Annotated in this window: 49 protein-coding genes, 1 tRNA gene, 1 pseudogene and 1 riboswitch; of the genes and pseudogenes, 30 read left to right on the forward strand and 21 right to left on the reverse strand. The window is 74.1% G+C overall.

Features of this window, described 5'->3' with window-relative positions; translation table 11 throughout:
- Positions 1-160: 160 nt before the first annotated feature.
- Both ACIQG9_RS08530 and ACIQG9_RS08535 read right to left on the reverse strand, forming a co-directional pair.
- On the reverse strand, positions 161-562 hold the full coding sequence (locus ACIQG9_RS08530) for a hypothetical protein (RefSeq protein WP_400399316.1): 402 nt from the start codon (positions 560-562) through the stop codon (positions 161-163).
- Between the two features lie 120 nt (positions 563-682).
- Positions 683-826: a hypothetical protein gene (locus ACIQG9_RS08535; protein WP_400399318.1), complete on the reverse strand. Its 144-nt coding sequence runs from the start codon at positions 824-826 to the stop codon at positions 683-685.
- Between the two features lie 333 nt (positions 827-1159).
- On the opposite strand from ACIQG9_RS08535, the gene ACIQG9_RS08540 reads away from it, so the two are divergent.
- Positions 1160-1522 (forward strand): STAS domain-containing protein, encoded by a 363-nt coding sequence (locus ACIQG9_RS08540; RefSeq protein ID WP_400399320.1) that lies wholly within the window; start codon positions 1160-1162, stop codon positions 1520-1522.
- 174 nt (positions 1523-1696) lie between these two features.
- The gene (locus ACIQG9_RS08545) at positions 1697-2164 is read left to right on the forward strand and encodes an SRPBCC family protein (protein ID WP_400399322.1); all 468 of its coding nucleotides are present in this window, start codon (positions 1697-1699) and stop codon (positions 2162-2164) included.
- Positions 2165-2295: 131 nt separating this feature from the next.
- Here the strand turns inward: ACIQG9_RS08545 and ACIQG9_RS08550 are convergent, their stop codons facing one another.
- The 4 genes from ACIQG9_RS08550 to ACIQG9_RS08565 form a co-directional block, all read right to left on the reverse strand.
- Positions 2296-2790, reverse strand: a complete 495-nt coding sequence (locus ACIQG9_RS08550) for a hypothetical protein (protein WP_400399324.1) — start codon at positions 2788-2790, stop codon at positions 2296-2298.
- A 114-nt stretch (positions 2791-2904) separates the two neighbouring features.
- Positions 2905-3969, reverse strand: a complete 1065-nt coding sequence (locus tag ACIQG9_RS08555; RefSeq protein ID WP_400399326.1) for a coiled-coil domain-containing protein — start codon at positions 3967-3969, stop codon at positions 2905-2907.
- Between the two features lie 4 nt (positions 3970-3973).
- Positions 3974-4105: riboswitch (cyclic di-AMP (ydaO/yuaA leader) on the reverse strand.
- Between the two features lie 152 nt (positions 4106-4257).
- Positions 4258-5172 carry a cation diffusion facilitator family transporter gene (locus ACIQG9_RS08560; protein ID WP_400399328.1) on the reverse strand — a complete coding sequence of 305 codons (915 nt, stop codon included), beginning with the start codon at positions 5170-5172 and terminating at the stop codon, positions 4258-4260.
- A 105-nt stretch (positions 5173-5277) separates the two neighbouring features.
- Positions 5278-7395 (reverse strand): HelD family protein, encoded by a 2118-nt coding sequence (locus ACIQG9_RS08565; protein WP_400399330.1) that lies wholly within the window; start codon positions 7393-7395, stop codon positions 5278-5280.
- A 267-nt stretch (positions 7396-7662) separates the two neighbouring features.
- Between ACIQG9_RS08565 and ACIQG9_RS08570 the strand changes: the two genes are divergently transcribed.
- Positions 7663-8277, forward strand: a complete 615-nt coding sequence (locus tag ACIQG9_RS08570) for a carbonic anhydrase (RefSeq protein ID WP_400399332.1) — start codon at positions 7663-7665, stop codon at positions 8275-8277.
- A gap of 158 nt (positions 8278-8435) precedes the next feature.
- Here the strand turns inward: ACIQG9_RS08570 and ACIQG9_RS08575 are convergent, their stop codons facing one another.
- Positions 8436-8765, reverse strand: coding sequence for a hypothetical protein (locus tag ACIQG9_RS08575; RefSeq protein WP_400399333.1), 330 nt, complete (start codon positions 8763-8765; stop codon positions 8436-8438).
- A gap of 318 nt (positions 8766-9083) precedes the next feature.
- On the opposite strand from ACIQG9_RS08575, the gene ACIQG9_RS08580 reads away from it, so the two are divergent.
- Entirely contained in the window at positions 9084-9575 is a 492-nt protein-coding gene (locus ACIQG9_RS08580; protein ID WP_400399335.1) for a DUF3145 domain-containing protein, read from the forward strand.
- Positions 9576-9671: 96 nt separating this feature from the next.
- Entirely contained in the window at positions 9672-11372 is a 1701-nt protein-coding gene (locus ACIQG9_RS08585; RefSeq protein WP_400399337.1) for a glycoside hydrolase family 3 protein, read from the forward strand.
- A gap of 79 nt (positions 11373-11451) precedes the next feature.
- On the opposite strand, the gene ACIQG9_RS08590 is transcribed toward ACIQG9_RS08585, so the two are convergent.
- Positions 11452-14142: a sugar-binding protein gene (locus tag ACIQG9_RS08590; RefSeq protein ID WP_400399339.1), complete on the reverse strand. Its 2691-nt coding sequence runs from the start codon at positions 14140-14142 to the stop codon at positions 11452-11454.
- A 415-nt stretch (positions 14143-14557) separates the two neighbouring features.
- On the opposite strand from ACIQG9_RS08590, the gene ACIQG9_RS08595 reads away from it, so the two are divergent.
- The 9 genes from ACIQG9_RS08595 (at position 14558) to ACIQG9_RS08635 (ending at position 24803) form a co-directional block, all read left to right on the forward strand.
- Positions 14558-15721, forward strand: a complete 1164-nt coding sequence (locus ACIQG9_RS08595) for an ROK family protein (RefSeq protein WP_400399341.1) — start codon at positions 14558-14560, stop codon at positions 15719-15721.
- 50 nt (positions 15722-15771) lie between these two features.
- Positions 15772-16815: an extracellular solute-binding protein gene (locus ACIQG9_RS08600; RefSeq protein ID WP_400399343.1), complete on the forward strand. Its 1044-nt coding sequence runs from the start codon at positions 15772-15774 to the stop codon at positions 16813-16815.
- Between the two features lie 167 nt (positions 16816-16982).
- Positions 16983-18056 carry an ABC transporter ATP-binding protein gene (locus ACIQG9_RS08605; RefSeq protein ID WP_400399345.1) on the forward strand — a complete coding sequence of 358 codons (1074 nt, stop codon included), beginning with the start codon at positions 16983-16985 and terminating at the stop codon, positions 18054-18056.
- Positions 18053-19837, forward strand: a complete 1785-nt coding sequence (locus ACIQG9_RS08610) for an ABC transporter permease (protein ID WP_400399346.1) — start codon at positions 18053-18055, stop codon at positions 19835-19837. Before ACIQG9_RS08605 ends, ACIQG9_RS08610 begins: the two co-directional genes overlap by 4 nt.
- Positions 19825-20757 carry a creatininase family protein gene (locus tag ACIQG9_RS08615; RefSeq protein ID WP_400399348.1) on the forward strand — a complete coding sequence of 311 codons (933 nt, stop codon included), beginning with the start codon at positions 19825-19827 and terminating at the stop codon, positions 20755-20757. Before ACIQG9_RS08610 ends, ACIQG9_RS08615 begins: the two co-directional genes overlap by 13 nt.
- Positions 20754-21707 (forward strand): amidohydrolase family protein, encoded by a 954-nt coding sequence (locus ACIQG9_RS08620; RefSeq protein ID WP_400399350.1) that lies wholly within the window; start codon positions 20754-20756, stop codon positions 21705-21707. Before ACIQG9_RS08615 ends, ACIQG9_RS08620 begins: the two co-directional genes overlap by 4 nt.
- Positions 21708-21773: 66 nt before the next feature.
- The gene (locus ACIQG9_RS08625; protein ID WP_400399352.1) at positions 21774-23225 is read left to right on the forward strand and encodes an argininosuccinate lyase; all 1452 of its coding nucleotides are present in this window, start codon (positions 21774-21776) and stop codon (positions 23223-23225) included.
- A complete protein-coding gene (locus tag ACIQG9_RS08630) occupies positions 23222-24145 on the forward strand; it encodes an ROK family protein (protein ID WP_400399354.1) in 924 nt (307 codons plus the stop codon). The genes ACIQG9_RS08625 and ACIQG9_RS08630 overlap by 4 nt, the downstream gene beginning before the upstream one ends.
- Before the next feature lie 439 nt (positions 24146-24584).
- The gene (locus tag ACIQG9_RS08635) at positions 24585-24803 is read left to right on the forward strand and encodes a hypothetical protein (protein ID WP_400399356.1); all 219 of its coding nucleotides are present in this window, start codon (positions 24585-24587) and stop codon (positions 24801-24803) included.
- Positions 24804-25111: 308 nt separating this feature from the next.
- Here the strand turns inward: ACIQG9_RS08635 and ACIQG9_RS08640 are convergent.
- The 6 genes and pseudogenes from ACIQG9_RS08640 to ACIQG9_RS08665 all read right to left on the reverse strand — a co-directional run bounded on the left by ACIQG9_RS08640 (position 25112) and on the right by ACIQG9_RS08665 (position 31606).
- Positions 25112-26537: pseudogene (locus ACIQG9_RS08640) on the reverse strand (acyl-CoA carboxylase subunit beta).
- Positions 26538-26559: 22 nt separating this feature from the next.
- Positions 26560-27786 carry a beta-ketoacyl-ACP synthase II gene (fabF, locus tag ACIQG9_RS08645; RefSeq protein ID WP_400399358.1) on the reverse strand — a complete coding sequence of 409 codons (1227 nt, stop codon included), beginning with the start codon at positions 27784-27786 and terminating at the stop codon, positions 26560-26562.
- Position 27787: 1 nt separating this feature from the next.
- A complete protein-coding gene (locus ACIQG9_RS08650) occupies positions 27788-28027 on the reverse strand; it encodes an acyl carrier protein (protein WP_396859739.1) in 240 nt (79 codons plus the stop codon).
- An 88-nt stretch (positions 28028-28115) separates the two neighbouring features.
- Complete coding sequence (locus ACIQG9_RS08655; RefSeq protein ID WP_400399361.1) at positions 28116-29060, reverse strand: beta-ketoacyl-ACP synthase III; 945 nt, start codon at positions 29058-29060, stop codon at positions 28116-28118.
- Positions 29057-30226 carry an acyltransferase domain-containing protein gene (locus ACIQG9_RS08660; protein ID WP_400399363.1) on the reverse strand — a complete coding sequence of 390 codons (1170 nt, stop codon included), beginning with the start codon at positions 30224-30226 and terminating at the stop codon, positions 29057-29059. Before ACIQG9_RS08660 ends, ACIQG9_RS08655 begins: the two co-directional genes overlap by 4 nt.
- Before the next feature lie 78 nt (positions 30227-30304).
- On the reverse strand, positions 30305-31606 hold the full coding sequence (locus tag ACIQG9_RS08665) for a PucR family transcriptional regulator (protein WP_400399365.1): 1302 nt from the start codon (positions 31604-31606) through the stop codon (positions 30305-30307).
- Positions 31607-31901: 295 nt separating this feature from the next.
- Between ACIQG9_RS08665 and ACIQG9_RS08670 the strand changes: the two genes are divergently transcribed.
- Together ACIQG9_RS08670 and ACIQG9_RS08675 are read left to right on the forward strand one after the other, a co-directional pair.
- On the forward strand, positions 31902-32255 hold the full coding sequence (locus ACIQG9_RS08670; RefSeq protein ID WP_400399367.1) for a hypothetical protein: 354 nt from the start codon (positions 31902-31904) through the stop codon (positions 32253-32255).
- Positions 32256-32291: 36 nt separating this feature from the next.
- The gene (locus ACIQG9_RS08675; RefSeq protein ID WP_400399368.1) at positions 32292-33218 is read left to right on the forward strand and encodes an NADP-dependent oxidoreductase; all 927 of its coding nucleotides are present in this window, start codon (positions 32292-32294) and stop codon (positions 33216-33218) included.
- Positions 33219-33221: 3 nt separating this feature from the next.
- Here ACIQG9_RS08675 and ACIQG9_RS08680 read toward each other — a convergent pair whose 3' ends face one another.
- On the reverse strand, positions 33222-33884 hold the full coding sequence (locus ACIQG9_RS08680) for a hypothetical protein (protein ID WP_400399370.1): 663 nt from the start codon (positions 33882-33884) through the stop codon (positions 33222-33224).
- 274 nt (positions 33885-34158) lie between these two features.
- Here ACIQG9_RS08680 and ACIQG9_RS08685 point away from each other — a divergent pair, with 274 nt between their 5' ends.
- A complete protein-coding gene (locus ACIQG9_RS08685; RefSeq protein ID WP_400399372.1) occupies positions 34159-34719 on the forward strand; it encodes a copper resistance protein CopC in 561 nt (186 codons plus the stop codon).
- Positions 34720-34771: 52 nt separating this feature from the next.
- On the opposite strand, the gene gltX is transcribed toward ACIQG9_RS08685, so the two are convergent.
- The 3 genes from gltX to ACIQG9_RS08700 form a co-directional block, all read right to left on the reverse strand.
- Positions 34772-36181, reverse strand: coding sequence for a glutamate--tRNA ligase (gene gltX / locus ACIQG9_RS08690; protein ID WP_400399374.1), 1410 nt, complete (start codon positions 36179-36181; stop codon positions 34772-34774).
- A gap of 115 nt (positions 36182-36296) precedes the next feature.
- Entirely contained in the window at positions 36297-37574 is a 1278-nt protein-coding gene (locus ACIQG9_RS08695; RefSeq protein WP_400399376.1) for an MFS transporter, read from the reverse strand.
- On the reverse strand, positions 37571-38896 hold the full coding sequence (locus ACIQG9_RS08700) for a GH1 family beta-glucosidase (RefSeq protein ID WP_400399378.1): 1326 nt from the start codon (positions 38894-38896) through the stop codon (positions 37571-37573). Before ACIQG9_RS08700 ends, ACIQG9_RS08695 begins: the two co-directional genes overlap by 4 nt.
- Before the next feature lie 183 nt (positions 38897-39079).
- Between ACIQG9_RS08700 and ACIQG9_RS08705 the strand changes: the two genes are divergently transcribed.
- Complete coding sequence (locus ACIQG9_RS08705) at positions 39080-39526, forward strand: SRPBCC family protein (protein ID WP_400399380.1); 447 nt, start codon at positions 39080-39082, stop codon at positions 39524-39526.
- A 363-nt stretch (positions 39527-39889) separates the two neighbouring features.
- On the opposite strand, the gene aceE is transcribed toward ACIQG9_RS08705, so the two are convergent.
- Positions 39890-42628 (reverse strand): pyruvate dehydrogenase (acetyl-transferring), homodimeric type, encoded by a 2739-nt coding sequence (gene aceE / locus ACIQG9_RS08710; protein WP_400399382.1) that lies wholly within the window; start codon positions 42626-42628, stop codon positions 39890-39892.
- 349 nt (positions 42629-42977) lie between these two features.
- Here aceE and ACIQG9_RS08715 point away from each other — a divergent pair, with 349 nt between their 5' ends.
- From ACIQG9_RS08715 to ACIQG9_RS08745, 7 genes are all read left to right on the forward strand, one after another.
- Positions 42978-43382 (forward strand): YjbQ family protein, encoded by a 405-nt coding sequence (locus ACIQG9_RS08715; protein WP_400399384.1) that lies wholly within the window; start codon positions 42978-42980, stop codon positions 43380-43382.
- A 266-nt stretch (positions 43383-43648) separates the two neighbouring features.
- On the forward strand, positions 43649-44119 hold the full coding sequence (locus tag ACIQG9_RS08720) for a MarR family winged helix-turn-helix transcriptional regulator (protein WP_400399386.1): 471 nt from the start codon (positions 43649-43651) through the stop codon (positions 44117-44119).
- Positions 44120-44170: 51 nt separating this feature from the next.
- Entirely contained in the window at positions 44171-46924 is a 2754-nt protein-coding gene (locus ACIQG9_RS08725) for a thiamine pyrophosphate-dependent enzyme (protein WP_400399388.1), read from the forward strand.
- Positions 46925-47036: 112 nt separating this feature from the next.
- Positions 47037-47474 (forward strand): DUF3052 domain-containing protein, encoded by a 438-nt coding sequence (locus tag ACIQG9_RS08730; RefSeq protein ID WP_400399390.1) that lies wholly within the window; start codon positions 47037-47039, stop codon positions 47472-47474.
- 80 nt (positions 47475-47554) lie between these two features.
- The gene (locus ACIQG9_RS08735) at positions 47555-48022 is read left to right on the forward strand and encodes a peroxiredoxin (protein ID WP_400399392.1); all 468 of its coding nucleotides are present in this window, start codon (positions 47555-47557) and stop codon (positions 48020-48022) included.
- 84 nt (positions 48023-48106) lie between these two features.
- Positions 48107-48178: transfer RNA gene (locus ACIQG9_RS08740), tRNA-Val, on the forward strand.
- A 128-nt stretch (positions 48179-48306) separates the two neighbouring features.
- Entirely contained in the window at positions 48307-49104 is a 798-nt protein-coding gene (locus ACIQG9_RS08745) for an alpha/beta fold hydrolase (RefSeq protein ID WP_400399394.1), read from the forward strand.
- A gap of 95 nt (positions 49105-49199) precedes the next feature.
- Here the strand turns inward: ACIQG9_RS08745 and ACIQG9_RS08750 are convergent, their stop codons facing one another.
- Entirely contained in the window at positions 49200-49778 is a 579-nt protein-coding gene (locus ACIQG9_RS08750) for a dihydrofolate reductase family protein (protein ID WP_400399396.1), read from the reverse strand.
- A 77-nt stretch (positions 49779-49855) separates the two neighbouring features.
- On the opposite strand from ACIQG9_RS08750, the gene ACIQG9_RS08755 reads away from it, so the two are divergent.
- Both ACIQG9_RS08755 and ACIQG9_RS08760 read left to right on the forward strand, forming a co-directional pair.
- Positions 49856-50428 carry a TetR/AcrR family transcriptional regulator gene (locus ACIQG9_RS08755; RefSeq protein WP_400399398.1) on the forward strand — a complete coding sequence of 191 codons (573 nt, stop codon included), beginning with the start codon at positions 49856-49858 and terminating at the stop codon, positions 50426-50428.
- An 80-nt stretch (positions 50429-50508) separates the two neighbouring features.
- Positions 50509-51657: a polysaccharide pyruvyl transferase family protein gene (locus ACIQG9_RS08760; protein ID WP_400399400.1), complete on the forward strand. Its 1149-nt coding sequence runs from the start codon at positions 50509-50511 to the stop codon at positions 51655-51657.
- A 100-nt stretch (positions 51658-51757) separates the two neighbouring features.
- Here ACIQG9_RS08760 and ACIQG9_RS08765 read toward each other — a convergent pair whose 3' ends face one another.
- Complete coding sequence (locus ACIQG9_RS08765) at positions 51758-51955, reverse strand: hypothetical protein (RefSeq protein WP_400399402.1); 198 nt, start codon at positions 51953-51955, stop codon at positions 51758-51760.
- An 82-nt stretch (positions 51956-52037) separates the two neighbouring features.
- Here ACIQG9_RS08765 and ACIQG9_RS08770 point away from each other — a divergent pair, with 82 nt between their 5' ends.
- The 3 genes from ACIQG9_RS08770 to ACIQG9_RS08780 all read left to right on the forward strand — a co-directional run bounded on the left by ACIQG9_RS08770 (position 52038) and on the right by ACIQG9_RS08780 (position 56775).
- Entirely contained in the window at positions 52038-52559 is a 522-nt protein-coding gene (locus ACIQG9_RS08770) for a DinB family protein (RefSeq protein ID WP_400399404.1), read from the forward strand.
- 83 nt (positions 52560-52642) lie between these two features.
- On the forward strand, positions 52643-55771 hold the full coding sequence (locus ACIQG9_RS08775; protein ID WP_400399406.1) for an SNF2-related protein: 3129 nt from the start codon (positions 52643-52645) through the stop codon (positions 55769-55771).
- A complete protein-coding gene (locus ACIQG9_RS08780; protein ID WP_400399408.1) occupies positions 55768-56775 on the forward strand; it encodes an SWIM zinc finger family protein in 1008 nt (335 codons plus the stop codon). Before ACIQG9_RS08775 ends, ACIQG9_RS08780 begins: the two co-directional genes overlap by 4 nt.
- Positions 56776-56790: the final 15 nt, after the last annotated feature.

Genomic DNA, 56790 nt, shown 5'->3' on the forward strand with positions numbered 1-56790 from the left:
CGCGGGGCGCGGGGCGCGGGGCGCGGGGCGCGGGGCGCGGGGCGCGGGGCGCGGGGCGCGGGGCGCGGGGCGCGGGGCGCGGGGCGCGGGGCGCGATGTGCGATGTGCGGGAGCCCCGGCCGGCGCGGAGCACGACCGGGGCTCCCGGATGGCGCTTTGGTTAGTCGTCCAGGCCGACCGGGGAGTTCGGCCGGTCCACGTCGACGAACTCGATGTCGTCGACCGCCTGGTCGCCCTCCCGGCTGCCGGCGGCCCGCGCGGCGGTGCCGGCGGCCCAGCCGATCGCCGCGCCGACCAGGGCGGCGCTGATCAGTAGGGTCCAGGGCAGGGCCGGGCGCCGGCCGGCGAGGGCGTCGAAGGCGAGCGTCGCCCGTCGACGCGCCTGGTCGGCGGTCGACCCGACCAGGTCGCCCGCGTCGGACAGTCCGGAGTCGCGGACCGACTTCGCGGCGTCGCGAACGCTGTCCCCGGCGGACTCGACCGCCGAGAGCAGGTGTTGCCAGGCATGGTCGGCGATCCGCTCGGGCTTGCTGCGGCGCTCCAGAAGGTTGCTGCCGAACATCGTGATTACCTCCTCCGGGTGCCGAAGTCTGCGGCCACTTCGGACTTCGACGTCTCTGCGGCGCGTGACGGTCCGCTCACCGTCCAGTGCCCCGCCGGGTCGGGTCACAAACCCCGCGTCCTAGCGGACCACGGTCACCCTCGTCGCGCGGGCGAAATCGTCGCCGTCGTCATCGTCGTCGTCATCCCCGCCGCCGAAGCCGCAGGCGAGGACGAGAGCGAGCAGTGCCCCGACACCGGCCAGACCCAGCAGTCTCTTGATCATCGATCTCTCTCCTTCGCCGTGGTGACCCATCTCTCGCCCCACGCTAGGCAGCCGGGGCAACCTGGGCGGGTGTGCGCGGTGGGGCTCGCCCGGGTCGCTCGGATCCGGGTACGGGTGGACCCGGACCGCTACCCTGGATCGGTTGGAACGGCCGGGGTGGGTCGTTCGTCGGAGAACAGGTCCAGCAACAATGCGGGGAAGGGCGGTCCGGTCCGTCCGGATCCGCGAATTGCTCATCCCGAGGGGTGGCGACCGAGGCCGTCGGAGGAATACTCTCGGTCGCGGCCCGCGTACTGATGAGGCGCCCTTGTGTGGGCGAGTGGAGGTGCTCGCGTGAGCCTGTCGATCGTGAAGTCGGTTCTGCCGGGTGGTGTCATCGAGATCGTCCCGCGGGGTGAGATCGACGTCGACACCGCGTACGAGGTACGGGAGGCGATCGCGGAGGTGTTGGCCAAGGGCCGGCCCGCCCGGATCGAACTCAACATGCGGCTCGTCACCTTCATCGACTCCGTCGGTATCAGCGCGATGGTCGCCGGCTTCCAGACCGCCGAGGTCAGCGGCGTCAAGTTGGTGGTCACCGAGCCCAGCCGCTTCGTACACCGGCAGCTCTGGGTCACCGGCCTGCTCGGTCTCTTCGGCGCTCCGGAGCCGTACTTCGCCGGCACGGCCACCCCCGAGGTCCTGCCCGGCGCCTGACCCGCCGCCCTTCCCGGCAAGCGCTGCCCTGACGGGCCGCGCTTGCCGGACCGGGCCGGACCATCCGGCCAGACCGGGCATGCCGCAGGGTCGGACCCCCGGGTGGCGGCCCGACGTTGCCAGCCCGCTCCGGGTACGGCACGATCGGGCGACCTACGACGGTCAGGAGGCCCGGTGGTCCGGCGGGAGAGCTTCAGCTACACGATGCGGGCGCGCTGTTCCCGGGCGGACGCGGTGGCGCTGCTGAGCGATCTGGCCCGGCAGGAGGAACTGCATCCGCTGATCGTCCGGGTACGCCGGCTGCCGGCCCGACCGGGCGCGCTGGCCAGCTACGCGATCACCGACCGGCTGGAGTTGGGGCCGTTGCGGTTCCCCATCACCTACCAGGCCGACGTCCTGGTGGCCGGCGACGACGAGATCGTCACGGTGGCCCGGCAGCAGCCCGGCACGACGGTGCGTAACCACACCCGGATCCGCGAGGAGGGTGACCTGCTGCGGATCGACGTGGAGATCACCCTTGCCGCGCCGGCTCCGCTGTTCGGGTACGCGTTCCGGCAGGCCCGCGCCGCCCACCTGGGCCTGGCCGCCCGGCTCGGCGCGGTGCTGGACGGCCGGGCCGACGACGGTCTAGCGGCCGACTGACCGGGACGGGCCTGGAGCGAGCGGCGGCCGGGCAACCCTGGGCCGGCAGCGCGGTCAGGCCGGCCAGGCGGACACCGGGACGGGCCTGGATCGGGCGGCGGCGGTCCCGTCTGACCATCCACCGGAACGGGTCAGGAGCGGGCGGCGACGGTCCGGCGCGCTCGGGCGTCCCGTCGGACGCGTCCCCACGGTTTCCAGGTGGAGATCACGGTCAGGGCGACCAGCAGGGTGGTCGAGACGGCGGGTGCGATCATCACGTCCGCCCGCAGGTGGGCGGTGGCGTCGGGGTCGGCGGCGGCGCGCAGGTTCGGGGTGAACAGGAACAGCACCAGGCCGGCCATCACCGTGGTGACCACCAGCTTGACCAGCACCCAGCGCCACCGCAGCAGCCCCCACGGGGTGAGCAGCGCGCTGGCCACCCCGACCAGCCAGACCAGCACGCTGAGCGGCGCGAAGAGCCAGGTGGCGACCAGTGCCGCCGCCGGGTAGACCACGGCCGGGTCGGCCCCGCGCTGGCCGGCGACGCCGAGGGTGAGCAGCACCAGGTCCGCGCCGAGCCAGCCCAGCGAGCTGACCAGATGGCCGGTGAGCAGCGCCTTACGGCCGGCGGGGGAGAGTCTTCGCATGGCCCCGATGCTCGTCGGCCCGGCGCGCGTCGTCGTGGGCCGGCAGGCGACAGCCGGCGTACGTCGGCGGGCGTACCGGTGGCCCGCCCGCGCGGCGGACCACCGGATGCCGGCTCAGTACATCGACAGGTGTACGTGGTTGGTGTGGTTGCTGGACGGGTCGCCGTTGCCCCCGCTGTACGCCCTCCACCCGCTGCTGGGCAGCCAGATCCGGTTGAACCAGATCACGTAGAGCACCCCGAGCCGGTCGGCGTTGCGGATGAAGTAGGCGGCCAGGTTGTTGCCGTACGTCCGGTCGCCGCCGCTGGCCACCCCGCCGAAGCCGTTCTTCTGGGCGGCGAAGTCGCAGGCCCGGCCCTTGGGGTGCTCGCCCGACCCGCTGGGCCGGAAGCAGGAGACGTACCGGGTGTAACCGGCCGCCTTGGCCTGCTGGAGGGCGTTGAGGGTGCGTGGCGTGATGCAGCCGTTGGCCGGGGTGGGGTCGTTGACGCTGCACGACTCGGACGGCCAGGAGCCGTCGGAGTTGCGCGGGGACGGCCGGGCGTCGCTGCTGGACGTGCCGTCCGAACTGCCCGAGTCGCGGGCGGTGCTGGCCGGCTTGTCGGCGGCGGCCACCTCCAGCGCGCGCTCGGCCTGGTCCTTGCGCTTGGCCATGGTGGCGACCTGCTTGCGCTGCTCGGTGATCTCCTGGCCCACGGCGGTCCTGGTCCGGGTGGCCTGGTCCCGGGTCTCGATCAGGTTGCGCAGCTCCAGGTCCTCCCGGGCGGCGACCGTCTCCAGCGCCGCCGCGCGGTCCATGAAGCCACCCGGGCTGTTGCTGTTGAGCAGGGCCGACATTGGCCCGAGTCGCCCGGTGCGGTAGGCCGCGCCGGCGATCTCGCCGACCGTGCCGGTCTGCACGACGAGCTGCGCCTCGATGGTCTTGAGCTGCCCGTCCAACTCCTGCTGCCGCTTCGTGGAGCGGTCCAGCGCGGCCTTGGCGTCGAGCCAGCCCTTGCTGGCCGCATCGAGCTGGGCCCGCAACGCCGGGGTGCCGCCCTCGTCGTCGTCCCCGGGAGCGGCGAGCCGGGTGGTGGGCGCGGCGGCGGCCGGAGCGGCGAACGGCGCTGACGACACGCCGAGGGCGAGCGTCGCGGCGACTGCGGTCAGCAGCCGTGCGGTGGTGCGTCGTACCTGCATGCGGATGTCCTTCCGTCAGCCGCCGACCGGGTTAGCTGACGGGTTCGGGACGGAAGATCCCTACCGCTGACGCGGATGCACCCCAGGAACATGGTTCCCCGGTTCGCCCTGCCGGGCGATTAGGCGGCGGCCACCGCCGGCGCCGGTGGGCGCCGCCTGGCGGAGGCCGGAGCCGAGCCTACCGGTACGGATGTGACACCGGTCGGCTGCGTGACTGAGGGTACGGGAGTGAAACCCGTTAAAGGGGGCAAAACAGGTCAGAAAATGCCCGATCCGCCGCCGCCCTGGCTACCAGTCGGACGGCCCGCACGCGCCGGGTGCCGCGCCGGGCTCGATCTGGAGGGTGGCGTGCTCGATGTGGAAGTCCTCCCGCAGGGCGCCCCGGGCGGCGGCGAGCACCGTGCCGACCTCGGCCCCGGGTGCCATGGTGAGGTGCGCCGAGGCGACCTCCATCCCGGAGGTGAGCGTCCAGACGTGCAGGTCGTGCACCTCGGCCACGCCGGGGACGGCGGTCAGCCGGTCGTGCACCGCGGTCACCGGGAGATGTTCCGGCGCGGCCTGGACCAGGATCCGGACGGCGGCCCGTCCCAGCCGCCAGGTGCGGGGGAGGATGAACAGGCCGATCGCCACGGCGACCACCGGGTCGGCCCACCACCAGCCGGTGCCGGCGATCAGCAGCGCCGCCGCGATCACGCCGAGTGAGCCGAGCAGGTCGCCGACCACCTCCAGGTACGCCCCGCGCAGGTTGAGGCTCTCCTTCGCGCCCTCCCGCAGCAGCCCGAAGGCGACCAGGTTGGCGAGCAGGCCGAGCACCGCCACCACCAGCATCGGGCCGGCGATGACCTCGGGCGGGTCGCCGAACCGGCGTACCGCCTCGACCAGCACGTAGACGGCGACGCCGCTGAGCAGGACGGCATTGGCCAGCGCGGCGAGCACCTCCAGCCGGTAGAGGCCGAAGGTGCGCTGCGGGTCCTGGTCGGCCCGCCGGGTGGCGGTGATCGCGGCGAGGGCCATGCCGATGCCGAGCACGTCGGTGAACATGTGCCCGGCGTCGGAGAGCAGGGCCAGCGAGCCGGTGCCGAACGCGGCCACCGCCTCGACCACCATGAGTGCGGTGAGCAGTGCGAACGCTGCCCACAGCCGGCCGCGGTGACGCTGCGCGGCATTGCTGATCGTCCCGCCGTGGTCATGACCTGCGCCCACGTCCACACCTTCCGTCGCCGCCGCGGACCGGGCCCAATCTATGCTCACATCGCTATATGTGCAAGTGAGTGACCGTCACCCCCGCCGTAGGAGGAGCCGCCCGGGTCAGCCCACCGGCTCGACCGTGGTGAGCCGCTGGGTGGCCCGGGACAGCGCCACGTAGAGCGTCCGCACCCCCGAACCCGGGTCGGCCCGGATCTCACCCGGGCAGACCAGCACCACCCCGTCGTACTCCATGCCCTTGGCCTGGAGGCTGGTCACCACCTGGAGCCGCGAGCCGCCCAGGTCGCCCAGCCAGCCGGCGACCTCGTCCCGGCGCGGCACCGGCGTGATCACCCCGACCGTCCCCTCCACCTCGGCCAGCAGCGCCTCGACCGCCCCCGCCGTCGCCGGGGCCAGCTCCGCCGCCGGCACGGTCAACGCGACCGGGTCCACGCCGGTGGAGCGGACCGCGGTCGGCAGCGCCAGGTCCGGGTAGAGCCGGCGGATCTCCGCCGCCGCCACCGCGAAGATCTCGGCCGAGTTGCGGTAGTTGGTGGAGAGGGTGAACCGGTGTCGACGCCGCCGGCCCAGCGCCTGGTCCCGGGCCCGGCTCAGCTCCTCCGGGTCGCCCGTCCAGGCGGTCTGCGCCGGGTCGCCCACCACCGTCCAGGAGGCCAGCCGGCCGCGCCGGCCGACCATCCGCCACTGCATCGGCGAGACGTCCTGCGACTCGTCCACCACCACGTGCGCGTAGTCCCGGTAGTCCTCCGGACGCTCCCGCGCCGCCGCCCGGGCGGCCCGCTGCCGGTCGCCGAACGTGCTCAGCTCACGGACCCCGCCGGCGAGTTGGAACGGGTCCCGCTTCGGCTTCCTCGGGCGCACCGGCTGGCCCAGCAGTGCGTCCAGCTCGTCCAGCAGGGCGATGTCGGCCACCGTCAGCCCCTCGGTGTCCAGCGACCGGTACGCCCCGGCCAGCAGCGTCACCTCGGCCCGGGACAGGACGCCGCCCGCGTACCGGCGCAGCCGCTCCGGGCGGGCCAGCCAGCCCAGCACGTGCCGGGGATGCAACCGGGGCCACCACGCCTTGAGGAACTCCCGGAACTCCGGCCGGTCGATGATCTCGTCCTCGAAGGCGCGCTGCTCCGGCAGCCGGGCGACCGCCAGCCGGCGGGCCTGCCCGTACAACGCGGCGAGCACCGCGTCGAAGCCGGCCCGACGCACCTCGTTGCGGCGCGCGCCCCGGTGCAACGCCCGGTCCCGGATGCCGTCCAGCTCCCGCCGGTCCAACTTCAGCAGCGCTCCCCGGTAGAGCAGCCGCAACTCCTCCGGGCCGTCCGGCACCGCGTCCCGCGCCGCCCGTTCCAGCACCCGGCGCATCCGCAGCGAACCCTTCACCGCCGCCACCTCCGGCGGGTCGGTACGGGTGGCCGACAGGCCCGGGAAGAGCGAACCCAGCGAGTGCAGGGTGGCGGTCTCCTCACCGAGCGAGGGGAGCACCGAGGCGATGTACTCGACGAAGACCGACGACGGACCCACCACCAGGATCCCGCCGCCGGCGTACCGGCTTCGGTCGGAGTAGAGCAGGTACGCCGCCCGGTGCAGGGCCACCGCCGTCTTCCCGGTGCCCGGCCCGCCGGAGACGATCGTGACGCCCGAGCCGGGGGAGCGGATCGCCTCGTCCTGCTCCCGCTGGATGGTGGCCACGATGTCCCGCATGCCCCGTCCGGTCGCCCGGGAGAGGGTGGCCAGCAGCGCGCCGTCACCGACCACCGGCAGGTCCGGCGGGGCCGACTCCGGGTCGAGCAGGTCGTCCTCGATCCGGGTGACCTTCTCGTCGGAGGAGCTGATCGTGCGCCGCCGGACCACCTCCATCGGGTCCGCCGGGGTGGCCCGGTAGAAGGCGGCGGCGGCCGGCGCCCGCCAGTCGACCACCAGCGTCTCGGCGTCCTCGCCGCGCACCCCGAGCCGCCCGACGTGCAGCACCTGCCGGTCCCGCAGGTCCAGCCGGCCGAAGACCAGCCCCTCGTGCTCCGCGTCCAGCCGGTGCCGGCGCTGGGCGGCGTGGAAGACCATGGCGTCCCGCTCCACCAGCGCGCCGAAGTTGCCGACCCGGGCCAGCCGGTAGCCGTCCCGCTCGGCGCGGGCGGCCGAGCGGCGTAGTTCGGCGAGGCGGGCGTACACCCGGTCGAGATGCCGCTGCTCGACGGCGATCTCCTGTTCCAGGGTGGTCTGGTCGGTCAACGTACGGGCTCCTGTGCGGCGACGGCGCCCGGGCGCGGTCACACCCGGGCGGAGAATGAGGGTACGGGCAGCGTACGGGCGCGCGTCGAGGCCATGCCGCCGCGCGCGACGTCCGCCACCCGGCCGGGCCGGCTCAGCCGGCGGGCGACGCCCCGCGGTACCCGTGCGTGGCGCGGTGCCGCGTCAGCGGCCGTGGCCGCGCCCGTCGGTGGTGCGAACATTCCGAACCCGCCCGCGCGAGGGCGGCCCGGTGACCAGGCTGGGGGCATGACCAGTCCAGCCGCCGGAACTGCCCGGACGCCCCGGACGGCGCTGGCCGAGTTGCTCGCCGGCAACCGCCGGTTCGTCAGCGGCCGGCCGATCCACGGGCACGACGTCACCGCCGCCGCGGCCGTCGCCTCCGGTGACCAGCAGCCGTACGCGGTGCTGCTGGGCTGCATCGACTCCCGGGTTCCGTTGGAGGCGATCTTCGACCAGACCTTCGGCTCGATCTGCGTGATCCGCACCGGGGCGCACGTGTTGGACCGGGCCGTCTGCGGCTCGATCGAGTACGTGGTGGGCCAACTCGGGGTGCCCCTGGTGATGGTGCTCGGGCACGAGCGCTGCGGGGCGGTCGCCTCGGCCGTGCAGGCGCTGCGCACGGGTGACCGGCCGGGCGGGTCGCTGGCGTACGTGCTGGACCAGATCGCGCCGGCGGTGGCCGAGGTGGGGCCGGACGACCCGGCGGCGCACCCGATGGCGGTCCGGCGGCACGTGCTGCGCACGGTGGCCACGCTGCGGGTCGACGACCTGCTGGCCGGCCCGGTCGCCGCCGGCCGGGTCCAGGTGGTGGGTGCCCTGTACGACCTGGCCACCGGCGCGGTGGCCCTCCTCGGCGACTGACCCGCCGGCCCCGCCGTTGACCCGGCCCGGCCCGCCGGTGATCTGGCCCGGCCCGCCGGTCAGCGGCGGCCCGGCCCGCCGGTCACTGGTCCCGGACATGCGGAACCGCCCGCCGGGGTGACCCGACGGGCGGTTCCAGGTGTGGCTCGGGGGAGGGCTCAGCCCTCGAAGACGCCGGCCTCGACGAGACGCTTCTCGGTCTTGTCCCAGCCGTCGCCCGGGTGGGCGGCGGCGAGGCCGTTGATCTCGGCGCGGATCTTGGTGGCGTGGCCGGCGGCGGCCAGCACCCGGATCTCCTCGACGAAGGCGTCCGAGTCGGTGCGCAGGTGCGCGGTCTTGCCGTTGGTCAGGTTCCGCACGTAGGCGTGCTTGCCGCCGTTGAGCGGGATGAGGTACTTGAACTCGCCCAGCACGCTGAGGGCGCCACCCTGGCCAGCCTGGCCGGCCCGGACTGACGCGCGCGCGGTCTTAGAGGTGTTGCTCGCCACGGAGATGCTCCTTGCAAGACGTACGGGAGGACGGGAACGTCCGGGGGCTGTAGCGGGTGACGCCCGGGAGAGCCTCGGCCCGCGAAGTTGTGCGACGGCGCAGAACCGCCCAGAGAACTGTACACGACCACGATGCCTGGCTGGTCACCCTGCCTGTCCGGAGAGCACAACCCAGGTCACCGGTCCGGGTATTTCCGACCCCCGAATTTTCCGATTCCCTGGCGCACCATCCGTCACAGGAGTCATCATGTGTGGCAACAGCCACTCGGGTGGTCGAGGTCGTAGGGGAAGACGCACCTCGCTCTCCGGGAGGTCACCGTGCCAACGCGTGGCGTCGTATACGTCCACTCCACCCCACTCGCCGTGTGCTCACACGTCGAGTGGGCGATCGCGCGCGTCCTCGCCGCGCCGGTCAACCTGCACTGGACGGCCCAGCCCGTCGATCCCGGCGCCCGCCGGGCCGAGTGCGGGTGGACCGGTCGCCCGGGGACGGGTGCCGAACTGGCTGCTGCCCTCCGGCAGTGGCCCATGATCCGTTTCGAGGTGACCGAGGAGTCCAGTCCGGGCGCGGACGGGGAGCGCTTCATGTACGTTCCCGGCCGCGGCCTGTTCCGGGCCACCGTGGGCGTGGCCGGCGACATCCAGCTCGGCGAGGACCGGCTGCGCAGCATCATGGCGTCGGTCCGGGCGCCCGAGGCGCTGGCGCACGCGCTGGACAAGGCGCTCGGCACCGCCTGGGACGCGGAGCTGGAGCCCTACCGGTACGCCGGCGACGGCGCCCCGGTGACCCTGCTCACCCGGGTCGGCTGACCGCCAGGGGGCAGCCGGACACCCGGTCGGGGACCGGCACACCTCGCCCGGCCGCCTGACCTGGTCGGGTTGCCGTGTCCAGTCGGTGCGGGTTTGATGGGCCGCGTGTCGATCTCCCCGCGCCGTGCCGGTGTCGCCATCGCCGCCCTGACCGTACTGCTCGCCTCCGGGTGTTCGGGGGACGCGCCGGCCCCCCGGCCGGGCCCCTCCGGGTCCACCGGGGCCGCCGGTGACCCGGCCGGCCGGGCCGCCGCCCTGGCCGGCGCGCTCGGCGACGAGGACCTGGTCGGCCAGGTGCTGATGCCCTACGCGTACGGCAGCTCGGCGACGGAGGTGAGCCCCGGCTCCGCCGCCGGCAACCAGGCCCTCGGCGGCGTCGACACCCCCGCCGAGATGATCGCGAGGTACCGCCTCGGCGGGGTGATCCTGGTCGGCTTCAGCGCCGACGACCCCACCTCCGGCAACCAGGCCACCACCAACGTCGACAACCCCGCCCAGGTGCGGGAGCTGACCGCCGGGCTGCGTGCGGCCGCCGGGAAGCTCGCCGCCGGGCCGGCGCCGTTCCTGGTCGGCACCGACCAGGAGTACGGCGTGGTCACCCGGATCACCGACGGGGTGACCGTCCTGCCCAGCGCGCTCGCCGCCGGGGCGGCCGGCGACCCGGCCCGCACCGAGGCCGCCTGGCGGGCCGCCGGCACCGAACTGGCGGCGATGGGGGTGAACCTGGACTTCGCGCCGGTCGCCGACGTCCTCGCCACCCGCAGCACGGTGATCGGCTCCCGCTCCTTCGGGGCCGACCCGCAGCGCGTCTCCGCCCAGGTCGCCGGGGCGGTCCGGGGGTTGCAGAGCGCCGGGGTGGCGGCCAGCGTGAAGCACTTCCCCGGGCACGGGCTGAGCGCCGCCGACTCGCACCAGGAGGTCCCGGTGGTCGGCCAGTCCCGCGCCGAGCTGGACCGCACCGCCTTCCCGCCGTTCCGGGCCGGCGTCGACGCCGGGGCGATGGCGGTGATGTCCGCGCACCTCGACGTGACCGCCGTCGATCCGGGCACCCCGGCCACCTTCTCCCGCAAGCTCCTCACCGACGTGCTCCGGGGCCAGCTCGGCTTCCAGGGCGTGGTGATCACCGATGGGATGAACATGCCGCCGGCCAAGCGCTATCCGCCCGGGGAGGCGGCGGTGAAGGCGCTGCTCGCCGGCAACGACCTGATCCTGATGACCCCGAACGTCGGCCAGGCGTACGACGGGCTGCTGGCCGCGCTGCGCGACGGCTCGCTGCCCCGCCAGCGGCTGGTGGAGGCGGTCACCCGGGTGCTGACCATGAAGTTCCGGCTGGCCGACCGGCCGGTGCCGGAGCTGTCCACCCTCGACAGCGCCGCGCACCGGGCGGCGGCGGCCGAGCTGGCCGCCGCCGCGGTCACCCAGCTCCGGGGCGCCTGCGGTGCGGCGGTGCCCGGCCCGGTCACCGTCACCACCTCCGACGGGCGGGACCGGACCCGGGTCGCGCTCACCGAGGCGCTGACCGGGGCGGGCGTGCGGGTGGTGCCGAAGGGCGGCACCCGGGTGCACCTGGTCGGCTACGGGGACGGCCCGAAGGATCTCGCCGCCGACGCGGCGGTCACGGTGGCGATGGACACCCCGTACGTGCTGGAGCAGGCGGCCTCGCCGACCCTGCTGGCCACCTACTCGTCCAGCCGGGCCTCGATGACCGCGCTCGCCGCCGTGCTCGCCGGGAAGTCCCGGCCGGCCGGCCGCTCCCCGGTGCCGCTGACCGGTCTGCCCGCCACCACCTGCGACTGACCCGGGCCGGGCGGGCGCCCGGCCCGCCCGGTGGACGGTCCCCGTTCCCGGGGGAACGACGACCGTCCACGATCGGCGGTCAGCCCAGCGGGAGCTGCCGGGCCAGGGTGGCGCCACCGGCCTCGAAGGCGGCCAGCAGCGACGTCGGGGTGCCGTCGGCGACGGGCACCAGCAGGGTGATCCGGTCACCGGCGGCCAGGGCCACCGTACGGTCGCCACGGGTGGTCGTGCCGTCCCAGGCGTACAGGTAGGCGGTGCCGGCGCGGTCGGCGCGGAGGGTTACCCGCACCCCGCCGGCCACCCGCTGCTGACCGGTCAGCCGCAGCGCCGAATCCTTCAGCCGGGGTACGGCGGCCGGGGCGACCCCGTCCACCGCCGACTGGGCGATGGTCTGCGGGCTGTGCACGCTGCGGGCGGCGGTGTCCGGGAAGACCGGCGCGCTGGCCTGCCGCGCTGCCGGCCGGTAGCCGGGCAGGGTGGCCAGGCCGTACCGGTACGGGTCGGCCCGGACGCCGGTGAAGGTGGACCAGCCCAGCCGGGACTGGGAGCTGAGGTCCTGGGTGTCCGAGTCGTAGACCAGCACGTTGAGGCCCATCCGGGCCGGGTCCACCGCGTCGGGCAGCACCGCGAACGGGATGCTCGCCTCGATGGTGTAGCCGGTGTACGGGCTGGTCACCTTGCTGGCCACGGTCATCCCGGGTGCGGTGGTGGCGCCCGGTCCCTGCCGGTTGTCGGCGTCGCGCTGCCAGCACGGCGGGTTGCCGTTGGCCGGGTCGTCGGTGACCGGGAAGATGCCGGCCTTGAACACGGTGGAGGTGTCCGCCGAACTCCCCTTCGGGTCGACGATGATCTCCACGCTGTCGGTGCGGCGCTGCCGCTTGCAGTCCTGCGGCACCACCTTCTTGCCGAGTACGTCGTCGGTGACCTGTACGAACACCTTCAGCGCGTCGGGGGTCCAGGCGATCCGGCCGGTCGCCGAGGCGTCCTGTGGGGTGGTGGCCTGCCCCTCCCAGATCCGGGACAGGTCCAACTCCGGGCCGGGGTACTCGCCGGGCGAGGCGACCCCGTCGACGGTGCCGTCCCCGGCGGCCGGGATCTCGGTGGTCGGCACGATCTCCAGTGCGCCGGACTCCACGGTGCTGCCGGCGGCGCTGGTGGTGGTGATGGTGATCCCGTAGTCGCCGTCCGTGCCGCCCTCGTTCGCCGTGGGCAGGGTGGCGTCGGTGTTGGTGACGGTGAAGGTGACCGCGCCGGTGGCACCGGGGGCCAGGTCGGCGTAGTTCTTCGTGGCGGCGTCGGCGGTGAAGCCGGCGGGTAGGCCCAGGGTGACGCTGCCGCCCCGGGCGGCCTCACCGTGGTTGCGCAGGTCGACCCGGACCGACCGGCGCTGCCCGGAGCCGATGGTGAGCACCGGCTTGATCAGGGTGTCGAGCTGCGGGTAGCCGCTGTCGCCGGCCCAGTCCCGGAAGATCCCGACCTCGGGCAGCGGTTCCAGGGTGCCGCGTACGTCGGCGACCACCCGGACGGCCCGGTCGGTACGCCCGGTGCCCTGGCCGGTGGTCAGCGTCGCGCCGACGAGGTGCTGCTGGTTGGTGCCGGCGTCGGCGGGCACGGTGACGGTGAAGGTGGCCGTCCGCTCCTGGCCACGCGGGACGGCGCCCTGGATCCGGCCGGAGCCGGTGGCGGTCCAGCCGGTGGGCAGCCGAAGCGCCACCCGGGGTGCGGTGAGCGCCCGGCCGGCGGCCCGCACGTGCGCGGTCACCTCGACGGTCTCGCCGGGGGCGAGGTCGAACCGGTCGGTGGTCAGGTACAGCTCGGTGTCCGCCGGTAGCCCACCGGCGGCCGGGGGCAGCACCGAGCCGCGCAGGATCGCCTCCGGGGAGGTGTCCGTCGGGTCGTACGGGACCCGGCTGTCGACCAGGGTGTAGAAGTCGCAGCGGATCGCCGCCGGGTCGGTGGGGGCGGCGGCGGTGCCGGCCCAGCCCTGGGTGACGTACTCGCGGCGGGCGTCGACCTCGATCTCCGCCCAGGTCTTCCCGGTGCTGCTCGGGGTGCCCTCCCAGACGCCGAAGACCTGGTCGGTGGGGACGGTCGGGGTGAAGCTGGCGGCGCACCGCGGCCCGGCGGCGGAGCTGCCGGTGCCGCCGGTACGCAGGAACTTCGCGGCCCGGAACGGCGTGAGCCCCTCCGTGCGGAGCTGCTCGGGGAAGGCGGCCGGGTCGGCGGCGGCGTGGAACGCCTCGGCGGCGAACCGGGCGGCCTGCTGGTGGTTGCCGTGATTGCCCGGGGTCGGCGACGGGTTCATCGTCATGATGATCTCGGGCCGGGTCTGCCGGATCACCCGGACGATCTGGGCCAGGGTGTCGTCGTGCCCCCAGATCCGCTCCGACAGCGGGGCGGACGCGGTGTACCAGAAGTCGACCCGGTCCAGGTTGTAGAGGTTCTCCACGCCGGCCCGGCCGATCGCGGTGCGCTCCTCGCGCTCGCGGATGATGCCCAGCGGCGGGCCCTCCTCCAGGCCGACGGCGTTGCCGCCGCCCTCGCCCCGGGTGATGGTGACGACGCCGGCCTTGGCGCCGTACTTCTCCTTCCACTGGCCGAGGGTGGCGAGGCTGCCGGCCTCGTCGTCGGGGTGCGCGCTGACGAAGAGCACGTCGAGGTCGACCGTGCCGGCGGGCCGGGCGTCGGCCGGGGCGGCGAGGGCGGTGGCGGGCACCCCGGCCAGGGCCAGGGCGAGCGCGGTGGGTAGCAGGAAACCCTTGATTCGCATGCAGATCCTTCCGGAACCACGGAGTCCGGGCAGCGACCACCGCCGTCGGACGCGGGGCGTCGACGCGGGGTCGTCTTCGGACGGCGGGACGGTGGTGACGGGACGGTGGGCGCCGAGGGACGCCGCGTCACCGGGTACAGCAGCGGTACGGGTGTCCGTACACACTGGAAGGCCTTCGCCCGGTGACGCTAGGGACCGGTGCGGCGGCCCGTCAATGCTTTGCAAGGTCTTTCTTTCTTTGCAGAAGAAAGAAACTCCGGGTGCGGGAGGCGCCCCTGTGTTCACCGAGCGCCCGCCCCAGACCCCGGCCCGTGACCTCGTTGGCGAACGTTTCCGCTGCTCTTCGCTCTGACGTCGGGTAGTCGAGACGCATTCGTTACTTGACTCAATAGTTCGTTCGCCGTAGGAAGGAAGTGTGACAGACGTGGTGACGCCACCAACGAGCCCGGTGAGCCGGGAGCGGTCGAAGGAGATCAAGCGGCTATCCGTGATCTCCGCCGCCCGCCAGGTGCGGCTGCTCTCCCGCGCCGAGCTGACCGAGTTGACCGGGCTGAGCCCCGCCACGCTCACCCCGCTCGTGCGCGATCTGATCGCCGAGGGGTACCTCATCGAGCGCGGGCCGGGCGCCTCCCGGGCCGGCCGGCCCCGGGCGATGCTGGAGTTCAACCCCCGCGCCGAACTGGTCGCCGCCGTCGCGCTGGAACCCACCCGGATAAGCTGCGAGATCGCCGACAGCGACGGCGCGGTGGTCGCCCACCGCGCGGTGCGGCTCACCGGCGACATCGTCGACACCATCTGCCGGTCCGTGCCGGAGCTGGCCGGGGACGGCCTGCCGGCGCTGCGCGGGGTGGCCATCGCCGCGCCCGGCGTGATCTCCGGTGGCGCCGTCCGGCTCGCCCCCTCGGTCGGCCTGGTCGAGGCGCGCCCGATAGGGGAGTCCGTCCAGCGGCGGCTCGGCGTACCGGTCGTGGTGGACAACGACGTCAACCTGATGGCGGCCGGCGAGCACGCCGCCGGTGCCGGCGTGGACGTCGCCGACCTGCTCCTGCTGCACGTCGCCGACGGCATCGGCGCCGGACTGGTGCTCGACGGCCAGGTCCGCCGGGGCGCCCGTGGGGCCGCCGGCGAGGTCGGCTTCCTGCCACTCGACCCGGCCGACCGGGGGCACGACGGGATCGGCCCGTTCGAGGCGCGCTGGTCGGAGAACGCGATCGCCGAGCGGGTGGTCGCGCTGGCCCCCGGTCGGCGTCCCGAGTCGCCCGTCCGGGCGCTGGTCGACCTCGCCGGCACCGACGAGCGCGCCGCCGGCTACCTGGACGAGCTGCTGCACGCCTGGTCCCGCCTGATCGTCTCCTGCGTCTGCGTGATCGACCCGGGCCGGGTGCTGCTCAGCGGTGCCGCCGCCGAACTGGACGACGCCGCCGTCGACCGGCTGCAGACCCTGGTCACCGCCGCCGCGCCGAGCACGACCGAGGTACGCCGGGCCGTGCTCGGCGACCGGGCCGTGCTGCACGGCGCGGTCAGCTACGCCCTCTCCGCCGCCGCCGCGGGGCTGTCCACCCTGCTGCCGGCCCCCTGACTTCCCACGAAGAACAACGCAGTTCCCCCCACACCCCTCGGAGGTACCCCATGAGACGTCGACTCTTCCTCGCCGGAGCGCTCGCCACCGTCCTCGCCGCCGGCACCGCCTGCGGCGGCGGCTCGGACGACGCCGCCGCCGGTGAGACGGAGAAGCTGACGATCTACACCGCCCGCGACAAGAAGGTCTCCACCTTCGTCGTGGACAAGTTCACCGCCAAGTACCCCGAGTACAAGGGGAAGGTGGAGATCCTCAACCTGGGCGCCCAGGAGATCCTGGAGCGGGTCCGGGCCGAGAAGGCCAACCCGCAGGCCGACGTCTGGTGGGGCGGCACCCAGCAGGGGCTGGCGGCCGGGGCCACCGAGGACCTGCTCGCCGGCTGGCAGCCCGCGTTCGCCGGCAAGATGGACGCCAAGTACAAGGACGCCGAGGGTCGCTGGTTCGGCGAGATCCTGCTGCCCGAGGTCATCATGTACAACAACAAGGCGCTCACCCCGGAGCAGGCCCCGAAGGACTGGGACGACCTGCTGAAGCCGGAGTGGAAGGACAAGATCGTCATCCGGGACGTGGCGGCCTCCGGCACCATGCGGTCGATCTACGCCTCGATGATCGTGCGGCAGTCGCCGGACGGCAGCAACCCGCAGCCCGGCTACGACTGGCTGAAGAAGCTGGACGCCAACACCGGCGCGTACGCGGCCAACCCGACCGACCTGTACCTGAAGCTCTCCCGCCAGCAGGGCACCCTCAGCGCCTGGAACCTCCAGGACATCCTGCTCCAGGCCAACCAGTCCAACATGCCCTTCGGCTACGTGATGCCGGCCTCCGGCGCCCCGGTGCTGGTGGACGGGCTGGCCGCGGTCAAGGGCGGGAACAGCACCGGCGCGCAGAAGTTCATCGAGTTCCTCTTCGACGACACCCTCCGCGCCGACCTGGCCAAGGACTACTACCAGATCCCGGCCGTGGACATCGCCGAGAAGCCGGAGTGGCTGGCCCAGCTCGACCTCAAGCCGCTCGACGTGAACTGGGACGTGATCGGCAAGAACGAGACCGAGTGGATCAACCACTGGAACAGCCAGATCAAGAACAAGGGCTGACCGCTCGGGCGTCGGGGGTGGGCACCGTCCCGCCCCCGACGCCCCCGGCCGCCCGCGAGGCGACGGCCCGACCGGACACCGCCACCCGCACCCCCGTCCCCGGGGGCCGGTCCCGAACCCACCGCACGACCCGGCCAGGTCCGGTACCGCATGAAGGAGAGGACATCATGATCGATGTCACGCTGGAGTCGGTGAGCAAGCGCTTCGCGCGTGCCGGCGACACCGCGGCGGTCGACGACGTCGACATCAGCATCGCCGCCGGAGAGTTCTTCACCCTGCTCGGCCCGAGCGGCTGCGGCAAGACCACCACCCTGCGGATGGTGGCCGGGTTCTACTTCCCCACCTCGGGACGGATCCGGTTCGGCCAGGAGGACGTCACCCACCGGCCGCCGAACAAGCGCGACACCGGCATGGTGTTCCAGAACTACGCCCTCTTCCCACACATGACCGTCGCGCAGAACGTCGCGTACGGGCTGAAGATCCGCAGGGTCGGCCGGGCCGAGTCCAGGCGGCGGATCGACGAGGCGCTCGGCCAGGTGCACCTCGGCGGCTACGGCGACCGCCGGATCGACCAGCTCTCCGGCGGCCAGCAGCAGCGGGTGGCGCTGGCCCGGGCGCTGGTCATCCGGCCGCGTACCCTGCTGCTCGACGAGCCGCTGTCCAACCTCGACGCCAAGCTGCGCGAGGAGACCCGGGTGGAGATCCGCCGGATCCAGCAGGAGGCCGGCACCACCGCCATCTACGTCACCCACGACCAGGCCGAGGCGATGGCGATGTCCGACCGGATCGCCGTCATGGAGTCCGGCCGGGTGCGGCAGATCGGTGCCCCGCAGGAGATCTACCACCGGCCGGCGACCGCCTTCGTGGCCCGGTTCATCGGCCGCAGCAACGTGCTCAGCCTGCCGGTGCGCGCCGCCGCCGCCGAGAGCGTCACCGTGGGGCTGCCCGCCGGCGGCGAGATCGCCGTCGCCGCCCCGGCCGACCACGGTCTGCGCCAGGGGGCGACCGCGCTGGTCTCGGTCCGCCCCGAGCACATCGGCCTCACCGCCGACACCACGCCGGGGGCGCTGGCGGGCCGGGTGACCGCGCTGGAGTTCACCGGCATGGCCACCAACCTCGTCGTCGACACCGCCGGTGAGCAGGTGCAGGTCGCCGCCATCGACGTGCCGGCCGGGATCGCGGTGGGCGACCAGGTCGGGCTGCGGCTGAACCGGGAGCGGATGTGGGTGGTGCGTCCGTGAGCACCATCCCCGCCACCCCCAGCGCGGCGACCGTCCCGCCGGTCACCGGCGACCCGACGCCGCCGCCGGCCCGCCGCCGGCCCCGGCGTGGTCTCAACGCCAACTCGCCCTGGTTCCCGTACCTGCTGGTGTTCCCGCTGGCGCTGATCCTCTTCGGCTACGTGGTGCAGCCGATGTTCGCCACCTTCGCCGAGAGCGTCGGCGTCAACGGGGTGGCGAACTACACCGAGTTCCTCAGCGGCGACGGGGTGGCCCGCTCGTCGCTGCTCACCTCGCTGATGATCTCCGCGGCCAGCGTGCTGCTCTGCGGCATCGTCGGTGTGGCGATGGCCTTCCTGCTCAAGCGGTTCTCGTTCCCGGGCCGCCGGCTGATCGAGGCGATCATCCTGGTGCCGGCGGCGCTGCCGCCGCTGATCGGGGCGATCTCGTTCCAGCTCCTCTACAGCGAGACCGGAATCCTGCCGCGCGGCCTCCAGCACCTGCTCGGCACCGAGAACCCGGTGCTGCCGTTCACCGGCATCGCCGGGGTGCTGGTGGTGCACACCTTCACCATGTACCCGTTCTTCTACCTCGCCGCGTCGGCCGCCCTGGTCGGGATGGACCCGTCGGTGGAGGAGGCGGCGTACAACCTCGGCGCCAGCCGGGTACGGGTCTGGCGCACGGTGCTGCTGCCGATGCTCACCCCGGCGCTGGTCTCCGCGTCGCTGCTGGTCTTCATGACGTCGCTGGCGTCGTACACCGCCCCGCTGCTGTTCGGGGTGGACCAGACGATGACCATGCAGATCTACATCAACCGCACCAACGGCGACCTGCCGATGGCCTCCACGTACGCCTCGGTGCTGGCGGTGGCCTCGGTGCTGTTCCTGCTCGGCATGCGCTGGTACGAGGGGCGGCGCAGCTACCGCTCGCAGTCCAAGGGCGTCGCCTCGCACCGCCGGGAGATCACCAACCCGCTCGGCAAGTGGCTGGCCCTGGTCGCCTCGGTGCTGGCCACCATGGTGCTGCTCGCGCCGGTGGGGACCATCGCCCTGGTCGCCTTCTCGCAGGACGGCTCGTGGACCACCGAGGTGATCCCGTCGGCGTACACCACGCAGAACTTCGTCACGATCTTCTCCGAGCCCGGGGCGTACCGGCCGATCCTCAACTCGTTGCAGATGAGCCTGCTGGCCACCGTCGGCTGCGTGGCGGTCGGCGTGCTGATCGCGTACGCGGTGCGTCGGCTCGACTTCCGGGGCCGGGGCCTGCTCGACGTGGCGGTGATGCTGGCCTGGGCGCTGCCCGGCACGGTGGTGGCGATCAACCTGATCTCCGCGTTCAGCACCGGCAACGCGTTCAGCTTCGGGCAGGTGCTGATCGGCACCTTCTGGATCATGCCGCTGGCCTACTTCGTGCGGTTCCTGCCGCTGGTGTTCCGGTCCAGCTCGGCGACGCTCGCCCAGATCGACCCGTCGCTGGAGGAGGCCGCCCGCAACCTCGGCGCGCCCTGGTGGCGGGCGTTCGGCACGGTCACCCTGCGGCTGATGCTGCCGGGTGTGCTGGCCGGCGCGCTGCTCGCCTTCGTCAACGGGGTCGGCGAGTTCGTCGCCTCGGTGCTGATCTACACCTCGGAGACCGCGCCCATCTCGGTCGAGATCAACAACCGGATGTACTCGTTCGAGGTCGGCACCGCCGCCGCGTACGGCATGCTCCAGGTTGTCCTGATCTTCGCGGTGATGGTGGTCTCCGGCCGCCTGCAGAACGGTCGCCGGGCCAGTCGGGAGGCGGCGAAGTGGACGGTCTGAGCTGGCCGGCGGGCGTCGGGCTGCTGCCCGCCGCCCGGATCCCCGGCGGTGAACTGGCCGCGGTCGCCGAGGCGGCGGACTTCGCGGTGCTGCCGGTCGGCGCGGTCGAGTGGCACGGCCCGCACCTGCCGCTCGGCACCGACCTGATCCTCGCCGAGGGCTTCGCCGCCGAATCCGCCGGCACCGGAGGCCCGGCCGCCGTCGGGAACACGGCCGCCGGGCCCGACGACGCCGCGTCGACCGCCGGCCTCCCCGGGGATACGACCACCGACCCCGACGGGCCGCGCGGAGTGCTCTTCCCGGCCGTCCCGTACGCGGCCTGCCCCGGGCAGACCCGGCCCTGGCCGGGCACCGTGGCGATCCGGCCGGAGATCGCCGTCGGCTACCTCGCCGACGTGATCGAGGGGATCGTCGCCGCCGGCTTCACCCGGCTGCTGATCGTCAACGGCCACGACGCCAACATGTCCACCGTCCGGGCCGCGATGGAGTGGGTCTCCGGCCGGCGGACCGCCAGCCTGCTGCTGGTCAACTGGTTCCAGTTGGTCACCCCGGCGGAGACCACCGAGCTGTACGGGCCGCTGACCTCGCGCGGGCACGGCGGGGCGTACGAGACCTCCGGGGTGCTCGGCTTCGACCCCGACGCGGTACGCCTGACCGCCGCCGCCGACCTGCCGCCCAAGCCGAAGCTGCCGGTCGGCCACCCGTACGTGCTGGTCGAGTCCCGGCCCGACCCGTGGCAGGGCTGGTCCGGGCACGTCTCGCTGGCCACCGAGGAGATCGGCCGCCGGGTCCGCGCCCTGGCCGGCGCGCGGCTGCGGGAGATCGTCACCGCCTGGGTGGCCGCCCCACCGCCCGCCCCGCCCACCGCCGACCCGCTGCCGGGCTCGACCCCAGGCGGCCCGACCGGGGGAGCGTCATGACCGTCGACCGGGGACTCGACATCGTCGACTTCCACCTGCACTTCCGGATCGGCACCGACGAGACGATCCACGCCTGCGAGCACGCCGCCGGGATGCACCCGGGCGGGGAGCACGAGCGGGCCGTGCGGGCCGCCGGCTCCGCCCCGTACGCGAAGGCGTGGCGGCAGGCGTGGAGCTTCCCCGACCCGGAGCCCCCCGCCGAGCGCTGGCAGGACGAGGCCGACCGGTGGGCCGACGAGCTGCGCGCGGTGAACGTCCGGCGGGCCGTCTTCGTCACCGGCGGTGGCAACGACACCGTCGCCGACGTGGTCGACCGCCACCCGGACCTGCTGCTCGGCTTCGCCCACCACGACCCGTACGGCCCCGGGGCCGCCGCCGAGCTGGACCGGGCGGTGACCGAGCGCGGGCTGCGCGGGCTGAAGCTGTTCGCCCCGCTGCTGCGCGGCCCGCTGGACCACGCCGACCTCGACCAGCTCTGGGCCACCGCCCAGCGGCTCGGCGTGCCGGTGCTGGTCCACATCGGCCACTACGGCAGCGCCGGCGGCCTCACCTTCGGCCGGTACGGCAACCCGGACGAGCTGGCCCGGATGGCCCGCCGCTTCCCCGAGTTGACCGTGGTGGTGCCGCACTTCGGCGTGCAGCACGTGCAGGACCTCTTCTTCGCCGCCTGGGGCTGTCCCAACATCCACGTCGACACCTCCGGCTCCAACCAGTGGGTGCGCTGGATGCCGTACAAGCTGACGCTGGAGGATCTGTTCCGCCGCTGCTACGAGACGATCGGCCCGGAGCGGATCGTCTTCGGCAGCGACTCGTCGTGGTTCCCGCGCGGCTACGTCACCCGCTACCTCGACGACCAGCTCCGGGTCTGCCGCGAGCTGGGGATGCCCGACGACCACCTGCGCGCGATCTTCGCCGGCAACGCCGAACGACTGCTCGGCCTGTCCGACTGACCAGCCGAGAACCCGGGACGCGGCCGTCGCGCCACGTCCCGGCCCGGAAGGAAGTAAGGAACCACCATGAGCGAGCTGACCACCTACCAGCGGCACCACCTGGCACCCACCTACGACCACCACGTCGGCCACCTCTACCCGGCGATGGTCCGGGCCAGCCAGGCGCACGTGGTGATGTTGACCGAGCAGGGGCTGGTCCCCGTCGAGCGGGGCGCCCGTCTGCTGCGCGGGCTGGCCGCGTTGCGCGCCGACACCGCACCGGCGCCGGCGTTCGACGGCACCTTCGAGGACACCTACTACCTGCTGGAGAAGAAGCTCGCCGAGGCGTGCGGCATGCCGGCGTCCGAGTTGGACGTGCAGATGGCCCGCAGCCGCAACGACCTGGACGCCGGGGTGTTCCGGATGCTGCTGCGCGGCCAGTTGCTCGACGTGCTGGACCGGGTGCTGGCCACCGGCCGGACCGCGCTGGACGCCGCCGACCGGTACGCCGACGTGGTGATCACCGGCTACACCCACCGCCGGCCCGCCCAGCCGACCACCATCGGGCACGCCCTCGCCGGGTACGCCGAGGCGCTGGTCGGCGAGGCCGCCGCCTACGCCGACCTGATCGACCAGCTCAACGTCTCGCCGCTGGGCTCCTGCGCGTTCGCCGGCACCGACCTGGACATCGCCCCGGCCCGGGTGGCCGAACTGCTCGGCTTCGACGGCCTGGTCACCAACTCGTACGAGGCGGTCGCCGGCGCCGACCACCTGGTCCGGGTCGGCACCCTCAACGCCCAGGCCCTCGCCACCGGCGCGCGGCTGGCCCGCACCCTGATGGACTGGCTGACCTGGCAGTGGGTGGCCACCCCCGGCGACTTCACCCAGGGCAGCAGCATCATGCCGCAGAAGCGCAACCCGGTGGTGCTGGAACACCTGGTGTCGATGGCCGGCGCGACCGCCGCCGACGCCGCCTCGGTGCTCAACAACGTCGGGGCCGCCTGGTGGGAGGACTCCAACAACGCCACCACCGACGTGCAGGTCCGGCTCTGGGACAGCAACGACCGGGCGGCACGGTTCTTCGCCCTGGTCGGTGGCTTCCTCGCCGAACTGGAGCCGCTGAACCCGCCCAGCCGGGAGGAGATCGTCGCCTCCGGTGCCACCACCACCGCGGCGGCCGACGCGCTGACCCGGCACGGGGTGCCGTTCCGGGCCGCCCACTCGGTGGTCGGCCGGCTGGTCCGGGCCGGCGCGCCGGACACCTGGACCGCCGACGGCGTCCGTGCCGCCGCCGAGGGGTTGACCGGTCGGCTGACCGACGACGCCGTCGCCGACCTGATCGCCGCCGCCGTCCACCCCGACCTGGTGCTCGACCGGGTGCAGGTGGACGGCCCGGGTGCCGCCGCCGTCCGCGCCCAGGTGGGTACGCTGCGCGTCGCCTTCGCCGGCGTCGCCGACCGCCGTACCGCCGTCCGCGACCGGCTCGCCCGCGCCGACGAGGCGCTGGACACGGTCGCCGCCGAGGTGGCCGGCCGGTGAGCGTGCGGCTGGCCGGGCGGGGGGCCGATCCCGGTATCCGCACCGAGGAACTGTTGCTCGGCATCGACTTCGGCGGGACCAAGATGGCCGTCGGGGTGGCCGACGGTCAGGGTCGGCTGCTGGCCCACCGGCGGGTTCCCACCCACGCCGAGCGCGGTGCCCCGCAGGCGCTGGACCGTGCCCTGGAGCTGGCCGGGGAGCTGGTCGCCGAGGTGGGCGGGCCGGTGGTGGCGGCCGGGGTGGCCTCGCCCGGCGTGGTCCGCCCGGACGGCATCGACCTGGCCCCCAACGTGCCCGGCTGGGAGCGGCTGCGACTGGCCGACGCGGTCCGCGACTCCCTCGGCGTGGCCCGGGTGGCGGTGGACAACGACCTGAACGCCGCCGCCCTGGCCGAGCTGCGGCTCGGTGCGCTGCGGGACGCCGACCCCGGCCTGGTCGTCGGGATCGGCACCGGCGTGGCGGCGGCCGTCACGGTGGGCGGCACGGTCCTCGCTGGTCACCGGGGCGCGGCCGGCGAGATCGGGTACGCGGTGACCGGCGGCCCCTGGCCGGGCACCATGCTGGAGCTGGACTTCTCCGGTCGGGCGCTGGACCGGCTCGCCGACGAGCTGGGGGTGGCCGGTGGCGCGGCCGGGCTGGCCGCCGCCGCCGAGCGGCCCGGGGCGGCCCGGGACGCGCTCACCGTCCGGGTCGACGAGCTGGCCCGCCACCTGGTCACCTGCTGCCTGTTGCTCGACCCGCAGCGGGTGGTGCTGGTCGGCGGGGTGGCCGGCAGCACGCTGATCCGGGGGCTGCTCGTCGACCGGCTGACCGAGGTGCTGCCGCACCGGCCCGACGTGGTGCTGTCCCGGTTCGCCGACGACGCGGCACTGCTCGGCGCGGTCACCCTGGCCCGCGAGGCGGTCCCGGCGGCCCGCTGACCGGGCGTCGCGCCCGCGCCGACACATGCCGTCGGCCCGGGCGCCCGCTCCGCGACAGGGCGTGCGGATGCCGTTCCCGCTGGAATTCCCGCCGTCGGTGCGACGGCCGCCGCAAGCCAGCGCGGACCATAAGCGCTGCTCGCGGGCGTGCGTCGCGGTGCGGCTCGCGGGCGTCTGTCGCTGGGTGCTGCTCGGGGCGTGTGTCGCGGACGCTGCTCGCGGGTGTTCCTTACCCATCGGGGGTCATACCCGCCCCGAGGGATGATCCCGGGTCAGCGGCACCGCACCGGCCAACCGAGGCTGTCTCCGGCCAACCCAGGACTGTCTCCGGAGATCTTGGAGGCATTCGGCCCCTCCAGGGGTCGATCCCTTCCAAGACCGCCTTTGGGGTCGGAGAAAATTGGGTGCGGGGGTGGTGGGGTGGTGGGAGGGTGCTGGGATGGGAGAGGCGCGGGGGTTCGGGTACGTCGAGCGGGGCGACGGATCGGTGGTGATCAGCCATCACGGGCGGCCGGCGGGGACGCTGCGCGGTGAGCGGGCGGCCGAGTTCCTCGCCGAGGTCGACGACGACCCGCAGTTGGTGATGGCCCGCTGGACCGGCAACTACCGGCGGGGTAACGAACGCACCGCCCGGCAACACCCCCGCAACCGGGGCTGAGGCACAGTCAGGGCCCGTACCCGAAGGCACGGACCCTGACCTCGGCCAACTCGTCGATGCGGCCCAGGTCGACACCTTCCAATGCGCCGATAGGCACGGCTGGTGCCGGACCGGCTCCCGCCCGACCGTGCTGGGCGGCACGGCCGAGGCCCGAGCGGTTCGGCGGCGTCGGTCGTTCGCCGTCACGGCGGCGTCGGCGTTCGGCGTCACGGCAGCGTCGGCGTTACGGCGGCGTGTGCCGGCCGGTGTGACGGCGGCGTCGGCCGTTCGGCGTCACGGCGGCGTGTGCCGGCCGCAACCGGCCCCGGTCAGAGCGGGATGTTGCCGTGCGCGCCCCGGGCGGCCGGGGCACCGGCGAGGGCCTCGGCGATCCGGTGGCGGGTCTCCTCCGGCTTGATCACGTCGTCCACCACGCCGATCTCCAGCGCCCGGGTTCACCCCGCCGGCCACCTGGATCTGCTCCTCGATCAGCCGGGCCCGCAGCGCCTCACGCTCGTCGGCCGGGGCGGCGGCGAGCTTCTTGCGGTACAGGATGTTGACCGCCGCGCTGGCGCCCATCACCGCGACCTCCGCGTTCGGCCAGGCGAACACGGCCGTCGCGCCGAGCGAACGGGAGTTCATCGCGATGTACGCGCCGCCGTACGCCTTGCGGGTCACCAGGGTCACCCGGGGCACCACCGCCTCGGCGAAGGCGTGCAGCAGTTTCGCCCCGCGCCGGACCACGCCGTCCCACTCCTGGCCCAGGCCGGGCAGGTAGCCGGGGACGTCGACCAGCACGATCAGCGGCACCCCCAGCGAGTCGCACATCCGCACGAAGCGGGCCGCCTTCTCGGCGCTGGACGCGTCCAGGCAGCCGCCGAGCCGCAGCGGGTTGTTGGCGATCACGCCGACCGTCCGACCGGCGAACCGGCCCAGCGTGGTGACCACGTTCGGCGCCCACTTGGCGTGCAACTCCACGCCCGGTGCGTCGAGCAGCGCCTTGACCACCGGCTTCACGTCGTACGCCCGGTTGGTCTCGGCCGGCATCTTCGCGGCCAGGTCGTGCCCGTCGTCCGCGCCGGTCAGCACGTCGTCGGGGCTGAGCCGGCCCTGCCGGCCGAGCAGCGCGGCGAGCCGACGCGCCTCGGTCATCGCCGTGTCGTCGTCGGCGCAGGTCACGTGGACCACACCGGAGCGCCGGCCGTGCGGCTCGGGGCCGCCGAGGCGCTCCATGTCGACCTGCTCACCGGTGACGCTGCGGACCACCTCCGGCCCGGTCACGAAGATCCGGCCGGCCCCGCTCATCACCACGATGTCGGTCAGCGCCGGACCGTACGCCGCGCCACCGGCCGCCGGGCCGAGCACCACCGAGATCTGCGGCACCCGCCCGGAGGCGCGCACCATCGCGGCGAAGACCTGGCCGACGGCGTCCAGGGCCACCACGCCCTCGGCCAGCCGGGCCCCACCGGAGTGCCAGAGGCCGAGCACCGGCACCCGCTCCCGCACCGCGGTGTCGATGGCGTCGACGATGTGCCGGCACCCGTCGGTGCCCATCGCGCCGCCCATCCTCGTGGCGTCGGTGGCGTACGCGATCGCCGGCGTACCGTCGATCTCACCGCGCGCCCAGAGCACGCCGGAGGTGTCCCGCGCGGCCAGCAGGCGCAGCGAGCCGGCGTCGAACAGGGCCCGGAGCCGCACCTCGGGATCGCGGTGGTCGGCTGCCGTGCCGCCCGTGCTGACGGCGCTCGTGGTCACTGCTGCCTCCAAGGCGGTGGTCTCAGACCCGGGTGAAGACGAGAGCCACGTTGTGCCCGCCGAAGCCGAACGAGTTGTTCAGCGCGGCGGGGATGTCCAGATGCCGCACCTTGTTGGCCGCCACCTCCAGGTCGAGACCGTCGTCCGGGTCGTCCAGGTTGATCGTCGGCGGCACGATGCTGTCCCGGATGGACAGGATGGTGGCGATCGACTCCAGCGCGCCGGCCGCGCCGAGCAGGTGCCCGGACATCGACTTGGTGGCGGTCAGCACCGGGTGGTCACCGAGTGCCCGGTGCAGCGCCTTGATCTCGGCGAGGTCGCCGACCGGCGTCGAGGTGGCGTGCGCGTTGACGTGCACGATGTCGGACTTCGCCACGTCGGCGTCGGTGATCGCCTTGGCGATGGCCCGGATCGCGCCCGCCCCCTCCGGGTGCGGCTGGACGATGTCGTAGCCGTCGGAGGTGAGGCCGGCTCCGGCGAGCCGCGCGTAGACCCGGGCCCCCCGGGCGGCGGCGTGGTCGGCCCGCTCCAGCACCAGGATGCCGGCGCCCTCGCCGAGGACGAACCCGTCCCGGCTCTTGTCCCACGGGCGGGACGCCCGCTCCGGTTCGTCGTTGCGGGTCGACATGGCCCGCATGGAGCTGAAACCGGCGATCGGCAGCGGGTGGATGACCGCCTCGGTGCCGCCGGCCACCACCACGTCGGCCCGGCCGGCGCGGATCATGTCCAGGCCGAGCGCGATCGCCTCCGCGCCGGTCGCGCAGGCGCTCGCCACCGAGTGCACCCCGGCCTGGGCGGCCAGCTCCAGCCCCACCCAGGCGGCGGGGCCGTTCGGCATCAGCATCGGGATGGTGTGCGGGGAGACCCGGCGCGGCCCGGACGCCTCAAGGATGTCGTCCTGGGCGAGCAGGGTCAGCGCGCCACCGATGCCGGAGCCGACGCTGACCCCCAGCCGCTCCCGGTCCAACCCGGAGTCGGCCAGGCCGGCGTCCGCCCAGGCCTGCTGCGCCGCGACCAGCGCGATCGCCTCGGAGCGGTCCAACCGGCGCAGCTTCACCCGGTCCAGCACCTCGGACGGCTCGACCGCCAGCCGGGCGGCGATCCGGACCGGGAGCTGGCCGGCCCACTCCTCGGTGAGCGGACCCACCCCGGAGCGGCCGGCGAGCATGGCGTCCCAGGTCGACGCGACGTCCCCGCCCAGCGGGGTGGTCGCGCCGAGCCCGGTGACGACGACGTCGATGCGACTCATATCAGGACTGCGCCTCGATGAAGCTGACGGCGTCCCCGACGGTCTTCAGGTTCTGCACCTCGTTGTCCGGGATCTTGACGCCGAACTTCTCCTCGGCGGCGACCACGACCTCCACCATGGAGAGCGAGTCGACGTCGAGGTCGTCGGTGAAGGACTTCCCCTCGGCCACCTCGTCCGGGTTCACCCCGGCAACCTCTTCGAGGATCTCGGCGAGGCCGGCGGTGATCTCGTCACGGGTCATTGCGGTTGGTTCCTCTCATCGGGGGATGCTCGACGGTCGGCGACGCCGGCCGTCACACCTCGGCGCGTGCGCGTCCGAGGGGGTCTCTTCAGGGGCAGCGGACGACCTGACCGGCGTAGGTCAGGCCGCCGCCGAAGCCGAACAGCAGCACCGGGGCGCCCGAGGGCACCTCCCGCCGCTCGACCAGCTTGGACAGGGCCAGCGGGACGCTCGCCGCCGAGGTGTTGCCGGACTCGACGATGTCCTTGGCGATGATCGCCTGCGGGATGTTCAGCCGCTTCGCGATGCCGTCGATGATCCGGGCGTTGGCCTGGTGCGGCACGAACGCGGCCAGCTCCGACGGGTCCACCCCGGCCTTCTCGCAGGCATGTAGGGCCAGCGGCGCGAGCGCGGTGGTGGCCCAGCGGAACACCGCCTGCCCCTCCTGCGCGACGTACGGGCGCCAGCCCTCGATCCGGACCGCGTCGCTCTTCTCCGGGGCCGAGCCCCAGACCACCGGCCCGATCCCGGTCGGCTCGTCGTCGGCGGTGGCGGTGACCACCGCCGCGCCCGCGCCGTCGGCGAAGATGATGCAGGTCGAGCGGTCGGTCCAGTCGATGAAGTCGGAGAGCTTCTCCGCGCCGATGACGATGGCGTTGCGCGCCGCACCGGCCCGGATCGCGTGGTCCACCGTGCCCAGCGCGTACGCGAAGCCGGAGCAGGCGGTGTTCAGGTCGAACGCGCCCGGGGCGGTGATGCCCAGCTTGGCGGCGACCCGGCAGGCCACGTTCGGGCTGCGGTCGACCGAGGTGCAGGTGGCGACCACGACCAGGTCGATGTCGGCGGCGCTGAGGCCGGAGTTGGCCAGCGCCTTGCCGGCCGCGGCGGTGGCCATGTCGGCCACCGTCTCACCGTCGGCGATCCGCCGGGAGACGATGCCGACCCGGTCCCGGATCCACTCGTCGTTGGTGTCGACGAACTGGGCGAGGTCGTCGTTCGTCACCACCCGGGAAGGCTGGTAGTGGCCGAGGGAGACGATCCGACTGCCGGTCATGCGTGGCCTCCGATGCGGGCGAGGGGTTGGCCCGGCGCGACCGGGTCGTCGTGGTGGGCCAGCCACTCGGTGAGCAGGCCGCTGTCGTGGGCGGTCACCTCGACCGGACCCTGGCGGGTGGTGACGTGGCCGATGACCTGGCCGGTACGGAGGTCCGCGCCCTCGTCGAGGTCGGCGAGCGGGGCGAAGGTGCCGGCGGCGGGGGAGACCACCACCCGGAACTGGATCACCGGCTCGTGGCCGCGCAGGCCGCTGTGCCGGGCGATCAGGGCCCGGGCGGCGGGCAGGTCGTCGGGGGTGTTCAGGGTGACGATCTCCGGTGCGCCGGTGCCCTTGAGTTCCCGCTTGACCAGCCCGGCGAGGGTGCCCGCCGGGGGTAGTTCGATGACGCCGGTGACCCCGAGGTCGGCCAGCGTACGCATGCACAGGTCCCAGCGCACCGGGGCGGTGACCTGCCGGACCAGCCGCTGGACCAGCTCCCGGCCGTGGCTTACCGCGCTGCCGTCCAGGTTGGACAGCAGGATCCGGGCCGGGTCGGCCGGGGTGATCCCGGCGGCGACCCGGGCCAGCGCCGCCTCGGCGGGCGCCATGTACGGGGTGTGGAACGCCCCGGCCACCTGGAGCCGGATGATCCGGGCCTTCGCCGGCGGCTCGGCGGCGAGCTTGTCCAGCGCGTCGAGCGCGCCGGCGGCGACGACCTGGCCGGCGCCGTTGCGGTTGGCCGGGTGCAGGCCGTGGGTGTCCAGGGCGGCCAGCACCTCGTCCGGGTCGCCGCCGAGCACGGCGGCCATCCCGGTCGGCTCCAGCGCGCAGGCGGCGGCCATCTCCCGGCCGCGTACCCCGGCGAGGGTGATCGCCGCCTCGGCGGGCAGCGCCCCGGCCAGCGCCGCGGCGCCCAGCTCGCCGACGCTGTGCCCGGCGACCAGGCTCACGTCGTACATGGGTAGCTGCTCGGCGGCGAGGAGGGCGGCGGCGACCAGCAGTGGCTGGGTGCGGGCGGTGTCCCGGATCTCGTCGGCGTCCGCCGTCGTGCCCAGGTGCACCAGGTCGACCCCGGCGAGCGCGGACCACCAGCGCAGCCGCGACTCGGCGCCGGTAAGGTCGAGCCACGGGGTCAGGAAGCCGGGTTTCTGGGAACCCTGGCCGGGCGAGAGTACGGCGAGCACGCCTATGACTCTCCCCGATACCCCGGGGTAGCGCTGTGCGGGCTGACACCAAACCGCACTAGAACCTTTGGAGGAACCCTACAAAGATCGGCGGTTATCATCGCCTGTATGCGGCGTTTTCCGGGCGGATGCGGTCATTGTCTGAGTCGGCACCGGTGCGCCCGCCGGGACCACCGGGTCGAGCCGACCCACCGTCAGCGCCACCTGGAGCGCGAAGGCGTCCCGGGGAGTCAGCGGCGAGAAGCCGGTCACCTCGGCGATCCGGCGCAGCCGGTAACGCACCGTGTTCGGGTGGACGAAGAGCGCCCGGGCCGCGCTCTCCAGCGTCCCACCGGCGGCGAAGAAGGCGTCCAGCGTCTCCAGCAGTTCCCCGCCCGCGCGGACCAGCGTGGCGTACACGTCGTGGCGCAGTCGGCGGCGGGCCTCGGTGTCCCCGGCGAGGGCCCGCTCGGGCAGCAGGTCGGCCGCCGGCACCGGCCGGGGCGCGGTCGGCCAGGCCGGTGCCGCGCGAAAACCGGCCAGCGCCGCCCGGGCCGACTCCGTCGCCTCGTCCAGACTGGGTACGGCCGGCCCGACCACCACCGGCCCCTCGCCGAACGCGGGGAGCAGCTTCTCGGTGGCGGCGACCGGGTCGGCCGCGCCGCCGAGCACGATGACCAGCCGGTCGCCGTGCACGCCGCCGATCACCTCCACCCCGATCCGGCGGGCCTGCCGGTAGACGGCGTGCAGCACCACGGTCACCTCGCCGCCGGGGGAGCGGCCCACCGCCACCGCCACCGGCGGCGCGTCCGCCCAGCCCAGCGCGGCGGCACGGCTGGCCAGCACGTCGGGCGAGTCGCCGCGCAGCAGCGCGTCCACCAGCAACGCCTGGAGCCGGGAGTCCCAGGAGCCGCGTGACTCGGCGGCCCGGGCGTACACCCGCGCGGCGGCGAAGGCGATCTCCCGGGAGAAGCGCAGCACCGCCTCGCGCAACTGCTGCTCCTCGCCCGGCACGGCCAGGTGCGACACCTGCTCCTCGACCACCTCGATGGTCACCTTGATCAACGCCACCGTCTGCTGGAGGCTGATCGACCGGGCCAGCGCCAGCGGCGCGGTGGCGAAGACCTCGTCCGACACCTCCTGGGTGCTGTCCGCGCTCCCGCCGCCGGAGCGCAGCCACTGCACCAGGGACCGCGCGCCGGCCTGCGCCACCAGCATCACCCAGGCACGCTGGTCGGCCGGCAGTTCCCGGAACCAGGGCAGGGTCTCGTCCATCCGGGCCACGCTGGCCGTCGCCAGCGCCCCCGCCGCCCGTTCGATCCGGCGCAGGGTGGCCGACAGTTCCGTCCCGCCCGGTTCGCTCACCGCTCCAGCCTGACACGTGCTGACCAGGCCCTCCACGCCGGCTCCGGTCGACGCGGCCGGTGCCGGCTCAGCGGGCGGCGCGCCGCCCGCACCGGCGGCCCCGGCCGGCACCGCCAGGTCCGGCGACGCGGAGCTGTGGCACGGGATGCGCGAGCCACCGGATGGCTGCTGATCTGGCCGCTCGCGTTCCCGGTCCGGGAGACGATCTTCCCGCGCCGGCCGAAGTCCTGACATCGGGGTACGCGCTGTACGACGTGTCGGTGCCGGACAGTACGGTGGCACTGCCGCCGGGGTGCTGTCCGGCGCGCGACGCGAGCGTGAGGAGACCGGGATGGCGCACGGGGAGGCCGACCACGGCTGCGCCCAGGGCGAGCCCTGCCGGCCGGGCCACCACGACCAGCCGGGGCCGGCGCGACCGCACCGCCGGCTGCCGGCGGAGCAGGTCTGCCGGGCGTCCGAGTGGGCCGACGACGAGCTGGGGGTGCCCCGCCAGCGGGGTGTCGAGCCGGCCGACGGTTCGGCGTCCCGGCCGGGGGTGGAGCCCGTCGGGGCGGGGGAGCCCGGCCTGCCGCCCCGGGCCTGCCGTAGCGACCTGGCCGGCTGGGCCGGCGCCCACCGGCACGGCCCGGTCCGCCCCAACCGGCGCCCGCAGCGCCGGGAACGGCCGCCACACCGCTGGTGCTGACCGCCTGACGGCCCGCCGGCCGTTAGCGTGGGCGGCGTGAAGGCGATCACGATCGACGCGTGGGGTCCGGCCGACCGGCTGGCCCTGCGGGAGCTGCCCGATCCACCGATGGGGCCGGACACGGTGCTGGTGCGGGTACGCGCCGCCGGGGTGAACCCGGTCGACGGGAAGGTCCGCGAGGGCCACCTGGCCGGGGCGTTCCCGAGCCACTTCCCGCTGGTGCCGGGCTGGGACGCGGCGGGCGTGGTGGCGGCGGTCGGCCCGGCGGTGGCCGGGTTCGCCGTCGGCGACGAGGTCGTCGGGTACGTCCGCCGCGACGACCTCCAGTACGGCACCTACGCGGAGCTGGTCCCGGCCCCGGAGCGCTGCCTGGCCGACAAGCCCTCGCAGGCGTCCTGGACGGAGGCGGCCGGCCTGCCACTGGCCGGGCTGACCGCGTACCAGGCGCTGCAACTCGCCCGCACCGGCGCGGGGGACACCGTGCTGGTGCACGGCGCCTCGGGCGGGGTGGGGCACCTGGCGGTGCAGTTGGCCCGGGCGCTCGGCGCGGACCGGGTGATCGGCACGGCGAGCGAGGCCCACCACGACTTCGTCCGCTCGCTGGGTGCCGAGCCGGTCAGTGACGGCACCGGCCTGGCCGACCGGGTCCGGGCGGTCGCGCCCGACGGGGTGGACGTGGCGCTCGACCTGTACGGCGGGGAGACGCTGGACGTCTCGGCGGCGCTGCTGTCCCGACCGGCCCGACTGCTCTCCACCGTCGACCCGGAGCACGTCAGCCGGCTCGGCGGCAGCTTCGTCTTCGGGAAACCGTCCACGGTGGACCTGAGGGTGCTGGCCGGGCTGGTCGACGCCGGCCGGCTCACCGTGCACGTCGCCCAGGTGTTCCCGTTGGCGCGGGCCGCGGACGCCCAGCGCCTGGTCGAGGCCGGGCAGGTACGCGGCAAGGTGGTGCTGGAGGTCTGAGCCTCAGCGGGTGCGGCGGCGGATCAGCAGCGCGATGCCCGCCAGCCCGAAGGTGATCACCAGCATCACGCCGACGTTGAGCAGCAGCAGTCGTTGAAGCTCGCCGATGGCGTCGTCGATGTCCCGGGCCGGGTTGAGGGCCTCCTCCGGGATCACCCGCTCGCCGCCGCCGACCCCGCCGCTGACCGTGTCGAACTGCCGCTCCAGCGGCACCCCGGCGGTGCGCAGCGTCTCGGACATGTTGAGCCGGCCGAGGAACCAACCGGCGTTGGTCTTACGGGAGTCGGGCTGCTTCGCCGGACGGTAGGCCCGGGGGCCGCCCTTGGCCAGCGGGTAGAGGTCGTACGTCTGCTTGGGCACGTCCCCGGCGAGCACCACGACGGTGTACTTCGGACCGAGGTCGGCGGGCGTCGGTCCCTTGGTCTGGCCGGTGCGGCCGAACCAGCTCACCTGGTCGATGACCGCGACCACGTGGGTGGGGCTGGTGTCCGCGCGCAGCCGCAGTGGCTCGGTGAGCCCGACCCCGGTGATGTCCACCCCGGCCGGTGGCGTCTTCGGCGCGGCCCGGTGCGCCGCAGCCGCCGGTGCCGCCGGGCCGGTGCTCAGCACCACCACCGCCACACCCATGGCGACCGTTCCGAGCAGTCGCCTCACCCTTCCGACCATCGCCGCCTCCTCGCCCCGTTCGATGGATGGCTGTGCTGCAGGTACGCGCGGGTCGGTCGACGTCGGTGACCGTGCCGGCGGGAACCGGACCTCACCTAAGAGACTCCACTGAGCGCCGCTTGGTTGCAGCTCTGGGAACAGTATGTGGAACTATCTGCGACCCCGGCCCGACTAATATGCAGCCGTGTATCAGCGGGCGGATCGTACCTTTGCGGAGGGGTTCATGGGGGGCAGGGTCCCACGGGTGGCGCGGACGGCGCCAGCGCTTGTCGGCGTGGCGCTCGGTGTGTCGTTGCTGCCGGCGACGCCGGCGTTCGCGCACAACTCGCTGACCGGCAGCAATCCGGCCGACGGAGCCCGGATCGCCGCCGCGCCGGCCCGGATCGAGCTGCGTTTCCTCGCCAAACCAGACCCGCGTACGACGAAGATCACAGTGGTCGGACCGGACAACGTGCCCGCCGCGGGTGGCGCACCGGCGTTCACCGGCAGCCGGGTCAACGTGCCGTTCTCGCCGGGGGCCGCCGGCCTCTACATCGTCGGGTACCAGATCGCCTCCAGCGACGGTCACCCGGTGAAGGGGGAGGTGCGGTTCACCCTCACCACCGGCACCCCCGCCGAGTCGCCGTCACCGTCGGCCACCGCGCCGGCCAGCACCGCGCCGGCCAGCCCCTCCGTCGCGCCCGTCAGCACCGGGCCGTCGTCGGCCGCGCCGGCCCCGGCCGCCGCCGGGCAGGACTCGGGCGGCGCGGGCTGGCTCTGGGCGGCGGGCGGCCTGGCGCTGCTCGCCGCGCTCGCCGCCGGCCTGTTCCTGCGCCGCCGCGCCGCCCGCTCCTGACCGGGTACGCCGAAGGGCCCGCCGGTCACCGGCGGGCCCTTCGGTACGCCGATCAGACCAGCCGGACGCGGGCGGCGCGCAGCCGGGCCAGGGTGCGCTCCCGGCCGAGCACCTCCAACGACTCGAACAGCGGCAGCCCGACGGTGCGGCCGGTGACCGCGACCCGGACCGGCGCCTGCGCCTTGCCCAGCTTCAGGCCACGCTCCGCGCCGACCGCCTCCAGCGTCGACTTCAGCGAGTCGGCGTCCCAGGACCCCAGCGCCTCGTAGCCGGCGATCGCCGCGTCCAGCAGCTCGGCCGCGCCCTCCTTCATCGCCTTGGCCCAGGCCGCCTCGTCGGTCAGCGGGTCGGCGAGGAAGAGGAAGTCCACGTTCGGCACGATCTCGCTGAGCACCGCGATCCGGGTCTGCGCCAGCGGGGCGACCGCGGCGAACGCGTCGGCGTCGAACTCCTCGGGCTGCCACGGCGGCGGGGCGATGGTGTCGGTGCCGGTGAGCCACGGCTGGCAGGCCGCGACGAACTCGTCGACCGGCAGGGCGCGGATGTACTCGCCGTTGAACGCGCGCAGCTTCTTCTCGTCGAAGAAGGCGGGGGACGGGTTCACCTCCTCCAGCCGGAACTCCTCCTCGATCACCGACCAGGGCACGATCTCCCGGTCGCCCGAGGGCGCCCAGCCGAGCAGCATCAGGTAGTTGCGCATCGCGTCGGCGAGGTAGCCCTCGTCCCGGTACGCCTCCAGGGCGACCTTGTCGCGGCGCTTGGAGAGCTTCTGCCGCTTCTCGTTGACCACGACCGGCACGTGCGCCCAGACCGGCGGCTTGACCCCGAGGGCGTCCCAGAGCAACTGCTGCTTCGGGGTGTTGGGCAGGTGCTCCTCGGCCCGGATCACGTGGGTGATCCCCATGGTCATGTCGTCCACGACGTTGGCCAGCAGGAAGACCGGGGAGCCGTCGCCCCGGGCGATGACGAAGTCCTCGATGAGCTTGTTCTCGAAGGTCGGCTCGCCGCGGATCAGGTCGACCACCACGGTCGTGCCCTCGTCCGGGGTGCGGAAGCGCAGCGCCCGCCCCTCGCCCGGGCCGAGACCCCGGTCGCGGCAGAAGCCGTCGTAGCCCTGGTACTGCGAGCCGGTGCGGGCCTGCACCGTCTCCCGGGTGCAGTCGCAGTAGTAGGCGCGGCCGGCGTCGAACAGCCGCTGGGCGGCGGCGCGGTGCTCCCCGGCGTACGACGACTGGAAGTGCGGACCCTCGTAGCTGCCCCGGGCGATGCCGATCCAGTCCAGCGCGGACAGGATGCCCTCGGTCCACTCGGGCTTGTTGCGGGCCGCGTCGGTGTCCTCGACGCGCAGCACGAACACCCCGCCCTGCTGCTTGGCGTAGATCCAGTTCTGCAGCGCCGAGCGGGCGCCGCCGACGTGGAACATACCGGTCGGGGAGGGGGCGAAGCGCACACGTACCGTCACGCCCTCCAGCCTACGGCCGGCCGCGACCGAGATTCGCCAGGGGGCCGGATGCGGAGGTCCGGCCCCGGCGGACCGCGCGCGTCTCCCGGACCCGGCCGGCGGGCGAACCGTCCCGTCAGCGGACCGCGCGGATCTTGAGGACCAGGGCGCTGCCGAGCAGGGTGACCGCCGCGGTCACCGCGTAGAGCGTCGGGTAGCCGCCCAGGTGCACCACGATCGGGGCGGACAGCGCCGGGCCGAGCACCTGCGGCGCCGAGTTGGCGATGTTGATCACGCCGAGGTCCTTGGCCCGGTCGGTGGCGCGCGGCAGCACCTCGGTGATCAGCGCCGCGTCGACCGACAGGTAGACGCCGTACCCGGCGCCGAGCAGCACGGCGGCGACCAGCGCCGTGGACCAGACCGGCGCCACCGCCAACAGCAGCGCGGCCACCGCCATGACGACCCCGGAGACGATCACGTAGACCTTGCGCCTTCCGGACCGGTCGGACAGCACGCCGGCGACCACGGCGGTGAGCATCATCCCGAGGGTGTAGAGCAGGATCAGCACCAGCAGCCCGCCCTCCGGGTCGGGGTGGCGCACCGCGTCGGTGAGGAAGTACAGCAGGTAGAGGGTGCCCAGGGCGTTGCCGATCTGGACCAGGAACCGGGTGATCCAGGCCCAGGCGAAGTCCGGGTGCCGGCGCGGGTCGATCCACATCGAGGCGGCCAGCGCGCGCAGCCGCAGCGGGGCGCGGTGCGCCCGGGGCAGCGGGTCGTCGGCGGTGAGCAACGCGAACGGCAGCGACAGCAGCAGCACCGCCAGCGCCATCGCCGTGTACCCGGCGACCGTGCCGCTGACCACGGCGGTGACCAGCACCGCGCCGACCACCAGGCCGAGCGCCTGCGGGATGCCCACCCAGCCGGAGACGCCGCCGCGCTGGACCACCGGCACCCGGTCCGGGATCGCCGCGGTGAGGCTGGCCAGCATCGCGTTGAAGCAGACCTGGGCGGCGACCCAGCCCAGCGCCACCCCGGCGATGGTCTGCTGCCGGGCCAGCAGCACCAGCGCCAGCGCGCCGAGCACCGCCCCGCCGGCCGTCCAGACGTGCCGGCGGCCGAACTCCCGCCCGCCCAGCCGCAGGCAGGTACGGTCCGACAGGGCTCCGGCGAGCGGGTTGGCCAGCACCGCCGCGAGCGCGCCCAGCCCGGTGACGACCGCCAGCATCGCCTCCTTGTCGCCGGGGGCGATCCGCTCCACCTGCTGCGGCAGCAGCACCTGGATCGGGGTGAAGAAGGCCATCCAGACGCCGAGGTTCGCCGCGAAGATCAGCGCGATCCAGCTCCGCCGGACCGGCACGGCCGGTTCGGCGAGCGCCGCCGGCAGCGAGGCCGGCGTCGGGCCGACGGTGGTCATCCCCGGCCGACCTGGTCCCGGTACCAGGCGTACGAGGACTTGGGGGTGCGCACCTGGGTGTCGAAGTCGACGTGCACCAGGCCGAACCGTTTGGTGAAGCCCTCGGCCCACTCCCAGTTGTCCAGCAGCGACCAGACGAAGTACCCGGTCACGTCGACGCCCGCGTCGATCGCCGCGAGCACCGCCCGCAGGTGCCCGTCGAGGTAGCCGATCCGGTCCGGGTCGTGCACCCGACCGTCGGCGTCCGGGACGTCGGGGTAGGCGCAGCCGCTCTCGGTGACCTGGATCGGCGGCAGCGCGTCGCGGTAGCGGTCCCGCAGCCCGACGAGCAGGTCGCGCAGCCCGTCCGGCACCACCGGCCAGTCGAACGCGGTACGCGGGTACCCGTCCAGCGGGACCAGCTCGAACGGCAGCGGGGAGCCCGCCGCGGGGGCGCGTACGCCGGTTGGGTTGTAGTAGTTGACCCCGAGCACGTCGACGGGTGCGGCGATCACCGCCAGATCGCCGTCGCGGACCACGCCCGGGTCGAGACCGGGCGGGTAGCCCAGGCCCATCAGCGGGTCGGTGAAGAGCCGGTTGTGCAGCGCGTCGTACGCCGCCCCGGCCGCCCGGTCGGGGTCGGTGTCACCGGAGACGACCACCGGCGAGTAGTTGTTGGCGATGGCGACCGGGCTGGTGGTGCGGGCGCGCAGCGCGGCGACCGCCAGCCCGTGCCCGAGCAGTTGGTGGTGGGCGGCGGGGAGGGCGTCGAGCAGCAGGAACCGGCCGGGGGCGTGCAGGCCGGTGGCGTGGCCCAGGCTCAGGTGGATGAACGGCTCGTTGAGGGTGATCCAGAGCTTCACCCGGTCGCCGAGCCGGGCGGCGACCAGGTCGGCGTACTCGGCGAAGTGGCCGGCGGTGTCCCGGTGCAGCCAGCCGCCGGCGTCCTCCAGCGGCTGCGGCAGATCCCAGTGGAACAGGGTGGCGACCGGGTCGATGCCGGCGGCCAGCAGGTCGTCGACGAGCCGGTCGTAGAAGTCCAGGCCGGCCGGGTTGACCGGGCCGGTGCCGCCGGGCCGGACCCGGGGCCAGGCGATCGAGAACCGGTACGCCGACACCCCCAGGCCGGCCATCAGCGCGACGTCCTCGCGATGCCGGTGGTAGTGGTCGCAGGCCACGTCGCCGGTGCTGCCGTCGACGATCCGGCCGGCGGTGTGGGCGAAGGTGTCCCAGATGGACGCTCGCCGGCCGTCGGCGTCGGCAGCCCCCTCGATCTGGTACGCCGAGGTGGACACCCCCCAACGGAATCCGGCGGGGAACCCGGGGATCGGCGCGGTCGTCATCCAGCCTCCCAGAACGCGAAACGTGCTCGCGACTCTAGGGCCCGGAGTCCGGATGCGCCATAGGCGCGGAGCGATGCGGACGCAAGGCTTTTCGGCGTGTCTTAACCAAACACGTCCTGGTAAGTCCGATTTAGCGCATAGAGTGCGGAATATCGCGGATGTCCTCAGTGGGGGAAGACAGAAATGATCCTCGTGGAACGCAGTGCGCACGTGGTGGCGCCGGTGGAAGCCGTCTGGGACGTCGTACAGCGGGCCGAGCAGTTGCCGGCCTGGCTGGCGGGCGTCCGGGCGGCCGAGGTCCTCTCGGGGGAGGGCTTCGGGCGGCGACAACGGGTCCAGGCCGGGCGCGGCGCGGCGCACGAGGCCGAGGTGATCGCCTACCAGGAGCCCAACCTGATCGGCTGGCGCGAACGCGCCAAGGGGGCCGGCGCCCGGGCCGAGGCGCGCACCGAGATCTACGTGCAGCTCACTCCCGACGAGGAGGAGGGCGGCACGATCGTCCGGCTCATCGTGGTCCGCTGGCCGGCCGGTCCGGTCAAGGGCGCCCTGCTGCGCCTCGGACTGCGGCGGGTCGGCGCCGACCTGGAGGACTCGCTGGCCCGGCTCACCGATCTGGCCGCCGTCGGCTGACCGGGCCACGTCCCACGGCGCCACCCGCGCGGCGGTGGCCCGGCTCCCCGCCAGGGACGCCGGGCCACCGCCGGCCCGTTCTCCTGCCCGCCCGGTGGCTGGCCGGGTAGGTGACACCGCCGTCCCGCGTGCGCCCCGCATCAAGATCGTGCTGCTTCCTGGATGTAGTGGCATCCGGACGCGTCGAGGCCACTACATCCAGGATCGAGCGCGATCTTGCGCTTCCGGAGTGGTTGGGCCGGGGCGTGGCGGGGAGGGACGCGGCGGAGAAGGCGCGGCCGGGAGGGGCGTTACTGAGGGGGGTGCGACGAAGGGCCCGGTGCGGAATGCGGAATGCACCGGGCCCTTCGTCGTACGCGGGGACTAGCTGTCGCCGCCGGTCTCGCCGACCGGGGCGGCGTTGACGTCGTCGATGGCGTACTTCTTGGCGGCCTCGGCCGGGACGGTGGCCGGCACCGCGCCGCGCAGCGCGAGCTGCCGCAGCGCCGCGACCGTCACCGACTCGGCGTCGACGTTGAAGTGCCGGCGCAGCGCGTGCCGGGTGTCCGACATGCCGAAGCCGTCGGTGCCGAGCGAGGTGTAGTCACCGGGTACCCAGCGGGCGATCAGGTCCGGTACCGCGCGCATCCAGTCGCTGACCGCGACCTTCGGCCCGTCGGCGTCGGCCAGCTTCTGCTGGATGTACGGCACCCGCTGCTCGGCGCCGGGGTTGAGCAGGTTGTGCTCCTCGCACTCCACCGCGTCGCGGCGCAGCTCCGTCCAGGAGGTGACCGACCAGACGTCGGCGGCCACGCCCCAGTCCTGGGCGAGCAACTGCTGCGCCTTCAGCGCCCACTGCATGCCGGTGCCGGAGGCCAGGATGTTCGCCTTCGGACCGTCGACCTGCGGGGCCGCCGCGTACCGGTAGATGCCCTTGACCAGGCCCTCGACGTCCACCCCGGCCGGCTCGGCCGGCTGGTGGATCGGCTCGTTGTAGATGGTCAGGTAGTAGAAGATGTTCTCCTGCACCGCGCCGTACATCCGGTGCAGGCCGTTCTCCACGATGTGCGCGATCTCGAACGCGAACGCCGGGTCGTACGCGACCACCGCCGGGTTGGTGGCGGCGATCAGCATCGAGTGGCCGTCCTCGTGCTGGAGCCCCTCGCCGTTGAGCGTGGTCCGGCCGGCGGTGGCGCCGAGCACGAAGCCCCGGGCCATCTGGTCGGCCGCCGCCCAGAACCCGTCGCCGGTGCGCTGGAACCCGAACATCGAGTAGAAGATGTACATCGGGATCATCGGCTCGTCGTGGGTGGCGTACGACGTGCCGGCGGCGGTGAACGAGGCGACCGAGCCGGCCTCGTTGATCCCCTCGTGCAGGATCTGCCCGGCGGTCGACTCCTTGTACGACAGGAACAGGTCCCGGTCGACCGAGGTGTACCGCTGGCCGTGCGGCGAGTAGATCTTGGCGGTCGGGAAGATGGAGTCCAGGCCGAAGGTGCGCGCCTCGTCCGGGATGATCGGCACCCAGCGCTTGCCGAACTCCTTGTCCTTCATGATGTCCTTGAGCAGGCGGACGAAGGCCATCGTGGTGGCCACCTTCTGCTTGCCCGAGCCGCGCTTGACGTCGGCGAACCGCTCCGGGCCGGGGATGGCCAGCGACTTGAAGCTGGTCCGCCGGGACGGCAGGTAGCCGCCGAGCTGCTGACGCCGCTCCTTGAGGTACGCCATCTCGTCGGAGGACTCACCCGGCGAGATGTACGGCGGCAGGTAGGGGTTGTCCTCCAGGACTTTGTCCGGGATGTCCAGGTAGAGCCGGTCGCGGAAGAGCTTCAGGTCGTCCAGCGTCAGCTTCTTCATCTGGTGGGTGGCGTTGCGGGCCTCGAAGTGCGAGCCGAGCGTCCAACCCTTGATGGTCTTGGCCAGGATGACCGTCGGCTGCCCGGTGTGCTCGCTCGCCGCCTTGTAGGCCGCGTAGAGCTTGCGGTAGTCGTGGCCGCCCCGCTTGAGGTTCCAGATCTCGTCGTCGGACAGGTCATCGACCATCTTGCGGGTCCGCTGGTCGCGGCCGAAGAAGTGCTCCCGGACGTACGCCCCGGACTCCGCCTTGTAGGTCTGGTAGTCACCGTCGGGGGTGGTGTTCATCAGGTTGACCAGCGCGCCGTCGGTGTCCGCGGCGAGCAGCGGGTCCCACTCCCGGCCCCAGACCACCTTGATGACGTTCCAGCCGGCGCCCCGGAAGAACGCCTCCAGCTCCTGCATGACCTTGCCGTTGCCCCGGACCGGGCCGTCCAGCCGCTGGAGGTTGCAGTTGATCACGAAGGTGAGGTTGTCCAGCTCCTCGCGGGCGGCCACCCCGATCGCGCCCAGGGTCTCCGGCTCGTCCATCTCGCCGTCGCCGAGGAACGCCCAGACGTGCTGCTGGGAGGTGTCCTTGATGCCCCGGTGCTGGAGGTAGCGGTTGAACCGGGCCTGGTAGATGGCGTTCAGGCCGCCGAGCCCCATCGAGACGGTGGGGAACTCCCAGAAGTCCGGCATCAGCCGGGGGTGCGGGTACGACGGCAGCCCGCCGCCCGGGTGGGACAGCTCCTGGCGGAACCCGTCGAGCTGGTCCTCGCTGAGCCGGCCCTCCAGGAACGCCCGCGCGTACATGCCGGGGGAGGCGTGGCCCTGGTAGAAGATGTGGTCGCCGCCACCCGGGTGGTTCTTGCCCCGGAAGAAGTGGTTGAAGCCCACCTCGTAGAGGGAGGCGGAGCTGGCGAAGGTGGAGATGTGCCCGCCGACGCCGATCTCCGGGCGCTGCGCCCGGTGCACCAGCATGGCGGCGTTCCACCGGACGTACGCCCGGATCCGCCGCTCGATGTGCTCGTCACCCGGGAACCACGGTTCGCGCTCCGGCGGGATGGTGTTGATGTAGTCGGTGGTGGTCAGGGACGGGACCCCGACCTGGCGCTCGCGGGCCCGCTCGAGCAGGCGCAGCATGACGTAGCGGGCGCGCTTGGTCCCGCGTTCGTCGATGACACCGTCGAGCGACTCGACCCATTCGCCGGTCTCTTCAGGGTCGATGTCCGGAAGCTGGCTCGGCAGACCAGCGGTGATCACCGGGCGCTTGCGTTCCGTAGCCACAGGCGTTCCCTCGGTTGTGTGTGGGATAGGTCTCTGCCGCCATCCTGCCCCCTGGTGGCACCCGTCGTCACGCCTAGGTCCCCCCGACGCGACGCTCAACACAGGTACCCACCAGTAACTTCGCGCCCTGTTGCGCCGGTCGACGTCCCTTGCGCGGCCCTCCTACCCTCCTGCCATGCGGTGGTGGCTGGCGCTGCTCGGCGCGCTGATGACCGGCCGGCTACTCCGCCACCGGGCCGACCGGTGACGTCGGGTCCGACGGTTCCGGTGGGGGCTGGCCCGGTGACAGCGGCTCCGGTGGTGGTGACAGCGGCGGCGGTAGCTGACCCGGTGCGGCAGAATGCGCCGTATGCGCAGTGAGGTGATCACCGTCCGGACCGGCTCCCGCCCCACCGTCCTGGACATCACGGCCGAGGCCGAGCGGTTCGTCTCCGGGCAGGGCGACGGCCTGCTGCACGTCTTCGTGCCGCACGCCACCGCCGGCCTGGCGATCATCGAGACCGGCGCCGGCTCCGACGACGACCTGCTGCGGGCACTCGACGACCTGCTCCCCGCCGACGACCGGTGGCGGCACCGGCACGGGTCGCCGGGCCACGGGCGGGACCACGTGCTGCCCGCCTTCGTCCCGCCGTACGCGACGCTGCCGGTGCTCGGCGGGCGGCTCCAGCTCGGCACCTGGCAGTCGTTCTGCCTGGTCGACCCCAACGGCGACAACCCGTCCCGCCAGGTCCGCTTCTCCTTCCTGCCCGGCTGACCCGCCCGGCCCGGTGTCGGTACCCGGTCAGGTGGGAAGGGCCCGGTGCTCCTGGTTGCCGCCAGCGGTACGGGGGCCCTCCTCGTCCGGGTGGGAGGATGGTCAGTCGCGGGCCCTCGCCCAGGTGACGAAGCGTTCGGTCAGGTTCGGCCCGCCGGAAGCGCCCGTCGGCGGCGATCTCCCGCCGCACCGCGACCGGACGAACGCGTCCGGTGAGGCACCCGACGGCGGAGCTGGTCAACGTGGACCATGCGTACGATCGGGGAATGACGCAGGGTGCCGGGCCGGGCCTGGGCGACCGTGCCGGGTTGACCGGCGAGACGGTGCGCCGGCTCCTGCACGTCGCCGACGCGATCCGGCACGACCAGGAGGTCGCGGTGGCCGAGCTGGGGCTCACCCCGGCGGCGGCCCGCGCGCTGCACGAGTTGGACCCGGACCGCCCGTCGCCCGGCCGGGACCTCGCCGAGCAGTTGGGATGCGACCGGTCCAACGTGACCGCCCTGGTCGACAAGCTGGAGCTGGCCGGGCTGGTGGTCCGCCGGGTCGATCCGGCCGACCGGCGGCAGAAGGCGCTGCTGGTCACCGCCGAGGGTCGCCGGGTGCGGGACCGGGTCCACCAGGTCATGTCGGCTTCCCGGTTGCTGGCGGGGCTGACCACCGACGAGTTGTCCGCCCTGCGCGAGTTGGTCTGGAAGGTCTCCGACGGGGGCTGTCCCGAAAGGTGCGGGCAGGACTGAGGGGCCGTGTCTGACTGTGCGACGCTGGCCTCCGTCGGTAATGCTGATCGCGTGACCACCCCGCAAGATCTCGACGACCGGTTCCGGGAGACCCTGGGCGCGTTGCCCGAGCCCGAGCAGCGGCGTGACCCGGCGCGACCGGTACGTGCCGGGGCCGCGTTGACCGGGCGTCAGCTACTCGCCCTCTTCGACGCCCAGATCACCAGCCGCCAGCTCGACCTGGCCGGCCGCTGGCTGCGCAGCTTCGACGAGGGCTTCTACACCATCGGCTCGGCCGGGCACGAGGCCAACGCGGCGGTCGCCGCCGCGTTGCGGCCCACCGACCCCGCGCTGCTGCACTACCGCTCCGGGGCCTTCTACTGCCTGCGCGCCGCGCAGGCCGCCGGTGAGTTCCCGGGCGGGGACACCCCGGCCGACGGGGCGACCGCCGACGGCGACCCGGCCGACGGCACCCCCGCGACGGCCGAGGACCCGGACGACCCCGGCTTCTCGACGGCCGAGGATCCGGACGACGGCGGCTTCTCGACGGCCGAGGACCCGGACGACGCCGGGTCCTCGACGGGCGGCGATCCGGACGGCGGTGCCGCCGGCGAACCGCGTGCCGAGCCGGTGGGCGCGACGGCCGACCCCGGGCGCCCCGACGCGCCGCCGGCCGCGGCTCCCGCCCCGGTCGTCGCGGTCGCGTACCAGGTGGGAATCGACGGGACCACCGAGCCGGTGCCGCTCCGCCCGCCCGCCGAGAACGCGGCCTCCGCAGCCGAGTCCGGGTCCGGGTCCGCCGCCAGCCCGGCTGTCACGGGTGCCGTCCCGCCCGTTGTCCCGCCGGAGCCGGCCGACGTGCGGCAGGACGCGTACGCGGCGGCGGCCCGGGACGTGCTGCGCGGGATGGTCGCCTCGGCCCGGGAGCCGATCGCCGGGGGCCGGCACAAGGTCTTCGGCCGCGCCGACCTGGCCGTCGTGCCGACCACCTCCACCATCGCCTCGCACCTGCCCCGGGCGGTCGGGTTGGGGCTGGCCGTGGAGCGGCTGCGCCGGATCGACGCCGCCGGCCGGCGCGACGACGACGGCGACGGCCCGCTCCGCTCGCCGTGGCCCCGGGACGCCATCGTGGTCTGCTCGTTCGGCGACGCCTCGGTCAACCACGCCAGCGCCACCGCCGCGTTCAACACCGCCGGCTGGTACGACCACGCCGGCCTGCGTATCCCGGTGCTCTTCGTCTGCGAGGACAACGGCCTCGGCATCAGCGTCCGGTCGCCGGAGGGCTGGGTCGAACGGGCGCTGCGGGGCCGGCCCGGGGTGCGTTACTTCACCGCCGACGGCGCCGACCCGGTCGCCACCCACCGGGTGGCCGTCGAGGCCGCCGCCTGGGTGCGCCGGCACCGCCGCCCGGCCGTGCTGCACCTGCGCACGGTACGGCTGCTGGGGCACGCCGGAGCGGACGCCGAGACGGCGTACCGCAGCGTCGCCGAGATCGCCGCCGACGAGGCGCGCGATCCGGTGCTGGCCACCGCCCGGCTGCTCGTCGAGGCCGGGGTGGCCGCCGGGGAGGAGCTGCTGGCCCGGTACGACGAGCGTGGCTGGCAGGTCCGTCGGACCGCCGAGGAGGTCCTGGACGAGCCGAAGTTGACGGCGCCGGCCGACGTGGTGGCCCCGCTGGCGCCCCGCCGGCCGCTGCGGGTGTCCACGGCGGTGGCGCAGGCGGCGGCCCGCGCCGCCGGGCCGGCGGCGGGCGTCCGGGCGGAGGTGTTCGGCGGCAAGCCGCCCGAGCTGGCCGGCCCGCTCACCCTGGCGCAGAGCATCAACGCGGCGCTCGCGGACGGGATGCTCACCCACCCCGGCATGGCGGTCTTCGGCGAGGACGTCGCCGCCAAGGGCGGGGTGTACGGGGTGACCAAGGGGCTGCGGGAGCGGTTCGGCGCGGCCCGGGTCTTCGACACCCTGCTGGACGAGACCTCGGTGCTGGGCCTGGGGCTGGGCGCCGGGCTGGCCGGGATGCTGCCGGTGCCGGAGATCCAGTACCTGGCGTACCTGCACAACGCCGAGGACCAACTGCGGGGCGAGGCGGCCACCATGCAGTTCTTCTCCCAGGGGGCGTTCCGTAACCCGATGGTGGTGCGGGTGCCCGGACTGGCGTACCAGGAGGGGTTCGGCGGGCACTTCCACAACGACAACTCGGTGGCCGTACTGCGGGACGTGCCGGGCCTGGTGGTCGCGGTGCCGGCGCGGCCGGACGACGCCGCGCCCCTGCTGCGGACCTGCCTGGCCGCCGCGGCGGTGGACGGCACGGTCGCGGTCTTCCTGGAGCCGATCGCGCTCTACCACACCCGGGACCTCTACGAGCCGGGCGACAACGAGTGGCTGGGGGCGTACGCCGAGCCGGGCGCCTGGGCGGCGGGCCACGTGCCGATCGGCCGGGCCCGGGTGTACGGCGTCGGCTCGGCCGAGGACGTCACCATCCTCACCTTCGGTAACGGAGTGCGGATGTCGCTGCGGGCGGCGGCGACCCTCGCCGACGAGGGGATCGGCACCCGGGTGGTGGACCTGCGCTGGCTGGCCCCGCTGCCGGTGGCGGACATCATCCGGGAGGCGTCGGCGACCGGCCGGGTGCTGGTCGTGGACGAGACGCGACGTTCCGGCGGGGTCGGCGAGGGGATCATCGCGGCGCTGGTCGATGCCGGATATGTGGGAGCGGCGCGGCGAGTAGCAGGAGTTGACTCGTTTGTACCATTAGGTCCGGCGGCCCGTCATGTCCTGGTCTCCGAGAACGCCATTACCCAGGGTGCCCGTACGCTGCTGGCACGGTAAATTCCGGTTCACCCGGTGCGCCACTTGCGCGGGGGACCGCAACTGTGTGGACTTTGCCTGACGGCGTCGCCCGACGCCGCCGGGCAGGGATGAGATGAGGAGGCACGCGACAGTGAGCGCGACCGCTGGTCAGGCCGCCGACGGGGTACGCAGCCTGGCGGACCGGTTCGGGATCGAACCGGGCATGGTCGTCATGGAGATGGGGTACGACGAGGACGTCGACCAGGATCTCCGGGACGCCCTGACCGACCGCTGTGGAGAGCTGGTCGACGAGGACACCGACGAGGTGGTCGACGCGGTGCTGGTCTGGTACCGGGACGGCGACGGTGATCTCTTCGAACTCCTCGTCGACGCCCTCGGCCCGCTGGCCGACGCCGGTGTCGTGTGGCTGCTGACCCCGAAGGCCGGGCGTGACGGACACGTCGAGCCGAGCGAGGTCGCCGAGTCGGCCCAGACCGCCGGCCTCCAGCAGACCTCGACCGTCAACGCCGGCCGGGACTGGAGCGGCGCCCGGCTCGTGCTGCGTCGCGGGTCGAAGGGCAGGAAGTAGCGGAGCAATCCCACACCCGGTGGCACCCCCACCGGGTGTGGCAGGCTGAACCCACCTCAGACTCGACCCAAGGAGTTCGCATGCCGATCGAGGTTGGTGCCGAGGCGCCCGACTTCGTGCTCAAGGACCAGAACAACCAGGAGGTCCGGCTCTCGGACTTCCGGGGCAGCCGCACCGTGCTGCTGGTCTTCTACCCGCTCGCCTTCACCGGCATCTGCCAGGGCGAGCTCTGCGAGGTGCGGGACAACCTCAACGACTACGTCAACGACGACGTCCAGGTGCTCACCGTCAGTGTCGACTCGGTCTACGCCCACAAGATCTGGGCCGAGAAGGAGGGCTACCAGTTCCCGCTGCTGGCCGACTTCTGGCCGCACGGCGCGGTCGCCCAGGCGTACGGCGTCTTCAACGAGGTCGCCGGCATCGCCAACCGGGGCACGTTCGTCATCGACCGGGCCGGTGTCGTCCGGTTCGCCGAGATGAACATGCCGGGCGAGGCGCGCGACCAGCAGGGCTGGCGCAAGGCCCTCGCCGACGTGGTCGCCGCCTGACCCTGACCGGGGCCACACCGTTCGACCGGGCCGGTGGCCGGCAGGTAAGCTTGCCAGCCTCCGGCCCGCTCGCACGGGCGTTCCGGGCGCGTAGCTCAGTGGGAGAGCACCCGCCTTACAAGCGGGGGGTCGCAGGTTCGAAACCTGCCGCGCCCACCCTGCACCACCACCGGCAGGCCGCCCCGGCCGCCACCCTCCGCCCGGTCACCGGTCACCGATGAGAGATCGGCCCGCCCGTCGTTGTACGTACGACACCCACGGGACACGACGCAGGGGAGACACCGGTGAGCTACGCGGACGTCAACGGGCTACGGCTCTGGTACGAGGAGCACGGCGACGGGCCGCCGCTGGTGCTGCTGCACGGCGGCTACGGCGCGGTGGAGATGTTCGCGCCGATCCTGCCCGCGCTGGCCGGGCGCCGTCGGGTGATCGCGGTGGACCTACAGGGCCACGGCCGGACCGCCGACGTGGACCGTCCACTGCGCTACGAGTCGATGGCCGACGACGTCGCCGCGCTGCTGCGGCACCTCGACCTGCCCCAGGCGGACGTGCTGGGCTACTCGCTCGGCGGCGGGGTCGCGCTGCGTACCGCGATCCAGCACCCGGAGCTGGTCCACCGGCTGGTGCTGGTCTCCACCCCGGGCAAGCGGCAGGGCTGGTACCCGGAGGTGCTGGCCGCGATGGCCACCCAGGACGAGCGGGTAGGCGAGCAGATGCGCGGCACGCCCCCGCACCAGCTCTACGAGCGGATCGCCCCCCGGCCCGAGGACTGGCCGGCGCTCTGGGCCAAGACCGGGGACCTGCTGCGTCGCGAGTACGACTGGTCGGCGGAGGTGGCCGCCCTCGCCGTACCGACCATGCTGGTCTTCGCCGACGCCGACTCGATCCCGGTCACCCACATGGCGGAACTCTTCGGGCTGCGCGGCGGCGGTCACCGCGACGCGGGCTGGGACGGCAGCGACCGGCCGGCGTCCCGGCTCGCGGTGCTGCCCGGCCTCACCCACTACGACATCGTCGCCTCGCCGGCCCTGCCCGCCGCCGTCCTGCCGTTCCTCACCCACGAGGTCCGCTCACCCGCCTGAGCCGGCCCGCGGGCACCTCGCCCGTCGGCGCCGATTCGCGGTCGCGGACGAACGCCCGCCGCCCGGCTGCGGTGCGGGGCCGGCGGGCAACCGGATCAGCCGGTCACCGGCCGGGCGTACTGGAGCAGGACCAGCCCGCTGCCGAACGGGGTGGTGCCGGTCAGGACGAACCGGTCCGGGTCGAACCCCCGGGCGGCGAGCGGGACGCCGGTGCCGGCCACGACCGGGTGCAGCTTGACCACCAGCTCGTCGACCTCGGGCAGGAGTTGCCCGGCGAGCTGCCCGCCGCCGCAGAGCCAGATGTCCGCGCCCGGCCGGTGTTTGAGGTCGCGGACGAACTCGACCGGGTCGGTGGCCACGATCTCGACCTCCGGGTGCTCCTCCGCCGGCAGCGTGCGGGAGAAGACGTACTGCCTCAGGTGCGGGTAGGGGCTGGCGACGCCGACCCGCAGCGCCGGGTCGTAGCTGGCCCGGCCCATCACCATCGCGTCGAACCGGCCCTGCGGCCGGTCGATGCCGAGCGGGCCGTGGGCGAAGCCGGGGAACGTCTGGGGCCACTCGGCCACCAGGTGTGCGGCCACGTCGGGTGCCAACGGGAGGAAGTCGTACGACCCGTCGGGGGCGGCGATGAAGCCGTCGAGGGTGCTGGCGACGTAGTACACGAGCTTGCGCAAATCGTCTCCCTTGGTCACTACTGTTGTCGTGGTTGGCAAACTACAACACCTGTCGTGGTCTGCGCTAGGGTGTTTCCATGGCGAGGAACGTGGAACGGCGGGCGACGCTGGCCGACGCGGGGTTGCGGGTGCTGGCGGCGACCGGGGCGCGCGGGCTCACCCACCGCGCGGTCGACGCCGAGGCCGGCGTGCCGACCGGCACCGCGTCGAACTACTTCCGCTCCCGGGACGCCCTGCTCGGCGCCCTCGGCGAGCGGATCATGGAGCGGTTCGCCCCGGACGAGCGGCAGCTCGCCGAGCTGGCCGCCCGCAAGCCCTCCCCGGCGCTGTTCACCGACTACGTCCGCTACGTCGTCGCGCGCACCACCGCCCAGCCGGAGCTGACCCGGGCGTTGATCGAGCTGCGGCTGGAGGCGGTCCGCCGGCCCGGCCTGGCCCGGATCCTCGGCGACACGCTGCGCCGGGGCTACCGCGACGACGTCGCCTTCCACGTCGCGGCCGGGCTGCCCGGCGGGGCGTTCGAGGTGGCGCTGCTGCACTACGCCGTCGACGGCCTCCTGCTGGACCTGCTCACCACCTCCGTCGACGCCGGGTTCGACCCCGATCGGGTGGTCTCCGCCCTGGTGTCCCGGCTGGTTGCCGACGCCTGACCCGGCCACCCCGGCCCGGCGCAGGTATGTCCCCGCCCGCAGCGGGAATCCGCGCCGAACGTACCCGGGAGGAGTGACGGATGAGGGGTCCCACCGGCTTGACCATCGGGGTGCTCGGCTCGTACGGCGGTCGGAACCTGGGCGACGAGGCGATCCTCAGCGGCCTCCTGGCCGACCTGCGCAGCCAGGAGCCGAACGCCCGGATCATCGTCTTCTCCCGCAACCCGGCGCACACCGCGCTGGCCCACCCCGACGTCGAGGCGGTGCCCTGGGAGGGCGTCAGCCGGGTCGACTCGGCCGAGGTGCTGGCCCAGCTCGACCTGCTCATCCTCGGCGGCGGCGGCATCCTGTACGACAAGGAGGCCCGCCGCTACCTGCGGGTGGTCCGGGTCGCCCAGGAACGCGGGCTGCCCCTGCTGACGTACGCGGTCGGCGTCGGGCCGCTCACCGACGCGGTGGACACCGGCATGGTCCGGGAGACCCTGGCCGGGGCCACCGAGGTCACCGTCCGGGACCAGGAGTCCCGGATGGTGCTGGAGGAGGCCGGGCTGCTCAACCCGATCACCGTCACCGCCGACCCGGCGTTCCTGCTGGAGCCGGAGGACTTCCCCGCCCGGCTGCTGCGCGAGGAGGGGGTGCCCGCCGGCAAACGCCTGGTCGGGTTGAGCGTCCGCGAGCCGGGGCGGGCCGCCGAGCGGCTCGACGTCGACGGCTACCACCGGCTGATCGCCCAGATCGGTGACTTCCTGGTGCACCGGATCGACGCGCACGTGCTCTTCGTGCCGATGGAGCGCGACGACATCCGGCACTCGCACGGGGTGCTGTCCCACATGATCGCCGCCGACCGGGGCCGGATCCTGCACGGCGACTACTCGCCCCGGCAGGTGCTCGGCCTGATGAAGCACTTCGACCTGGCGGTCGGCATGCGCCTGCACTTCCTGATCTTCGCGGCGATGGTGGGCACGCCGTTCCTGCCGCTGCCGTACGCGGGAAAGGTCTTCGACCTGGCCCAGCGGCTCGGCGTGCCGGCGCTGCGCGGGGTGGAACGCGAGGTGGAGGGCCCGCTGCTGGCGGAGGTCGACCGGCTCTGGGACGAGCGGGAGGCCCGTAAGGAGGCCACCGCCCGGCGGGTCGCCGAGGTCTGCGACCAGGCGCGCGGCACCTCCCAGGTCACCCGTGCCGTGCTGGAGAGCCTGCGCACCCACTCGCTGGCCCGGATGGCCGTCTGACCGCGCCCGGCCCGGCCGGCAGCGCGCTGCTCCCGTGCCGACCCGCGTCCACCGCCGGGCGGGACCCCCGGCGACCCCGCCCGTGCCGCCCGGCGACCGGTCAGACCGCCGGCCCCCGCCAGCGGTAGCGCCACCGGTCGCCCATCGACTCCAGCTCGTAGATGTGGGCGCCGGCCAGCCCGTCCGGGCCGAGGTGGTGATGGGTCAGCGGCGGGCGTTCGTTGCTGTCCAGCTCGACGTCGACCGTCTCGCCGTCAGCCGGGCCGTCCGCCAGCGGGATCCGCGCCGTTGATGCCATGCGCCCATCCTGCCCCGGCGACCGCTGGGCCGCAGGGTTTGCCGGGACAGCGGGCCGCCCCGGCGGCGGTTATCGTCCGGTGATGGCGGAGATCCGGATCGACATGACACTCGGGCCGGTGCTGGCCCGCATCGGCGACGAGCGGGCCGTGCTCGACGCGTTCCTCGACTTCCACCGTGCCGTCGTGCTGCGCAAGGCACGCGGCCTGACCGACGCCGACGCGAACCGCCGGCTGGTGCCGTCGGCGACCACCCTGGCCGGCATCCTCCAGCACCTCACCCTGGTCGAGCGGAACTGGTTCCCGACCCTGCTCGACCCCACCCCCGGCGAGGTCTTCCCGACCACCGAGGAGGACGCCGCGGTCAGCTTCGCCGTGCCGGCCGGGGCGACGGTCGACGCGCTCGCCGACGCATACGAGCGGGCCTGCGCGCGCTCCCGCGAGCTGGCCGCCCGGTTCCCCCTGGACCACGTCGTCCCGCAGCCGCAGCTCGGCGAGGTGTCGGTGCGCTGGATCCTGGTGCACATGATCGAGGAGACCGCCCGGCACGCGGGCCACGCCGACATCCTCCGCGAGCTGACCGACGGCGCCACCGGCACCGTCTGACCCCCGCGCCATCCACCATGGCGCCGACGGTAACCGGTCGTCGCCGCCTATCCTGGCCCCCGGGTGTCGACGAGGGGGAGCGTGTGCTGGTCGTCCACGGGTCATGGCAGGTCGGGGCCGGGCTCGCCGTCTGGGCGGAGGACTCGACGCGGCCCGCCCACGCGCCCCGCCGGCCCGGTCGCGCCCCACGCGAACGGCCCCACCCGTTCGCCGCCGAGCCCGCCGCGCTGGCCGCCGCGCTCGGCGACCGCCCGGCCGGTACCGCGCTGCTCACCCTCCCCACCCGGGCCGGCTCGCCGCTGGACTCACCGGAGCTGGTCCGGACCACCGTCGCGGAGCCGGTCCGCGGCCCGGTCACCCTCGCCGGCTGGCGGGCACCCGTGCTCCGGTACGCCCCGGACGACGCGCTGGACCTGCTGCGTACCCTCGACGGGCTCGACGTGGTGCCCGGGGCCAGCCTGCGGCACCTCGCCGAACTGGCCGGCCTCGCGGTCGACCTGGTGTCCCGGGGCCGGGTGCTGCCCGGCCTGGCCGACGCCGACCCGTGGACCGGGGCCGGCCCGACCGGCGGCGACGCCACCGGGTGGGCGGTGTGGCGGCCCCTGCTCACCGGGGCGGACGCCGCCTGGGCCCGGGCCCTGGCCCTCGCCCTGCCCCCGGCCGTCCGGGCCGCCGGCCCACCGGTGCCCGGGTCCCGTCCCGGCCGCGCGCCGGTGGACCCGCCCGGCCCGGGGCCGCTGGCCGCCGACGCGCTGGACCTGCTGACCGACGCCGCCGCCCGGCAGGCCCTGGCCGACACCGACCTGGCCCGGGGCGGCCGGCGTGACGGCGTGACGGCCGGCTGGCTGACCGCGCTGACCGGCCCGGACCGCCGGTTCGCCGCCGACCCCGCCGCGCTGGCCACCCTGCGCACCGAGCTGGACGCCTGGCAGCGCGACGCCGTCGGCGGCGCGGTCCGGGCCAGTTTCCGGTTGGTCGAGCCGGCCGACGACGAGATCGTCGAGGCGCTCACCGTGCTGCCGGCCGACCCGTCGACCGTGGTCTCCCAGGGCGGGCGGTGGCGGGTCGAGTTCGGCCTCCAGGCCGCCGACGAGCCGGGCCTGCACGTCGACGCCGGGGAGATCTGGCGGGCCCCGGACCGGTTGCCGGCGCTCGCCGGCCGGTGGGACAGCCCGCAGGAGACCCTGCTGGCCGAGCTGGGCCGGGCCGGACGGCTCTGGCCGGAGCTGGACGACGCCCTGCGCACCCCCGCCCCGGAGCTGCTGGAGCTGGACGTCGACGGGGCCCACCGGTTCCTCCGCGACGGCGCTCCGGTGCTGCACGCGGCCGGCTTCGGGGTGCTGCTGCCCTCGTGGTGGCGGCGACCGTCGGCGCGGCTCGGCGCGCGGTTGCAGGCCCGCGGCCGGACCGCGCCGGGCACCGTCGCCGCCGCCTCCGGTGGGGTGGGGCTGGACGCGCTGGTCGACTACCGCTGGGAGGTGGCGCTCGGCGACGAGACGGTGGACGCCGACGAGCTGGCCGCGCTGGCCGCGCTGAAGACCCCGCTGGTCCGGCTGCGCGGCCGGTGGGTGGAGCTGGACCCGAAGCGGCTCGCGGCCGGCCTGCGGCTGCTGCGCTCCTCCGGCGAGCTGACCGTCGCCGACCTGCTCCGGCTGGGACTGGCCGGGGCGGAGCGCCCGGACGCGCTGCCGGTGCTGGCGGTGACCGCCGACGGGCCGCTCGGCGACCTGCTGGCCGGGCAGGCCGAACAACGGCTCGCCCCACTGGACCCGCCGCCCGCGTTCAAGGGCACCCTGCGGCCGTACCAGCGGCGCGGGCTGGCCTGGCTGGCCTTCCTCCAGTCGCTCGGGCTGGGCGGGGTGCTCGCCGACGACATGGGGCTGGGCAAGACCGTCCAACTGCTCGCCCTGCTGGCCGGGGACCCGCCGGACGCCGGGCCGACGCTGCTGGTCTGCCCGATGTCGCTGGTCGGCAACTGGCAGCGGGAGGCGGCCCGGTTCACCCCCGGGCTGCGCGTCCACGTGCACCACGGCGCGGACCGGGCCCGGGACGCCGAGTTCGAGGCGGCGGTGCACGCCGCCGACCTGGTGCTGACCACCTACTCGGTGGCCGCCCGGGACGCGGTCGCGCTGGCCTCGGTGGGCTGGCACCGGGTGGTGGTCGACGAGGCCCAGGCGATCAAGAACGCGGCCACCCGGCAGGCCGAGGCGGTCCGCGCGCTGCCCGCCCGGCACCGGGTGGCGGTCACCGGCACCCCGGTGGAGAACCGGCTCGCCGACCTCTGGTCGATCATGCAGTTCGCCAACCCGGGGCTGCTCGGTCCGGCGAGCAGCTTCCGGCAGTCGTACGCGGTGCCGATCGAGCGGCACGGCGACGCCGAGGCCGCCGCCCGGCTGCGCCGGATCACCGGCCCGTTCGTGCTCCGCCGGCTGAAGACCGACTCCTCGATCATCTCCGATCTGCCCGAGAAGCTGGAGATGGAGGTGCTCTGCAACCTCACCGCCGAACAGGCGTCGCTCTACCGGGCGATCGTCGACGAGATGCTGGCGAAGATCGAGTCCAGCGACGGGATGGAACGGCGGGGCCTGGTGCTGGCCACCATGACCCGACTCAAGCAGGTCTGCAACCATCCCGCCCAGTTCCTACGGGACGGCTCGCCGCTGGCCGGCCGCTCCGGCAAGCTGGAGCGGCTGGAGGAGATCGTCGACGAGGTTCTGGCGGCGGGGGAGCGGGCCCTGCTCTTCACCCAGTACGCCGAGTTCGGCGGGATGCTCCGGGGTCACCTGTCGGCCCGCTTCGGCCGTGAGGTGCTGTACCTGCACGGCGGCGTCGGCAAGGCCGACCGGGACGACCTGGTCGCCCGGTTCCAGTCCCCGGACGGTCCCGCGCTGTTCGTCCTGTCCCTGAAGGCCGGCGGCACCGGGCTCACCCTGACCGCCGCCAACCACGTCGTACACGTGGACCGGTGGTGGAACCCGGCGGTGGAGGACCAGGCCACCGACCGGGCGTTCCGGATCGGCCAGCGGCGGCGGGTCCAGGTCCGCAAGTTCGTCTGCGCCGGCACGGTGGAGGAGAAGGTGGCCACGATGATCGCCGACAAGCGTGGCCTGGCCGCGTCCGTGGTGGGCACCGGCGAGCAGTGGGTGACCGAGCTGTCCACCGCCCAGCTCCGCGAGCTGTTCGCGCTGGAGGCCGGGGCGGTGGTCGAATGACCGGCCCCACCGGCCCCACCGGCCGCGGGGGCGGCCCCGGCGCGGCCGGTGCCGGCGACGCGGGCGGGCGGTTCGCCGACTTCGGCCAGCCGCGCCGGGTCGACGGCGGGCTGCGGGCACGCAGCACCCGGGGTGCGATCGGGGTCTCCTGGTGGTCCCGGCGGTTCCTGGAGGTGCTGGAGTCGTTCGCGCTGGGCACCCGGCTGACCCGGGGCCGGTCGTACGCCCGGCGGGGTCAGGTGCTCCGGCTCGACGTGTCACCCGGCCGGGTCGAGGCGAGCGTGCAGGGCTCGCGGGCGCAGCCGTACCCGGTGGTCATCGCGTTGGCGCCCTTTCCCGAGCCGCTCTGGGAGCGGGTCGAGCGGGAGCTGGCCGGGCAGGCGTTCTTCAGCGCCCGGCTGCTCGCCGGTGACCTGCCGGCCGAGCTGGAGCGGCTGTTCGCCGACGCCGGCGCACCGCTGTTCCCCACCTCGGTCGGGGAGCTGACCCAACGCTGCGGCTGTCCCGACTTCGCGGTGCCGTGCAAACATCTCGCGGCGACGTTCTACCTGCTCGCCGAGGCGTTCGACGCCGACCCGTTCCGGCTGCTGCACTGGCGGGGCCGGAGTCGGGCCGAGCTGCTGGACCGGCTCCGCGCCCGCCGCGCCGAGGCGGTCGGCCCGGACGCCGTCCCGGCCCACCGGGTGCCCGGCTCCCCGGACGCCGTCCCGGCCCACCGGGCACCGTCGGCTTCGGACGGTACGCCTACCGGACCCGACGCTACGGTGACCGGCCGCGCCCCGGCCGGGGCGGCCCGGGTGCTCGCCGACCTGCCCGAGTTGCCGCTGGTCGACGCGGCGGACCGGTTCTGGCTGGCCCCGGTGCCGTTGCCGGACCGGCCGCCGACCCTGGCCACCGGCCCGGAGCTGCTGTTGCGGCAGCTCGGCGCGCCCGCTCCGGCGATCGGCGGTCCCGGCCTGCTGGAACGGCTGCGTCGGGCGTACCAGGCATTCGGCTCGGGCTGATCCGTCGTACCCCGG

Source organism: Micromonospora sp. NPDC092111 (assembly GCF_044755745.1).
GTDB lineage: Bacteria > Actinomycetota > Actinomycetes > Mycobacteriales > Micromonosporaceae > Micromonospora.

Coding starts and splice junctions, on each gene's coding strand:
- ACIQG9_RS08530 (WP_400399316.1), bottom strand. CDS start 562: ATGTTCGGCAGCAACCTTCTGGAGCGCCGCAGCAAGCCCGAGCGGATC.
- ACIQG9_RS08535 (WP_400399318.1), bottom strand. CDS start 826: ATGATCAAGAGACTGCTGGGTCTGGCCGGTGTCGGGGCACTGCTCGCT.
- ACIQG9_RS08550 (WP_400399324.1), bottom strand. CDS start 2,790: ATGCGAAGACTCTCCCCCGCCGGCCGTAAGGCGCTGCTCACCGGCCAT.
- ACIQG9_RS08555 (WP_400399326.1), bottom strand. CDS start 3,969: ATGCAGGTACGACGCACCACCGCACGGCTGCTGACCGCAGTCGCCGCG.
- ACIQG9_RS08570 (WP_400399332.1), top strand. CDS start 7,663: ATGACCAGTCCAGCCGCCGGAACTGCCCGGACGCCCCGGACGGCGCTG.
- ACIQG9_RS08585 (WP_400399337.1), top strand. CDS start 9,672: ATGGGCCGCGTGTCGATCTCCCCGCGCCGTGCCGGTGTCGCCATCGCC.
- ACIQG9_RS08590 (WP_400399339.1), bottom strand. CDS start 14,142: ATGCGAATCAAGGGTTTCCTGCTACCCACCGCGCTCGCCCTGGCCCTG.
- ACIQG9_RS08600 (WP_400399343.1), top strand. CDS start 15,772: ATGAGACGTCGACTCTTCCTCGCCGGAGCGCTCGCCACCGTCCTCGCC.
- ACIQG9_RS08605 (WP_400399345.1), top strand. CDS start 16,983: ATGATCGATGTCACGCTGGAGTCGGTGAGCAAGCGCTTCGCGCGTGCC.
- ACIQG9_RS08620 (WP_400399350.1), top strand. CDS start 20,754: ATGACCGTCGACCGGGGACTCGACATCGTCGACTTCCACCTGCACTTC.
- ACIQG9_RS08625 (WP_400399352.1), top strand. CDS start 21,774: ATGAGCGAGCTGACCACCTACCAGCGGCACCACCTGGCACCCACCTAC.
- ACIQG9_RS08635 (WP_400399356.1), top strand. CDS start 24,585: ATGGGAGAGGCGCGGGGGTTCGGGTACGTCGAGCGGGGCGACGGATCG.
- fabF (WP_400399358.1), bottom strand. CDS start 27,786: ATGAGTCGCATCGACGTCGTCGTCACCGGGCTCGGCGCGACCACCCCG.
- ACIQG9_RS08650 (WP_396859739.1), bottom strand. CDS start 28,027: ATGACCCGTGACGAGATCACCGCCGGCCTCGCCGAGATCCTCGAAGAG.
- ACIQG9_RS08655 (WP_400399361.1), bottom strand. CDS start 29,060: ATGACCGGCAGTCGGATCGTCTCCCTCGGCCACTACCAGCCTTCCCGG.
- ACIQG9_RS08670 (WP_400399367.1), top strand. CDS start 31,902: ATGGCGCACGGGGAGGCCGACCACGGCTGCGCCCAGGGCGAGCCCTGC.
- ACIQG9_RS08680 (WP_400399370.1), bottom strand. CDS start 33,884: ATGGTCGGAAGGGTGAGGCGACTGCTCGGAACGGTCGCCATGGGTGTG.
- ACIQG9_RS08695 (WP_400399376.1), bottom strand. CDS start 37,574: ATGACCACCGTCGGCCCGACGCCGGCCTCGCTGCCGGCGGCGCTCGCC.
- ACIQG9_RS08700 (WP_400399378.1), bottom strand. CDS start 38,896: ATGACGACCGCGCCGATCCCCGGGTTCCCCGCCGGATTCCGTTGGGGG.
- ACIQG9_RS08705 (WP_400399380.1), top strand. CDS start 39,080: ATGATCCTCGTGGAACGCAGTGCGCACGTGGTGGCGCCGGTGGAAGCC.
- ACIQG9_RS08715 (WP_400399384.1), top strand. CDS start 42,978: ATGCGCAGTGAGGTGATCACCGTCCGGACCGGCTCCCGCCCCACCGTC.
- ACIQG9_RS08720 (WP_400399386.1), top strand. CDS start 43,649: ATGACGCAGGGTGCCGGGCCGGGCCTGGGCGACCGTGCCGGGTTGACC.
- ACIQG9_RS08735 (WP_400399392.1), top strand. CDS start 47,555: ATGCCGATCGAGGTTGGTGCCGAGGCGCCCGACTTCGTGCTCAAGGAC.
- ACIQG9_RS08755 (WP_400399398.1), top strand. CDS start 49,856: ATGGCGAGGAACGTGGAACGGCGGGCGACGCTGGCCGACGCGGGGTTG.
- ACIQG9_RS08760 (WP_400399400.1), top strand. CDS start 50,509: ATGAGGGGTCCCACCGGCTTGACCATCGGGGTGCTCGGCTCGTACGGC.
- ACIQG9_RS08765 (WP_400399402.1), bottom strand. CDS start 51,955: ATGGCATCAACGGCGCGGATCCCGCTGGCGGACGGCCCGGCTGACGGC.
- ACIQG9_RS08770 (WP_400399404.1), top strand. CDS start 52,038: ATGGCGGAGATCCGGATCGACATGACACTCGGGCCGGTGCTGGCCCGC.
- ACIQG9_RS08780 (WP_400399408.1), top strand. CDS start 55,768: ATGACCGGCCCCACCGGCCCCACCGGCCGCGGGGGCGGCCCCGGCGCG.